We start from the raw sequence: 55,112 nt of genomic DNA, 5'->3' as shown, positions 1-55,112 counted from the left end.
CGCGGGGGTGCGCTTCTGGAACTTCACGGCCTGCAGGCCCGCGTCGGCAGCGACGTCGATGAGCTGCTTCGCGATGTCGACGTCGCCGTTGTGGTTGAGGCCGATCTCGCCGATGAGGTACGCGGGGTGGCCCGCGCCGATCGTGGACGTACCGATGGTGACGGTCATGGTGCTCCGTTCGGTGCGGGGGTGGCCCGCGTCGGGGATGGGTCTCGGGTCGTGGTGGGTGCGGGCGCCGGGGCGCCGACGCGCGTGTCGGTCAGCGCGCCGGGGGCTTCGGCGAGGGCTTCGGCGAGGGCCAGGTCGGCCTCGTCGTCGATGTCGATCGCGCCGGCACCGTCGACGACGGCCAGTTCGACGCGGCCGTGGAACCGGTGTCGGTTCTCGAGGAACCCCGCCGTCCGCATCACGTAGAAGGCGCCGGTCTCGCGGTACTCGGGCTCCCGGTCCTGCCGGCGGGACCTGGTCGCAGCGTCGTGGTTCACCGCCACCGCGGTGCCGTCCGGGGCGGTCCGCCACAGGAACGCGTGCGACGGCGTGGCGGCGAACACCGCGTCGGCGTGCCCGTCGATCACACGCGCGACGGCGGCGTCGAGGTCGGCCGGGTCGATGAACGGCGAGGTCGCCTGCAGGAAGACGAGGACCTCGGGCAACGGGGTGCTGATCGCGTCGAGGACGTGCAGCAGGGCTGACTCCGAGGACGCTTCGTCACCGGCGAGCTCGGCCGGACGGCGGACCACGGCGGCACCGGCGGCGACCGCCTCGGCAGCGATGGCGTCACCGTCGGTCGTGACGACGACCTCGTCGATGCGCGTGGCACGTCGTGCCGACTCGACCGCCCGACGGACCAGCGAACGGCCCGCGACCGTGCGGAGGTTCTTGCCGGGGATCCCCTTCGACCCGGCACGTGCGGGCACGACGGCGAGGACGGAACCGGTGGTGCGCATGCTCCGGACGCTACGAAGCGTGGGTGTCGCGGAGGGGAACGGGGAGCAGACGGCGGCCGACCGTTGGGCGACCGCCGGGTCCTGTCACGGCGACGCGGCGAGGCGCGCATCGAGCGTCCGGGGGCTGCTCGCCGCTACAATCGACGCTGCTCGCCTCCGTAGCTCAGTGGATAGAGCAGGTGGTTTCTACCCACCGTGCCGCGGGTTCGATTCCTGCCGGGGGCGCCGAAGACGAACAGGGCCGCCATCCTCTCCGGATGGCGGCCCTGTTCTCGTCGTGGGGGTGGTTACTCGTCGTCGTCCGCGGCGCGGCGTCGGAGTTCGGCGGCGCTGATCGGCTGCGTGTACGGCGCCTCCGACGTCTCGTTCGCGTCCGCGGGCTCGGCGGGGGCCTGGTTCAGACGCGTCGGGACGGACGTGGTGTTCGTCGCGCCGGGGGTGTCGACCCGGGGTGCCGATGCGGGCGGGACGTCGTTCGCGGGCGCCCGGTTGACGTGGGCGTCGGCCGCGGTGGGCGCCGCGACGGGGCGGTCGGACGAGGACGGACGGTCGTTCCGCGGTGCGCGGTCGGAGTCACCGAAGGCGCGGGTGGCGCTCGCGTCGCCGGACGCGCGAGTGGCGCTGGCGTCGCCGGACGCGCGGGTGGCGCTCGCGTCGCCGAAGGCCCGCGTGGCGCGGTCGTCGTCCACGACCTCGGTGTCGTCCGAGCCGCGGCCTTGGACGGAGCGGGCGGGCGAGGTCGGGGTGCCGAGTGCCGGACGGACCGGGGGTGCAGCCTCGTCGTCGCCGTAGACGCGGGTGGTGTTGTCACCGAAGGAGCGCGTGGCGTTCTGGTCGGCGCTGCCGCGGTTCGGGTTCGTGCCCGCGCCACGGTTCACGGAGAACGACGGGGTCGTCCCGCCGGCGGCACCGGCAGACGCAGCGGGCGCGGCAGCACCGGCTGTGGCAGCTGCCGCGGTCGGCGCCGGAGGAGTCGAGGGTGCGGACGCGGGGCGCTGGGCCGGACGCAGCGAGGTCGTCGTCGGGGTGGGACGCTCGGCGGGAGCGGCCGCAGCCGGAGCCGTTGCCGGGGCCGGTGTCTGCGCCTGCGTGCGCGGGGGCTCGGCCTGGTCGGCGTTCCAGTCCTGCTGGCGCTTGATCAGGTCGGCGTCGGGGTCCGGGGACTCGAACTTCCAGCGCTCGAGGTCGGCCTTGAAGAGCTTGCGCGCACGGCTCGGTCGCGCCTGCCAGTCGAGCAGGCGGTCACGGAACTCGGCGAGGGACTGGTCGGCCTGGAAGCTGAACGTCGACGAGTTCTTCTTGATGTCGGCGATCTCGTGCTGGGCCCAGTTGGCGGCCAGCGGCGCACCCTGCACGGGGAGCAGGCGCAGCCGGATGTCGGCGTCCTCGGCGAGGTGGTCAGCGTACGCACGCTCGTCGTGTCCGAGCGATCCCCATGCCGCTGCCTTGCGCGCAGCCGTCAGGATCGCGGCGACGGCCGCGTTCTTCGATTCCCGCTCCTGGAGCGCCACGACCCGCTTGGTCGCGCTGCGCCCGATGAGCGCCGCGATCACGCCCGCCACGACGATGGCGACGAAGGGGATCACAGCGCCCGAGAGCACCCGCCAACCCGTGTCGGACGAAGTCCAGTCGGTCAGGTCGTTCCACCAGTCCATGCGCGCACCATACCCACGGAACGGTCAGGCGTCGGGGAGGCCGGACGGCGTTCCGTGCATCCCGGTGCAGATGATTCCAATGTGGAACATCATGACCAGCGCAGGGTGTCCACGGCGTCGTCGGCGGACCACACGCTCGGCAGCTCGACGAACCGGCGCTCGGTCGCGACGTACCGGCGGGCACGGTAGGCGGTGTCGCCGGCGACGTCGATGCGGTCGACGTACCCGACGATCTCTCCGTTGGCCCGGGTGACCCGGCTCAGGTCGTCGCGGACGTCGAGGATGCGGTAGTCGCCCCGGGCTCGGGCCAGCGGGACGGTGCGGATCCGCAGTGCGGGTTCGGTGATGGTCTGCATCGCTGGCCTCCTGGTCGGTGTGGTGCCGACGCTACGGGGGACCACCGACACGCCGAGGGGCAACGTCCGATCTGGGGAACAGGGTCCCCGCGCACACTGTTGTGGAGGAACGACGGGGCTGCACGGGCAGCCCGGAGAGAGGTTGTGGCCATGACCACGTTCGTGCTCGCAGGTGGATGTTTCTGGTGTCTCGACGCCGTGTACCGCACGCTCCAGGGTGTGCAGGACGTGGTGTCGGGCTACGTCGGCGGACAGGTCGAGGACCCCTCGTACGAACTGGTGTGCACCGGGACGACGGGCCACGCCGAGGCGGTCGCGGTGACGTTCGACGAGTCGGTGATCCCGGCTGACGTGATCCTCGACGTCTTCTTCACGCTGCACGACCCCCGGCAGCTGAACCGCCAGGGGGCCGACGTCGGCACGCAGTACCGCTCGGCGATGTTCCCGGCCGACGACACGCAGCGCGAGCTGTTCGAGCGCGCCATCGAGCGGGCGTCGGACATCTGGGACGGCGGCATCGTCACCACCATCGAGCCGCTCTCGACGTTCTGGACGGCAGAGGACTACCACCAGGACTTCTTCGCGAAGAACCCCGGACAGGGCTACTGCCTCGCAGTCGCGCTGCCCAAGGTGAACAAGGTGCGGAAGGCCTACAGTCAGTACATCCTGGCGTCCTGACCCCGGGGCGGCAGGGCCACGAGGAGGTGGTTCGAACATGACGGACAACACGGGAACCTGGGTCGCGATCGGTCCGGCCGGAGCAGTGGGCAGCATCCACCGCGCGGTGGACGGGTTCCAGGTCGAGCTCTACGGACGACGACGAGCAGGCGGGCCGTACCCGTCCCTCGAGTCCGCAAAGGGCGCGGTCCACGCCGCGCTCGGACCGTTGGCCGCCCGGCCCGAGTTCCGAGCGCACTGACCGGGTCCGGACAGGAGGCTCGGGGGACTCGTCCTCCACAGGTCACCTGATCGGGTCCACACGCCACAGATCGAGCCCGGGGTCGCTGACGCGGCCCCGGGCTCCGTGACGATCGACGCATGAACGACATCATCACCGTCTGCGGAATCGTCGCCACCGAGCCCCGGCACCTCGTCACCGAGACCGGCATCGCCATCACGAGTCTCCGACTCGCCTCACCCTCTCGTCGCTGGGACCGGGCGACCGCCGCCTGGGTCAACGGCGCCACCAACTGGTACACCGTCACGGCGTTCCGGTCGCTCGCGTCGAACGTGTACAAGTCCCTGAAGAAGGGCGACCGGATCGTCGTCGCCGGACGGGTCCGCATCCGCACGTGGGAACGCGACGGTCGCGGCGGGACCTCGGTCGAGATCGACGCCGACGGAATCGGCCACGACCTGGCGTGGGGGATCAGCAACTGGCTGCGGGTGCCGCGGCAGGTCGGCGACGGCGCCTCGGGGCAGGGTGGTCTGCGCGGGGTGGACCCCCGCACCGGCGAGGTCCGCGACCCCGTGGGGCACGGCGCCGGTCACGGCTCCGACCACGGGGCGGAGCCGGACGGTTCGCACGACCACGCACCGGCGACCGAGCACGGTCCGGACGGTGACGGCGACGTCGACGGGGTCCACGGGGCACCGCCGCCCGGCGACGGCGAGGAGCCCGCGGGGCCGTCCGAGCACGTCCTCGAACAGGACGCCGCCCCCTGGGACCCCGCGCCGCCCCTCGACGACCACGCCCACGACGCCGAAGCGGCCTGACCCGCACGCCGACCGGAGTCGGGGTGCGGGTCAGGCCGCCGGGGACGTGTGCGGTTCACCGCGTCGCGTCGGTCACCACTTCTGGGCGATCATCCCGATGCCGGAGACCTGGGCGGTGTCCCAGTTGCCGCCGCGGGGCAGCCCGGTCACGCGGCCGTCGATCTTGAAGCTGGCGCCCTGCACCCGCGGGCTGTTCGTCTGCTTCGCCTTCAGTCCGTGGAACGAGAAACTCGTGTCCCACTTGCCGTTCAGGCCGGTGTTCGACTTGCGGTCGCCGACCGTGATGCGGGTGTTCTGCACCGTCGAGTGCACGACGTCACCGTTCAGGCGGGCGTTGGCCTCGGCGTTGAAGAACAGGCGACCGTCGAGGTTGAGCTTGAGGGTGCCGATCGTCTTGTGGTTCACGATCATCGTCGCGACATCGTTCTTGTACCAGCGCATGCCGATGGGCGTGAGCTTGTTGGTGGCCGGGCCGAGGTAGCCGTAGGTGAACTTGCCGTTCTGCACGCGCTCCCAGATGTAGCGCGGCTTGCCCTTGCTCTGCGGGGAGCCCTTGTCCGACTGGATCCCGAACGCGTAGGCGTTGTTGTGGGCGTCGTGCACGTTGATGTACGACGAGTACCCGGTGCCCGTGCCGTTGGCGCTGATGCTCGCCGTGTACAGCAGGTAGGGGCTGCCCTTCGGCACGGCACCGGCGGCCGATGCCGGCGACACCGGGGCGATGAGCGCGACGGTGAGCGCGATCGCTCCGACGAAGGGGAGCGCGAGGCGGCGGAGCCGCGACGGGGTCGTGGTCGTGTGCGTGGTCATGGTCCTCGTCCTGTCCGTGGTCCTGATCCTGGTCCTCGTCGTGGTGGGCGACGGGCCCGAGGTAGCGGGGTGAGGCCAAGCTACGTCGTCCGTGTCGCGAACAACAGGCCTGTTCGTACAGGTGCGGGAAGCGGCGATCCGGCGTCGGGCGAGCGGTGCTCCGGCGGTGTCACTACACTTGGGGCCGATATGGCTGAGTACATCTACCAGATGGTCCGCGCCCGCAAGGCGGTCGGCGACAAGCTGATCCTCGACGACGTCACGATGTCGTTCCTCCCCGGTGCCAAGATCGGCGTCGTCGGACCGAACGGTGCGGGCAAGTCGACGATCCTGAAGATCATGGCGGGTCTCGACCAGCCGTCCAACGGCGAGGCAAAGCTCACGCCGGGCTTCAGCGTCGGCATCCTCATGCAGGAGCCGGAGCTCGACGAGAGCAAGACCGTGCTCGAGAACGTGCAGGAAGGCGTGGGCGAGATCCACGGCAAGCTCGCACGCTTCAACGAGATCTCGGCGCTCATGGCCGAGCCGGACGCCGACTTCGACGCGCTCCTGGCCGAGATGGGCACCCTGCAGGAGGACATCGACGCCGCCGACGCGTGGGACCTCGACTCCCAGCTCGAGCAGGCCATGGCCGCGCTGCAGTGCCCCCCGGGGGACGAACTCGTCACCCACCTGTCCGGTGGTGAGAAGCGCCGCGTCGCGCTCTGCAAGCTGCTGCTCCAGAAGCCCGACCTGCTCCTCCTCGACGAGCCCACCAACCACCTCGACGCCGAGAGCGTGCTCTGGCTCGAGCAGCACCTGCAGCAGTACCACGGTGCCGTCCTCGCCGTGACCCACGACCGGTACTTCCTGGACCACGTCGCCCAGTGGATCGCCGAGGTCGACCGCGGCCGCCTGTACCCGTACGAGGGCAACTACTCGACCTACCTCGAGAAGAAGCGCGCTCGCCTCGAGGTCCAGGGCAAGAAGGACGCCAAGCTCGCGAAGCGCCTGTCCTCGGAGCTCGACTGGGTCCGGAGCAACACCAAGGGCCGCCAGGCGAAGTCGAAGGCCCGTCTCGCCCGGTACGAGGAGATGGTCACCGAGGCCGAGCGCACCCGCAAGCTCGACTTCGAGGAGATCGTGATCCCGGTCGGCCCGCGTCTGGGTTCGCAGGTCATCGACGCCGAGCACCTGCGCAAGCAGTTCGGTGAGCGCGTCATCATCGGCGACCTGTCGTTCACGCTGCCCCGCAACGGCATCGTCGGCGTCATCGGCCCGAACGGTGTCGGCAAGACCACGCTCTTCAAGACGATCGTCGGCCTCGAGCCCCTCGACGGCGGCACGCTGAAGATCGGCGACACGGTCGACATCTCGTACGTCGACCAGAGCCGTGGTGGCATCGACCCGAACAAGAACCTGTGGGAGGTCGTGTCCGACGGACTCGACTACATCCAGGTCGGCAAGACCGAGATCCCGTCCCGCGCCTACGTGTCGCAGTTCGGCTTCAAGGGCCCGGACCAGCAGAAGCGCGCCGGCATCCTGTCCGGTGGTGAGCGCAACCGTCTGAACCTGGCGCTGACGCTCAAGCAGGGCGGCAACCTGCTGCTCCTCGACGAGCCGACCAACGACCTGGACGTCGAGACGCTCGGCAGCCTCGAGAACGCCCTGCTCGAGTACCCCGGTTGCGCCGTGGTCATCACCCACGACCGGTGGTTCCTCGACCGCATCGCCACGCACATCCTGGCGTGGGAGGGCCTCAACGAGGACGGCACGCCGAACTGGTACTGGTTCGAGGGCAACTTCGAGGCCTACGAGGAGAACAAGATCGAGCGCCTCGGTGCCGATGCCGCGAAGCCCGGTCGCGCGACGTACCGCAAGCTCACCCGCGACTGATCCTCGTGGCGAGACTGCACGCTCCCATCCGCATGCGGTGGAGCGACATCGACGCCTACGGTCACGTCAACAACTCCGCGATGCTGCGCCTCCTCGAAGAGGCGCGCATCGTGGGGTTCTGGGGTGCCGATCCCGGTGAAGACCCCGACGGCGACCTGCCCGAGCCGATCATCGACGGCCGGCCGGGTTCCGGCACCATGACGGTGATCGCCGGCCAGCGCCTGGAGTACCTGGCGTCGATCCCGTACCTCCGCCAACCGCTCGACATCCAGATGTGGATCGGGCGGCTCGGGGGCGCGAGCATCGACGTCTCGTACGAGGTCTGGTCGCCGGTGGGGCAGCACCCCGCCGTCCTGTACACCCGGGCGACGACGGCACTCGTGATGGTCGACGCGGCGACGAACCGTCCGCGCCGACTGACCGACACCGAGCGTGCCGCGTGCGAGCGCTACCTCGAGGAACCGGTGCAGTTCAGCCGGCCGTAGGCACCCGCATCATGCCCTCCTGGGCGACGGTCGCCAGCAGCGTGCCGTCACGGGAGAACATCCGACCGAACGCGAGTCCCCGTCCGCCCTGTGCGCTCGGGGACTCCTGCGTGTACAGGATCCAGTCGTCGGCGCGACCGTCGCGGTGCCACCACATGGCGTGGTCGAGGCTCGCGCTCTTGACCCCCGGGGTGCCCCAGGCGACGCCGTGCCGCCGCATGATCGGCTCGAGGATCGACAGGTCGCTCGCGTACCCGAGCACCGCACGGTGGAGCGCCGGGTCGTCCGGCAGGTCGCCCTGCACGCGGAACCAGACCGCCTGGTGCGGCACGTGCTCGCCCTGCACGTCGACGAACACCGGGCCCTCGACGTGTCGCAGGTCGATGGACCGCGCGGCCCAGGCACGTGCGACCGGGTGGTCGATCGCGGACAGGATCGACGCGGCCGACGGCAGGGACTCCGGGTCCGGGGTGTCCACCGGGTACGGGTCCTGGTGCTCGATGCCGGTGTCGGGCACCTGGAACGACGCGATCATCGAGAAGATCGGGACACCGCGCTGGTAGGCCTGCACGCGACGGGCCGCGAACGACCGGCCGTCGTGGATGCGCTCGACGCCGAAGGTGATCGGCACGTCGATGTCGCCGGGCCGCAGGAAGTAGCCGTGCATCGAGTGGACGTCGCGTCCCTCGATCGTGCGCTGCGCGGCGACGATGCACTGCGCCAGCACCTGCCCGCCGAACACCCGTCCGCCGGGGGACCAGTGGCTGGCACCGGTCAGGATCGTCTCGCCCGTGCTCGCGCCGGTGTCCTCGAGTCGCAGGGTCCGCAGGAAGTCGGGTTCGCCGTTCACGCTGTGCAGTCTACGAACGGCCGCCCGACCCCGTCGCAGGTCGCCACGCCCAGGTGCTGCGGCATCGACGGCCGGTAGGATCGGGGACGACATGGGCAACTCGTTCACGCTTCCCGACGCCGCCTCACTCGGTGACCTCCGCACGTACCTCGGACGTGCCGCCCGGATCGAGGACGGCTCGGTCCGGCTCATCGCCGACTCCGGCGTCCTGGCCGTCTACACGGCGATCCTCTACCCGCTCGGGCTGCTCGACGAACTGCCGACGGTGCTCGGCCTCCGCACGTTCTCGCTCACCGAGCCGGCGTCGATCGACACCGTGGTCCCGCTGCAGTCGCTCCTCGAGCGTCTCCGCCTGCTGGCCGAGGCGCAGGACGCCGAACACGCCGAGGGTGCCGACCCGACGCGGGCCACCCCGATCGAGGTCGAGCTGCCGCACGAGGTGCACACCGTGACGTGGGCGGCCATCTCCCCGCCCCGCGGCGGCTGGGTCCCGCTGCCGGACGTCTCACCGGAACTCCTCCGCCGCGCCACCCGCGACGGCATCGCCGAGGTCGCCGACGCCGTACCGTCCAACGCGGGCGAGGCCATCGTCCGGCGGATCCGCGCCGAGGTCTGGGGCCGACCGGTCCCCGGCGTCGAGCACCTGCCCGCCGGTGCGGGCTTCGCGGGCGAGAGCCTCGGGTTCCTGGGGCACGACCCGGTCCGGCTGTTCGAGACGGGTCCGTGGAGCCGACTCACGACCTCGCGCGGCCACGTGCTCGTCAAGCGCCGCGCCTGGACCCTGAGCTCCTAGCAAAGACGACGGCGACGACGACCACACCGCCCGGCCGCCGTGGTTGGCTGGCCGCATGCACGTCTTCCTCACCGGTGCGTCCGGCTACATCGGCTCCTCCGTCCTCCGCTCCCTCGTGGCCCACGGCGACGAGGTCACCGCGCTCGTCCGCTCCGACGAGAAGGCCCAGCACGTCCGTGACGCCGGTGGCCGGGCCCTGGTCGGCGACGTCACCGACACCGACGTCGTCGAACGCCTGCTGCACGAGAGCGACGGCGCCATCCACACGGCATCGGCGCCCGGCGTCGACCCGGACTTCATCCGCACCGCGATCGGTGCCCTGGCCGGCACACCGAAGCCGTTCGTGCACACCGGCGGCATCTTCACCTTCGGTGACTCGACGGACATCTCCGAGCAGTCGCCGATCGACCCGCCGTCCTTGACCGCCTGGCGCGGACCGAACGAGGCCCTGCTGCGGGCGAGCGACGTGCGGAGCACCGTCGTCGCCCCCGGGATCGTGTACGGGCGCGGCGCGGGCATCCCGGCGATGTTCGTCAGCGACGGTGAGCAGCCGGTGCAGCTGGTGGGCGACGGCTCGCAGCGCTGGACGACGGTGCACGTCGACGACCTCGGCGAGCTCTACGTCCTCGCGCTGCACCGCGGCGAGCCCGACGGGTACATCGTCGCCGCGACCGGCGACAACCCGACCGTCCGGCAGATCGCCGAGGCCGGGGCCCACGGTGCACCGGTCGTCGCCGAGAGCGTGGACGCGAGCCGCGAACGGCTCGGGCGCGACTTCGCCGACGCCCTGCTGCTGCACCAGGAGGCGTCCGGCGCACACGCCCGGTCGGCCTTCGGCTGGCGGCCGTCGCGGCCGTCCCTGGTCGAGGACCTCGCCTCCGGCTCATACGTGCGCTGACCGCGCTGAGACGCGCTGCCCGAAGACGCCGGCGTCCCGCGAACACGCCGCCGGTCCCGCGAGACGCCCCCGAATTCGGAGGCGTGGAACGCACATGGCGGCGTCGGACGGACACGCCGGCGTTCCGCGGGCACGAGAACGTGGGAACCGGCGGACGGGAGGCCCGTGGCGGCGCCACCACGGGCCTCCCGTCCGCCGCTCGCGACGATCACTGCACGCCGGCGTCAGCGGACGACGCCGCGGGAGCGTCGAGACGCCGCCGGATTCGGCGGCGTCTCGAGGACACGCCGGCGTCGCGCCGGGCGCGCGTCAGTCGAAGGTGTTCGTCATCGCGTGGGCAGCGCGGTCGAGGTAGCCCCAGAGCTCGGCTTCGTCGAGGGGCGCGAGCTCGAGCGACTCGACCGCCTCGTGCATGTGGTGGAGCCAGCGTTCCCGCGCCTCGGACGTGATGCGGAACGGGTTGTGTCGCATCCGCAGGCGGGGGTGCCCTCGCTGCTCGCTGTAGGTGCCCGGGCCGCCCCAGTACTGCTGCAGGAAGGCGGAGAGGCGCCAGATCGCACCCTCGAGGTCGTTGGCCGGGTACATCGGCCAGATGACCTCGTCCTGCTGCACGCCCTCGTAGAAACGCCGGACGAGCCGGTCGAAGGTCGGGGCGCCGCCGATCCGCTCGTACAGCGACCCGGTGGCCGAGGCGCCGTGCTCCCCGACGCGCAGGGTGATCGGCTGCGCCGGGACGCCGACCGAGCCGGGCATCCCGGGGGCGCCGGGCATGCCGAGCGAGCCGCGTGCTCCGGGGCCGCCCGTGCCGCTCGGGGGTGTGGGGTCGGTCATCGGGGGTCCTTCCCGCTGTCGGGGTCGTCGGTGCGGATGGGCTGCCCGAGGATGTTGCGCTTGGGACGCCGGGGCTTGGTGGGTGCCGGCGTCGGCTGGGTGCGGACGGTGCGCAGTCCGTTGATCGAGGTGGCGTTCTCCCAGCCCTCGGGCATGATCATCGCCATCGCCGGCAGGGTGATGCCGAGTTCGTCGACGGCGTGCTTCAGGCGGGTGCGGAGCTCCCGGCCGACGACGTCGAGCTCGGACGCCCGGGTCTTCACGACGAGGCGGAAGACCATGCCGGCGTCGGTGATCGACTGCAGGCCCCAGATCTCGGGCTTCTCGACGATCCGCTGCCGCCAGCGGGACTCCTGGGACATCGTGACGGCCGCCTTGAGCAGGGCGTCCTGCACGGCGTCGATGTCGGTGTCGTAGGGGACGGTGATGTCGACGAGCACGCGCGACCAGCCCTGCGACAGGTTGCCGACGCGCAGGATCTGGCCGTTCGGCACGAACCACAGGATGCCGTTCACGTCGCGGATCTGCATGACGCGCAGCCCGACGTTCTCGACGACGCCGGTGGCCTGCCCGGTGTCGACGACGTCACCGACGCCGGCCTGGTCCTCGAGGATCATGAAGATGCCGGACAGCAGGTCCTTCACGATGGACTGGGCGCCGACGGCGAGGCCCGCTGCGACGAGCGATGCCCCGCCGACGATCCCGACTGCGGCGTTCGGGAGGACCTGCGGGATGATCACGGCCAGGGCGATGATGACGACTGCGACGGTCGCCAGGTTCTCGAGCACGCTGCCGAGCGTGCGGGTCCGCTGCACGACCCGCGCGGTCTGCACGGGTGAGGCGATGAGGGCCTGGGTATCGGCGGCGCCCTGACGCTTCTTGACGCCGTTCACGATGCGGTCGACGACCTGCTTGATCGTGCGCCGCAGGATCAGCCGGACGACGATGGCGACGAGCACGGTCACCACGATGACGATCGGCACACGCCAGACGGTGACGAACTCGGTGAAGGAGCTCGACATCCACTTGGACGCGTCGTCGGTCGAAGCAGCGAGGAAGATCATCCGGACGATCGTAAAGGGCGGGGCCTCGGCATCCCTGGAGGAACACCAAGACCCCGCCGGATCAGAGCAGGGGTCAGGCGTCGGCAGCCTGGACCCGGAGCGCGCGCTCGGTGCCTGCGAGGCTCTCGGACACGATGCGGCGCAGCGCCGGCGTCTCCGGGTGCTCCTCGAGCCACGCGGCGGCGGCGTCACGGAGCTCGGCCGACGCGAGCGGCGCCGGGTAGAGGCCCGAGACGATGGTGTCCGCCATGTGGTAGCTGCGCTCGGCCCAGATGCGCGTGAGCACCTCGAAGTACTTCGGCACGAGGCCCTCGAGCAGCACCGGGCTGTTCACGTGCTGGAACCCGACCGTGGTCTGGCGCACGATGGCGTTCGGCAGCTCGGACGAGTCGACCAGCGACGAGAACGCCGCCAGCTTGCCCTCGGCCGTGGGGATCGTCGCCCGGGCGCGGGCCGCGGCCTGCTCGCCCGACGCGGTCTTGTCCGCTGCGAGCTCGGCGTCGATCTCGGCGTTGTCGGCAGCACCCGCGAGCACGAGGCCCTCGAGCAGCTCCCAGCGCAGATCGGTGTCGATCTCGAGGCCCTGCAGCGTGACCGATCCGTCGCGGAGGCCCTGCAGGGTCGCGACGTGCTCGGGCGTGGACGGGACCTGCGCGAAGAACTTCACGAACTGGAACTGCGCGTCCGAGCCGGCCTCGGCCGAGGACGCGAGCTGCCAGAGCGTGTCGCCGACGGTGCGGACCGTGGCCTCGACCGAGCCCGGTGCCACGTAGTTGCGTGCGGTGAGCAGCAGCTGCGAGAGCGTCGTGCGGATGGTCGTCGACTCGGTCTCGGTCGCGATGTTGCCCAGCACCAGGCGGACGTAGTCACTGGCCGGGGACTCGGCGTCGCGCGTGGCGTCCCACACGGAACCCCAGACGATCGAGCGGGCGAGCGGGTTCGCGATCGACGCGAGGTGCTCGATCGCGGTGCGCCGGGAGTGCTCGTCGAGACGGATCTTGGCGTAGGCCAGGTCGTCGTCGTTCAGCAGCACGAGGTCGCCGCGCTGGACGCCGACGAGCTCGGGCACCTCGGTGCGGGCACCGTCGACGTCGATCTCGACGCGGTGGACCCGCTCGAGCTTGCCGCCGGCGGAGGCCGTGTCGGCACCGAACGGCGCGGACTCGTCGTTCCGGAAGGCGTACACGCCGATCGCCAGACGGTGCGGGCGCAGCGTCGGGTAGTCGGCGGGGGCCTCCTGCAGGACGGTGAACGACGTGATGACACCGGACTCGTCGGTCTCGATCTCGGGACGCAGGGTGTTGACGCCCGCGGTCTCGAGCCAGAGCTTCGACCACTCGGTCAGCTCACGGCCGCTCGTCGCCTCGAGCTCGACGAGCAGGTCGCGGAGCTCGGTGTTCGAGTGGTGGTGCTTCTTGAAGTAGGCGGAGACACCGGCGAAGAACGCGTCGATGCCGACCCAGGCGACGAGCTGCTTGAGGACCGAGCCGCCCTTCGCGTAGGTGATGCCGTCGAAGTTGACCTGGACGTCCTCGAGGTCGTTGATCGTCGCGACGATCGGGTGCGTCGAGGGGAGCTGGTCCTGGCGGTAGGCCCAGGACTTCTCCATCGCCTGGAACGTGGTCCAGGCCTCGGTCCACTCGGTGGCCTCGGCCGTGGCGATCGTGGAGGCCCACTCGGCGAAGGACTCGTTGAGCCACAGGTCGTTCCACCACTTCATGGTGACCAGGTCGCCGAACCACATGTGGGCGAGCTCGTGCAGGATCGTGACGACCCGGCGCTCCTTGATGGCGTCGGTGACCTTCGACCGGAACACGTAGGTCTCGGTGAAGGTGACCGCGCCGGCGTTCTCCATCGCACCGGCGTTGAACTCCGGCACGAACAGCTGGTCGTACTTGTCGAAGGGGTAGGCGACGTCGAACTTCTCCTCGAAGTACGCGAAGCCCTTCTTCGTGATGTCGAACACGTACTCGGGGTCGAGGTACGAGGCGAGCGACTTGCGCGCGAACACGCCGAGCGGGATCGTCCGGCCGTCGCGGCTGGTCAGCTCGTCGCGCACGACCTCGTACGGGCCGGCGACGAGCGCGGTGATGTAGCTCGAGATGCGCGCGGTGGGCGGGAAGGCCCAGGTCGCGACGTCGCCGTCGACGTGCGGCTCCGGCGTGGGGGAGTTCGAGACGACCTGCCACCGCGACGGCGCCGTCACGGTGAAGGAGAACTCGGCCTTCAGGTCGGGCTGCTCGAACACCGCGAACATGCGGCGGGAGTCCGGGACCTCGAACTGGGAGTACAGGTACACCTCGTCGTCCACCGGGTCGACGAAGCGGTGCAGGCCTTCACCGGTGTTCGTGTACAGCGCGTCGCTGACGACCACGAGCTCGTTCTGCTCCTGCAGGTCGTCGAGCTGGATGCGCACGCCGTCGTTCACCGCGGCGACGTCGAGCGCCGAGCCGTTCAGCGTGATCGAGTGCACGGTCTTCGTGATGGCGTCGATGAAGGTCGATGCGCCGGCGGTGGCGGTGAAGCGCACCCGCGTGGTGCTGCCGAAGCTGTCGGCGCCGCGGGTCAGGTCGAGCTCGACGTCGTACGTCTGCACGGCGACGACGGCCGCGCGCTCCTGGGCTTCGATTCGGGTGAGGTTCTCTCCGGGCACGCAACGCTCCATCTTCGCTGGGGACGCGGACGATCGGTGTCCGCGTACGGGGCCCCGGACGGCGTCGTGCGCCGGCGGGACGATGGGTTCCAGCCTAGCGACGCCGCGTACGCTCGGATCGTGACCGAGACGACTGTGGACAACCCGACCGACCCCACCACCGCGCGCACCGCCGTGGAGTTCTGGTTCGACCCGAACTGCCCCTGGGCCTGGATGACGAGCCGCTGGGTGGGTGAGGTCGCCGAGCACCGCGACCTCGACGTGACCTGGAACGTGATGAGCCTGTTCGTCCTCAACGAGGACCAGGACGTGCCGGAGAGCTACAAGGAGCGCCTGCACGCCGGCCAGGTCTACCCGCGCATCGTCACGGCGGCGAGGCTCCGGCTCGGGCAGGACGTCGTCAAGCCGCTGTACGACGCCCTCGGCGAGCACATCCACCACCGCCAGGAGTCCGACCCGGAACAGGTCGTCCCCGCCGTGCTCGCGGAGCTCGGTCTCGACGCCGATCTGCTCGAGTACGCCTGGACGGACGAGGTCGACGCCGCCGTGCGCGCCAGCCACCAGGACGGCATCGACCGCGTCGGACAGGACGTCGGCACGCCGGTCATCGCCGTCGAGGGCACCGCGTTCTTCGGACCGGTCATCTCCCCGGCACCCAAGGGCCAGGAGGCGCTCGACCTGTGGGACGGCGTCGTCGCCGTCGCGAAGTACCCCGGCTTCTTCGAGCTCAAGCGCTCGCGCACGGTCGGCCCGATCTTCGACACCGCCGACTGACGCTCCGGAACCAGGTTCCGGACACAGCACCGCGGGATCGCGTGGTTCCGTGTCCGGAACCAGGTTCAGTTCGCCGACGGGCGGCCGGGAGGCCCGTGGTGCGCCCGCCCCGCCCGTCGCGTCAGACGAGCGGCAGGCGCATGAGCGTCAGGTCGAGCCAGCGGTCGAACTTGCGTCCGACCTCGGGCACGACCGCGACCGTGGTGAACCCCAGGCGTTCGTGCAGGGCGATCGACCCCGTGTTGGTGCTGCAGATCCCCGCGATCATGACGTGCCGCTCCTCGGCGGTGGCCCGCGCGACCAACTCGGCCATCAGGGTCGTCGCGATGCCCCGGCCGCGGAACGCCTCGACCACGTAGACGCTGTGCTCGACGGTCAGCCGGTACCCCTGGTGCGGCCGCCACTGCGAGTACGTGGCGTAGCCGGCCACGACGCCGTCGACCTCGGCCACGACCACCGGGTACCCGCCGCCCTGCCGCTCGGCGAGCCACCCGTCGAAGTACGCACGCGGGTGCGGGATGTCCTGCCAGATGGCGGTGGAGTGCAGGACCGCATCGACGTGCAGGGCGTGCACGACGTCGAGGTCGGTCGGGGTGCAGTCGCGGATCACGACCCCGTTCGTCGCATATGCTGTCGTCATGTCTCACATCGTAGACGACGCGCACGCCGATCCCGCAACCGGCGCCGACGACACCTCGGTCGCCGAGCAGCGGGCGCTCGGTGAACGCCTCCAGCGCCTCCGCACCGAGCGGAAGTGGAGCCTCACCGAGCTCGCCGAGGAGTCCGGCGTCTCCCGCGCGATGATCAACCGCGTCGAGCGCGGGGTCTCCAGCCCCACCGCGACGATCCTCGGTCGCCTGTCCGGTGCCTTCGGCCTGACGATCTCGCAGCTCCTCGACGATGCCCTGGAGCACGAGGTGCCCAGGGCGACGGACCCCGACGAGGCGCGCGGGGTGCAACGGGGCGCGACCGCCGATTCCTGGACCGATCCCGACACCGGGTACCGCCGCCGTCCGGTCTCGAGCGCGGCGTTCCCCGCTGACGTCACCGAGGTGCGCCTCCCGGCCGGCCGCGAAGTGGCCTACCCGGCGTCCGCCTACGCGTTCCTGCGGCACTGCATCTGGGTCGTCGACGGCGTGCTCGAGGTCGTCGTCGGCGGCGAGCCGACGCGCCTGGCGGCGGGGGACCGGATCGAGCTCGGCGACCCCGCCGACGTCGTCTACCGCAACCCGGGCGAGGACCCCACCCGGTACCTCGTGGTGGTGGTCCGCGCGCCGTAGTCCGTGGTGGTCCGGGCCCCGGAGCCGCAGGAATAGGATCGGTTCCATGCGCATCCACCTCGGAACGGACCACGCCGGCCTCGAGTTCAACAAGACCCTCGCAACCCACCTGACCGAAGCCGGGCACGAGGTGGTGGACCACGGTCCGACCGAGTACGACGCGCTCGACGACTACCCCTCGTTCTGCATCAACGCCGCGCACGCCGTGGTGCAGGACCAGCGTGCCGGTGTCCAGGCGCTCGGTGTCGTCTTCGGCGGTTCCGGCAACGGCGAGCAGATCGCCGCCAACAAGGTCGAGGGCATCCGCGCCGCGCTCGTCTGGAACGAGTCGACCGCCCTGCTCGCCCGGCAGCACAACGACGCCAACGTCATCTCCATCGGTGCGCGCCAGCACACCGAGGACGAGGCGATCCGGTTCGTCGACCTGTTCATCGCCGAGCCGTTCTCGGGCGAAGAGCGCCACGCCCGCCGCATCGCCCAGCTCGCCGAGTACGAGACCACCGGGCTGATCGCCGGCCGCCAGATCGACGCGTAGTCCGGCTCGTCAGGGGTACCGGGTAGAACGGTAGTCATGCCCGAGGGTCACTCCGTCCACCGCATCGCCAACCAGTTCACCCGGCACTTCGTCGGCAAGCGCTGCGAGGTGTCGAGCCCCCAGGGTCGCTTCGCCGCCGGGGCCGCGCAGCTCGACGGCAAGCGGATGATCGCCGCGCGTGCGGTGGCGAAGCAGATGTTCCTGGAGTTCGAGGGCGACCTGTTCCTCCGCGTCCACCTCGGCCTGTACGGGGCGTGGGACTTCGCGGGCGTGATCTCCACCGCCGAGGCGCTGTCCGACGACGACGACCGCGAAGAGTCGCTCAGCTCGATCGGCGCACCGCGGCTCGCCCGCTACCGGATGGCCGAGCAGGAGAAGGCGGAGGACCCGATCGAGTCCTTCCCGCCGGACCCGGTGGGCCAGGTCCGGGTGCGGATCCTCACCGAGGACACCGTCGCCGACCTCCGTGGCCCGACCGCGTGCGTCGTGGAGACCCCGGCCGAGGTGCAGCGTGCGCTCGACAAGCTCGGCCCCGACCCGATGAACGACGACGGGCCCGAAGCCGAGAAGACCTTCGTCGACAACGTCCGCCGTCGGAACGTCGCGATCGGGCAGCTGCTCATGGACCAGTCCGTCGTGGCCGGCATCGGCAACATCTACCGCGCCGAGCTGCTGTTCCGGCAGCGCATCGACCCGTACAAGCCGGGCAAGAAGATCACCGTCAAGCAGGCCAAGGCGCTCTGGGCCGACTGGTCGAAGCTGCTGCACGACGGCGTCCGCGACGGCCTGATGATGACGATGGACGACCTGTCCGAGGCCGACCACAAGAAGGCCCTGCGCTCCCGCAAGGACCGCCACTGGGTCTACCACCGTCAGGGCGAGCCGTGCCGGGTCTGCGGCACCGAGATCCGGATGGCGGACATGGCCGGCCGGAAGCTCTACTGGTGCCCGAAGGACCAGAAGTAGCCCACGGGGCACGGGCACACCCGCCCGGTCACAGCTCCCGGTAGGTGAACCGCCCGGCGACGGCCGTCCCGAGCACCCGCATGCCACGCAGTGCGGCGGACGACGAAGCGGCGAGCGGGTCGGTCTCGACGAGCACCAGGTCCGCCACGTCGCCGACCGACACCCCGACGCGGCCGTCGGTCGACCCCTGCCACGCGACGAGTGCCGAGAGCCGTTCGGCGGGGTGCCACGGGTCCCGCCCGTCGCGGTCCCGCCCGACGGCCGCCGCCATCGACACCCACGGGTCGAGCGGCGCCACCGGCGCGTCCGACCCGAGCAGCAAGCGCGCTCCGGCCCGGGCGAGCGAGGCGAAGGCGAACGCCCGGGCGGTGTGCCCGGCCCAGTGCCGGTCGGCGATGTCGCGGTCGTCCATGGCGTGTTCGGGCTGCACGGACGCGGCGACCCCGAGCCGGGCGAACCGGTCGACGTCGGTGTCGACGAGCAACTGCGCGTGCTCGATCGTGCCGCGGGTCCCGACGGTCTCGAAGACGTCGAGGGCCAGCGTGTTCGCCCGGTCGCCGATCGCGTGGATCGCGGGGACGAGTCCGGCGTCGACGGCACGGCGGGTGATCGCGACGAGGTCCTCGAACGGCCAGGCGAGCACACCGGAGCCGTCGGTCATGGCGGCGGTCCGGGTGCCGAGGGACCCGTCCGTGACCACCTTGAACGGTCCCATCGTGAGCAGGCCCCGCGTGCCGTCGACCACGTCGCCGGTGCGCAGCCCCCGGGCGATGGCCTCGTCGAGCTCGGCCGGGTACACCCCGGACGCGACCCGGATCGCGTCGGTGCCGGCGTGGATCCGGCGGCGCCAGCGGTCGAGCCCGAAGCGCATCTCGAGGTCGACCACACCCGTCACCCCGCGGGCGGCCGCGGCCTCGGCAGCGTCCGCCACGTAGGCGTCGAGCAGGTCGTCCGGCACCTGCGACAGCGCACCGGTCACGTCGAACGCGTCCTGCTCGCGCAGGACCCCGTCCTCGCCCGCCCCGAGCGGGCGGCCGACAGCAGCCGAGAAGTGCGCGAGCGCGAGGGCGTTGCACCACACCGCGTGCAGGTCCGCGCTGATCACGACGACCGGGAGGCCCGGGGCAGCCTGGTCGAGCAGCTCGCGTCGCGCAGGGCGCGGCCACATCCCGTCGCGGTAGCCGTGTCCGACCAGGACGCGGTCCGCCACGCCCGCCCGCGCGACGGCGGCGAGCAGGTCGGCGGTCGTCTCGGCGGAGTCGCAGCCGGTGACGTCGACACGGCGGCGGACGAGTGCCCACTGGTCGAAGTGCGTGTGGTGGTCGCGGAGCCCCGGGCCGAGCCAGGCGCCGGCGGCCTCGACGACGTCGGTGTCGACGCTCCTGGGGTCGAGGGTGCCGGTCGGTGCGATCTCGGTGACGCGACCGTCGACGACGCGGACGTCGGCAGGGGCCCCGGAGGTGCCCACCCGCCGGACGGTGCGGAGCAGGATGTCCGTCACGACGCCTCCAGGCCGTTCGCCGGGGACGGGACCGGCCGGACCCGCTCGACCTCGTCGGCGAGCGCCGGCGACGCGTAGGGGCCGTCGCCCCGCAGCCCGGCGACGATGCGGTCGATCACCTCGGGAGCCTTGTTCTGCGACAGCTTGGCGCGGGCGTCGAACCGGGTGACGCGGATCCGGATGCCCACGGTGCCCTTGGCCATCCGCCGGGCGGTCTCCTCGTCGATCTGCAACGACACGGGCGAGGGCATGACGTGCTCGAAGTGGTCGACGAGTTCGCCGAGCACCCGGAAGTTCTCGTCGTCGGACAGGATCTCGGGGGTGCCCCAGACGTGGGCGGTGACGTGGTTCCAGGTGGGCACGAACTGCTCCGGCGGGTACCAGGCGGGGGAGACGTAGCCGTGGGGACCCTGGAACACGACGAGGACCTCGTGCTGTCCGAGTTCGTGCGCGACCTCGTCGGGGCGGCCGACGTGGGACACCAGCACGAGGGCGTCCGGGTCGTCGTCGGGGCCGGGGGTCTCGAGCAGCACCGGGTAGTGCGAGGCGACCAGCCCGGCCGCGGTGTGGGACACGATCGTCGCCCACGGGTTCCCGGTGATGAGGCGTCGGACCTCGTCGACGTCGGTCATCAGGAAGTGCGGTGTGTGGCGCATGTTCCGAGCGTGGCACAACGGGCCCGGTCGCGCGACGGGTGTCGTTTCGTCAGTGTTTCTGCGCGGTAAAACTCTCAGAGCGCATTGAAAGAAGTCTTGTGGTCGGGATTCGAACCGTCCTAGCTTTCCCACCACGACGACCGGGCAGGGATCCGGCCGCACCCGATCGAGGAGAGATCATGCGACGCAGGACGATCGCCGCGCTGGCCGCGGCGGCAACCTTGGCACTGGTGGCGACCGGCTGTTCGGCGGGCGGCGCGGCCGACGACGACGCTCCCTCGAGCCTGGTCTACGCGACCGGCGAGCCCGACCACCTGACCCCGGGTCGGCAGACCGTGGCCTTCGACCAGGTGATGAGCGTCTTCGCGCCGCTCACCCAGACCGATGCCGACGGTGACCTGCGGTACGTGGCGGCGAAGAGCGTCGAGAGCGACGACGCCACCACGTGGACGATCACGCTGCGGGACGGCTGGACGTTCCAGAACGGCGAGGCCGTCACGCCGGAGAGCTACGTGAAGGCCTGGAACCACGTCGCCTACGGCCCGAACGCGTGGGAGAACAGCGGTCAGCTCGCCGGGATCGTCGGGTACACCGACCTCAACCCGGCGAAGGGCACCCCGAAGACCAAGGAGATGTCGGGGCTGAAGGTCACCGGCGAGGACACCTTCACGGTCACGCTCACCCACGCGGACAGCCAGTTCCCCCTGCAGCTCAGCCAGGCCCAGACGGCGTTCTACCCGATGCCCGATGCCGCCTACGACGACCTGAAGGCGTACGACAAGAAGCCGATCGGCAACGGCCCGTACGAGATGACGAAAGCGTGGAAGGCGGACCAGGAGTTCACCGTCACGGCCTGGAAGGACTACGAGGGCACGAAGCCCGCCACCGACGAGGTGACCTTCCGCAGCTACTCCGACATGAACACCGCGTACACCGACGTCCTGGCCGGCAACGCCGACGTGCTGTTCCTGCCGACCGACAAGATGACGAGCGCGAAGGCCGACTTCGGCGACCGCCTGCACTCCTTCGACGCTCCCGGCATCGACTACCTCGGGTTCCCGCTGTGGGACGACCGGTACTCCGACCCCGACGTGCGCCGCGCGATCTCGATGTCGATCGACCGTGACGAGGTCAACGACGCGATCTACGGCGGCCTGTACGACCCGGCCACCGCGCTGACCCCGCCGTCGATGTCCGGCACCGAGGAGGGCATCTGCGGCGACGCCTGCGAGTTCGACCCGGCAGCGGCGAAGAAGCTCCTCGCCAGTGCCGGCGGGTTCGACGGCACGATGACGCTCGTCTACCCGGGCGGCACCGGCCTCGACTCCCTGTACGAGGCGTACGCCAACCAGATCCGGCAGAACCTGGGCGTCGACGCCGAGGCGAAGGCCACCACCGACTGGGCGTCCTACTACTCGGAGCTCACGGACAAGACCGTCGCCGGCCCGCACTTCGGCCACTGGGGCGCGCTGTACATCAGCCAGCAGAACACGCTCCGCGCGCTGTTCACCACGGCCGGCGGCTGCTCTCCGTGCACCGGCTACTACCAGTCCGACGACGTCGACTCGCTGCTCGCGAAGGCCGACTCCGCCGGGTCCCAGGACGAGGCGAACGGGTACTACACGAAGACGCAGGAGGCCGTGCTCGAGGACTTCCCGATCGTCCCGACCTTCTTCGACAAGTACTCGTACGTCACGAGCGACAAGATCGCGAAGCTGCCGGCGGTGGCGGGCAGCCCCGTGATCGCGCAGATCGCCGTGAAGTAGGGCGGGGCATGGAGCAGCACACCGTCCTCGACCTGGTCCGCGACGTCCCCGACCGCGACGGCTTCCCGCTCGTCGACGACCTGCACGTTCGGTTCGCCGCGCTCGCCGCGGCGCACCCCGACCGGGTCACGGTCACCCGGATCGGCACGAGCCGCCTCGGCGAACCCCTGCACAGCTACCGCATCGGTACCGGGTCGCACGCGGCCGTCGTGGTCGGCGGGGTGCACCCGAACGAGCCGATCGGTTCGTGGACGGCACTGCACCTCGCCGAGACGGCACTCGGTGACGAGCGGGTGCAGGCCCTCGACGTCACCTGGCACATCGTCCCGACGATCGACCCGGACGGCATGCGGCTCAACGAGGCGTGGTTCCACGACCCGCACGACCGCGTGTTCTACTCGCGGCACTTCTACCGGCCGGCCCCGGACAGCCAGGTCGAGTGGACGTTCCCGAACAGCTACAAGTCGGTGTACTTCGACCAGGTGCTGCCCGAGACGCTCGCGTTCATGCGGCTCATCGACGACACCGAGCCGGACCTGCTCGTGAGCCTGCACAACGGTGAGATGGGCGGCGTCTACTACTACCTGTCCGAGGACCTGCCCGCCGTCGTCGACACCCTGCACGCGGTGCCGGCCGCACTCGGGCTGCCGCTCGACACCGGGGAGCCGGAGTCCCCGTACCTGCGGGAGCTCGCCCCGGCCGTGTTCGCGATGGACGGCATCGAGACGGCGTACGCCTACCTCGAGGAGCTCGGCGTCGACCCCGGCGAGCACATCCACGGTGGGTCGAGCGCGGCGTGGGCGATGCGGCACGGCGCCCTCTGCATGGTGGCCGAGCTGCCGTACTGGAGCCACCCCGACGCCGACGACAAGACCCCGACCGACGAGCCGTACGCCGACCTGCTGCGCCGGTGCGCGGACGAGCTCGGTGCCTCGGGTGCGGAGCTGCAGGCGTTCCTCGACGAGGCGTCGCCGATGCTCTCGATCCCGTCCCCGTTCGTCGAGGCCTCCCGGGCGTTCGTGCCGATGCTCGTCGGGATCGCGGACACCGACCGCCGCCGCGCCGAGCGGGAACCGGCGGACCGGACGGCCACCGTCGCGGAGCGCTTCGGCTGCGAGGACCTCGTCCGCTGCTTCCGCCTGCGCTACGGCGGCATGCTCCTGCGCGCCGTCGAGGCGGAGACGACCGCCGGTACGGCGTCCGCGCCGCTCCGGCGGCTCCGCGACCGCCTGGCCGAGCGGTACGCGCGCTGGCAGGCGGACGCGTCGACGGGTGCACAGCCGATCCCGGTGGGGAAGCTCGTGGGCGTGCAGTACGGGGCGATCCTCGCCTGCGCGGCGCACGTGGCGGACCCGACCCGCGCCTCCCGTCCGGTGTCGGCGGCCGTGTCGGGAGGCGCGTGATGCGTCCGACGCTCGCCGTCGGTCGCCGACTCGGCGGCCTGGTCATCGTGTTCCTCGGGGTGACCTTCCTCATCTACGCGATGACGTTCGCGCTGCCCGGCGACCCGATCAAGGCGCTCGGCGGCGAGCGCCCCCTGACCGACTCGGTCGTGCGGGCGCTGCGGGCGGAGTACCACCTGGACCAGCCGCTGTGGCTGCAGTACGTGCAGTACCTGGGCGGCCTGTTCCGGGGTGACTTCGGCACCGACTTCAACGGGCAGTCCGTCGGCGAGCAGATGGCCTCGCGGTGGCCGGTGACGATCACGCTGGCGCTGAGCGCGTGGGCGCTCGAGATCGTCCTCGGCATCGGGCTCGGCGTGGTCTCGGCGCTCAAGCGCGGCACCGCGCTCGACAAGACGGTGCTCGTCGGCACGATCGTCGTCGGGGCGGTCCCCGTGTTCGTGCTCGGCGTGGCCCTGCAGCTGGTGTTCTCGGTGCGGCTGCACTGGTTCCCGGTCGCGGGCGTCGCCGCCGGGTGGCCGACCGCGTACGTCCTGCCGGCGTTCGTGATCGCCCTGTTCGGCCTGGCCGCAGTGTCCCGGCTCACCCGGACGTCGATGATCGAGACGCTCGACGCCGACTACGTCCGGACGGCCCGCGCCAAGGGGCTCGCTCCGGGCCGGATCGTCGGCGTGCACGTCCTGCGGAACTCGCTCATCCCCACCGCCACCTACCTGGCGACCGACCTCGGGTACCTGATGGGCGGCACCGTCATCATCGAGGGCATCTTCAACCTGCCGGGCGTCGGGAACCTGCTGTTCCAGGGCATCCGCTCGCACGAGGGCGCCGTCGTCGTCGGCATCTCGACCGCCCTCATCCTGGTGTTCCTCGTCACGAGCGTGCTCGTCGACCTGCTGCACGCCGCCCTCGACCCGCGCGTCCGGACAGGAGCCTCCCGATGACCACCGAAGCCCTCGGCGCCACCGTCGACCCCGTCGTCGGGGTCCGGCGTCGGCCACTGCTCGCCGCCGCACGGACGCCGGGGTTCTGGGTGCCCGCGTCGGTGCTCGTGGTGGTCCTGCTCATCGCGGCGTTCCCGCAGCTGTTCGCCGGGCTGTTCGGCCACGGCGACCCCCGGGTGTGCGACCTCGGCCGGAGCGGGGCGTCAGCGACCGCCGGGCACCCGTTCGGCTTCGACCTGCAGGGCTGCGACGTGTACGCGAACGTCATCTGGGGCACCCGGTCGTCGATCGCCGTCGCGGTGCTCACGACCCTGCTCGCCGGCATGGTCGCGGTCGTCGTCGGGACCGTCGCGGGCATGGTCGGCGGGTGGGTCGACGCCGTCCTCGCCCGGCTCACCGACGTGTTCCTCGGGTTCCCGTTCCTGCTCGGCGCCGTCGTCGTGCTGAACAGCGTGGGGGAGCGGTCGGTGCTCACCGTGTCGCTCGTGCTCGCCCTGTTCGGGTGGCCGACGATGGCCCGGCTCGTGCGGTCGAGCGTCCGCAGCGTCCGGGGCGCCGAGTTCGTGCTCGCCGCCCGGACGATGGGGCTGTCGACGTGGCGGATCACCACCCGGTACGTGCTGCCGTCGTCGATCTCGCCACTGCTCGTGCTCGCCACCATCACCGTCGGCGGGGTCATCGTGTCCGAGTCGTCGCTGACCTACCTCGGCATCGGGCTGGAACGTCCGGCGATCTCGTGGGGGCTGCAGCTGTCCGCGGCGACGTCGCAGTTCCTCCGGGCCCCACACATGCTCATCGCGCCGGCGGCGTTCCTCGCCGTGACCGTGCTCGCCGTCATCGCGCTCGGCGACACGCTGCGCGCCGCGCTCGACCCGCGTCGGCGCTGACCGGCACGGCACACGCGTCGCGGCGGGCACCGTCGCGACCGACGCGCCAGACTCGAACCACCGCCCTTCGAAAGGACCACCGTGACCGACACCCTCTCCGCGTACCGGAAGACCCTGCCCTACCTCCGTGAGTGGGTGTCGTACAAGGTGTGGCAGCTGCGGGTGCCCGGCGTGCAGGTCGCCGTCGGCTTCGGCGGCGAGGTCCTGTTCGACGAGGCCTGGGGCTACGCCGACGTCGAGGCCGGGCGCCGCCTGACCACCACCGACCTGTTCCGCATCGCCTCGCACTCGAAGACCTTCACCGCGACGGCCCTGCTGCAGCTCGCCGAGCGCGGGTCGCTCCGGCTCGACGACACCGTCGGCACGTACGTCCCGGCACTGGTCGACGGCGGCTCGCCGCTCGCCGACGCCACCCTGCGCGAGCTCATGGAGATGGGCGCCGGCGTCATCCGCGACGGACACGACGGCGACTACTGGTCCCTGCTCCGCCCGTTCCCCGACGAGCAGGAACTCCTGGCGCTCGTGCTCGACCGGGGCCAGAAGGTGCCGACCGGCTCGTCGTTCAACTACTCGAACCTCGGCTACTCCCTGCTCGGCCTGGTCATCGCCGCGGTGTCCGGGCAGTCGTACAACGACTTCGTGCGCGAGTCGATCACCGAACCCCTGGGCCTGCGGAACACCGGCCCCGACTGGGACCCCGCACGCGCCGACGACTTCGTGGTCGGGTACACCGGCTTCCACACCGCGCGGCACCGGCAGCGCATCGACCACGTCGACACCCGCGCGATGGCCGCCGCCACCGGCTTCCACGGCACCGCGTCCGACCTGGTCCGCTACTTCTCGCAGCACGTGATCGGGCAGGGCACCCTGCTCGACGACCACTCCAAGCGCCTCGCGCAGCGGAAGGCCTGGAGCGCCACCGACGACCCCGCGGCCCGCGGCTACGGCGCCGGGTTCATCGTCGACCGGATCGGCGGGCGCGAGATCCGCGGCCACTCGGGCGGGTTCCCGGGGCACATCACCCAGTCGATGTTCGACCCGGCATCCGGGCTCGTCGTGTCCGTGCTCACGAGTGCCGCCGCCGGACCCGCCACGGTCATCGCCACCGCGGTCATCGCCATGCTCGACGCCGCAGCCGACGCCGACGCCCCGGGGACCCCGGTACCCGACGACGTCGACACCGCCGCCTTCACCGGACGCTTCGCCAACCCGTGGGGCGTCACCGACGTCGCCCGGATCGGTGACCGGCTCGTCGAGGTCGACCCGTCCGGCCCCGAGCCGATGGACACCCCCACCCGACTCGAGGTCGTCGAGGCCGACACCCTGCGGATGACCCACGGCAACCGCTTCGGCTCGGTCGACGAGGACATCACCTACACCCGCGACGAGGACGGCACCGTGCGGGCGATCCGCGGCGGTGGCGGCATGTCGCAGGAGCCGTGGTCGATCCCGGACGAGCGACCCGAGGTGGCCGCCGGGCTGGCCTCGTGACGGACGACAGGGGCGCCGACGAAGGGGCCCCCGACGACGACCGGCTGCTCGGACCGGAGCGCCAGGCGTTCGTCGAGGAGTTCGCCCTGATGCTCAACGACGGCGCGGGCATGCCCCTCACCGACGCCCGGGTGCTCGGCTACCTGATGATGACCCGCGCACCGCACTCGTCGTCGTCCGACCTGCAGGCAGCGCTCGGTGCCAGCTCGGGGTCGGTGTCGATGGCCACCCGACGGCTCGTCGACTCCGGGTTCGTGAAGCGCCACATCGTCCCCGGCGAGCGCAGTCACTACTTCCGCGCCGAGGCCGACGTCTGGGGCTCCTGGCTCGCCAGCGAACGGAAGTACCTCGACCGGCAGCGCGACATCATCGGCCGCGGGCTCGCCGTCGTCGAGGGTGCCGGCCGCACCGGCACGGGCGACGTGGACGCCGAGGTCCGCGAGCGTCTGCTCAACGGCCGCGACTACATGCAGTGGCTGCAGGGCTACCACCGCAAGATGCTCGAGGAGTGGGAGGCCTTCAAGGCCGCCCGCGACGACACCGACCCCCCGGAGACCCCATGAGCGGCACCACCGACGTCCTGACCGTCGAGCACCTCACCGTCACCTTCGACGTCGACGGCGAGGTGGTCCGCGCCGTCGACGACGCCTCGTTCACCGTCGCCCGGGGCGAGGTCGTCGCGGTCGTGGGGGAGTCCGGCTCCGGCAAGAGCATGACCGCGATGACCGCGATGGGCATCGCCCCCGACGGTGCGCGCGCCTCGGGGAGCATCCGGCTCGGCGACCTCGAGGTCATCGGCACCGACGAGCGCACCCTCCGGTCGGTCCGGGGCCGCAGCGTGTCGATGATCTTCCAGGACCCGTCCGCGGCGCTGAACCCCGTGTTCACCATCGGGTTCCAGCTCGCCGAGGCCGTCCGACGCACCGACGGCCAGCACGACCGCGCCGCCGTCCGGGAGCGCTCGCTCGAGCTGCTCCGTGCCGTGGAGGTCCCCGAACCCGAACGCCGCCTGGGCCAGTACCCGCACGAGCTCTCCGGCGGGCAGGCCCAGCGCGTGATGATCGCGATGGCGCTCGCCGCCGACCCGGACCTGCTCATCGCGGACGAGCCGACGACCGCCCTCGACGTCACCGTGCAGGCCGAGGTGCTCGACGTCCTCCGCGCGCTCCGCGAGCGCACCGGCACCGCGATCCTGCTCATCACCCACGACATGGGCGTCGTCGCGGACCTCGCCGACCGCGTGGTCGTGATGCGCCGAGGCCGCGTCGTCGAGACCGGCACCGCCGAGGCGGTCTTCGCCGCCCCGTCCGCCGACTACACGCGCGAACTCCTCGCTGCGGTCCCGCGCATGGGCACCGGGTCCGGTCTGGAGGCCCGGCTCGGCTCCGCCACGACGCCCCCGGCCGCCGTCCTGGACGTCCGGCACCTCGTGGTCGAGTACGGCGGCGCCCTGCGCGGGCGCTTCCGCGCCGTCGACGACGTGTCGTTCACCGTCGGCCGTGGCGAGATCGTCGGCCTGGTGGGGGAGTCCGGCAGCGGCAAGACCACCATCGGCCGGGCCGCGGTCGGCCTTGCGCCGATCACCTCCGGCTCGGTGGTCGTCGACCGCACCGACGTCGCCGGGGCACGACGAGCCGCCCGTCGGCAGATGCGCCAGCACGTCGGGGTGGTGTTCCAGAACCCGCTCCGGTCGCTCAACCCCCGGTACACCGTCGGGCAGACCGTCGCCGAGCCGCTCCGTCAGATCCTCCGGCTGCCGGCGGCGCAGGTCGAGGAGCGTGTGGAGCGACTCCTCGCGGACGTCGGTCTCGACGGCGGGTACGCCGAGCGCTACCCGCACGAACTCTCCGGGGGCCAACGGCAACGCGTCGCGATCGCCCGCGCGGTGGCGCTCGACCCCGCGCTCCTGATCGCCGACGAGCCGACGAGCGCGCTCGACGTGTCGGTGCAGGCCCGCGTGCTCGACGTGTTCCGCGAGCTGCAGGAGCGCCTCGGGTTCGCGTGCCTGTTCGTCACGCACGACCTCGCCGTGGTCGACACCCTGTGCGACCGGGTCGTCGTGCTGCACGGCGGCCGGGTCGCCGAACACGGCACGCGCGACGCCATCCTGCGCTCGCCCCAGGACCCGTACACGCGACGGCTCATCCAGGCCGCCCCGGTGCCGGACCCCGGGGAGCAGGCACGCCGACGCTCCGAGCGCCTGGCCGCTCGCGCGGGCTGAGGCGGGCGAGAGTCCGGGTCAGCGCACCTCGGCCGAGGCCCACAGCACGCCGGCCCCGCGGCCCACCGGGCGCAGCAGCGGCACGGCGACGAGCACGGCCGCGGCCAGGTAGGCGACGGTCTGCAGCAGGCCCGGGACCGCGAAGGCGACACCGAGCGACTCCTGCGGGAGCGCCGTGAGGAGCACGGTCCCCGACAGCAGCGCGGTGACGAACCACGCCGCAGCCGCCACCGTGACGATCCAGCCGAAGGCCCGCTGCACACCCGGTCCACTCCGGACGGTGACGACGCCGAAGGCCACGAGCGCCGCCTGCGCGACGACGAGGAACACATCGATCAACAGTCCGGGAACCAGCGACACGAGCGCGAACGCGAGCACGGACACCGCGAACGTGAGCGCCCGGCGGTCTCGAGCGCGCACCGCGGCGACGAGCACGACGACGGCAGCGATGCCGGCGACGACCGTGGCTCCGAGGAGCAGCCCGCGGGGCAGGTCCCAAGGAGCCAACCAGACCGTCCCGACCAGTCCGGCCGCTCCGAACACCAGCGCCGCCACCACCGCGGCCGCCGACACCACCCGTACCCCCGTGCTGCTCTGCATGCCCGCACACTATGCCCCGGGACCCCGCCAGCGGAACACCCCTCCGCCCGGCGAGGGACGGACGTTCGTGTCCGCGCGATGACGGTTCCGGTTCGCGCCGCCCGGGGATCGTGAACCAGAACCGTCAACGAGGTGGGAACGCGTGCCCATCCGCCCCGGCTCGCCGCTCGCCGACGACACGCCCGTCCGACGCCAGGTCGTCGTCCAGACGGCGCGGTCGACTTGACTGTCGTTCGAACACACGTTCGAATACCGTCGTGGGACGGCGTCGCGAGAACCGGTGGCAGCCCCCGGAACACCCGGAGGTCGAGCGTCCGCGCGCGTACTCCCTGTCGGAGGACGCCCGCGGCGGCGACGTCTGCCACGCCGTCACCCCGAAGCCGGTCTGGGCGTGGATCCAGTTCCCGACCTTCCACGTCCGGGTGAAGGCCTTCGCGAAGAGCTGGACCCGGGATGCCGTGCTGGTGGAGTGGGCGCAGTTCGGGCAGCAGGCCGAGGCATGGGTGTGGCGCTCCGCGGTGAAGCACCGCACGCTCCGTTCCGACCGCGACAGCGCGAACCGGAGTCCGCAGAACGCACTGCGTTGACTTCCACCCGCACCCCGAGGATGGTTTAGCGAACGCGGGTTCAGCAAGTAACTCACTGATCGAGGCATTCGATCCGGACCCGTCCCCACGAAGGAGGCACCATGAAGAACGCAGCGGTGCCGTCCTGGGTCGCCCACGTGCTCACCCCGCCCGAGGTCATCAGCGCCTACGTCGAGCGGCGGATCAACGATCCGTCCCTCCTGTCGGGTGAGCAGTCGGAACCCACGTACGCAGACTTCCTGCGCGACGAGTAGACGGTCTTCTCAGGAGGCCCGGATCACGCACCGCCGTCCGCGGACGTGATCCGGGCCTCCTCTTCGTTCACCCCACCGGTCCGCGGCGTCGGCGACGGGCCGACAGCGTCACACCGACGCTCGCGGCGGTGACGCACGCCAGGGCAACCGTCTCGAGCACCGACAGTCCCTCGGCCAGCACGACGAGGCCGGCCAGAGCGGCGATCGCCGGGCCGAGGCTCTGCAGCACGCCGAACACCCGTGTCGGCATCCGGCGGAGCGCGAGCATCTCGAGGGCGTACGGCAGCACGCTGGACAGCACGGCGACGGCGCCGAAGACGATCAGGAGCGTCGGTTCGCGCAGGACGCCGTCCACCGCGGACCGGAGCCCGAACGGCAACGACACGAGCATCGCGACCACCATCGACACGACGAGCCCGTCGACGCCGGGGATCGCGGCTCCGACGTGCCGGTTCATCACGATGTAGCCCGCCCAGCACGCGGCGGCGAGGACCGCCCAGACGACCCCGCCCACCTCGGTCACCGCGGTCGGGCCGACGCCGAGCAGCACGACCCCCGCGAGCGCCAGCACGGCCCACAGGGCATCGCGCCAGCGCCGGGTGTGCACGAGCGACAGGGCGAGCGGCCCGAGGAACTCGATCGTCACGGCGACACCGATCGGGATGCTCGCGAACGACAGGTAGATGAAGACGTTCATGCCGCCGAGCGCCAGGCCGAGGCCGACCGCACCGAGCCACTGCGCCCGCGTCCAGTGCCGGACGCGGGGACGGACCACCAGGGCGAGCACGACGGCACCGATGACGAGCCGGAGCGTGGCGGCCCCGACCGCGCCGACGTCGTCGAAGTGGGTCTTCGCGATCGCGGCGCCGAGCTGGACGGACACCATCGCGGTGAGGGCCAGCAGGGGTGCGGGGACCCGGTTCATCCTCGGGCTCGGTTCATCCTCGGGCTCGGCTCATCCGAGGTAGGCGAGGACGGCGAGGACGCGGCGGTGGTCCTCTCCGGTGTCCTCGAGTGCGAGCTTGCCGAAGATGCTCGACACGTGCTTCTCGACGGCACCGGTACCGATCACCAGGGCGCGGGCGATCGCGGCGTTCGTGCGGCCCTCGGCCATCAGCCCGAGCACGTCACGCTCGCGCGGGGTCAGGGCTGCGAGCGGGTCGCGGCGGCGGCTCATCAGCTGCGTGACGACCTCGGGGTCGAGCACGGTACCCCCGGCGGCGATGCGGCGGACGGCATCGTCGATCTCCTCGAGCCGGGTGACGCGGTCCTTGAGCAGGTAGCCGATGCCGGTCGCGCCGGCCGCGAGGACGTCCTCGGCGTAGGTGGCCTCGACGTACTGGGAGAGCAGGAGCACACCCGTCCGTGGAGCGATCCGGCGGGTCTCGACGGCGGCGCGGACACCCTCGTCGGTGAAGGTCGGCGGCATCCGCACGTCCATCACCACGACGTCGGGTGCACCCTCGGGCAGCGTCGCCAGGAAGGCCCGGGCGTCGGAGTACTGCCCGATGACGTCGATGCCGGCCTCGTCGAGCACGCGGGCCAGGCCCTCGCGCAGCAGGACGGCGTCGTCGACGACGACGGCCCGGATGCGTGCTGCATCCGGGCCGTCTGTCATGCCGACCAGCCTAGTGGGAGCGCGGGCGCCCCCGTGGGGTCACGACCGCTGGTTCGCCGCCGTCGGGACGCCGTTCAGGGCACCGAGGGGGATCCGGGCGGTGGCCTCGGTCGGGCCACCCTGGGGGCTCGAGACGACCAGGTCGCCGTCGAGGGCCCGCATGCGGCCGATCAGGCCCTCGATCCCGTGGCCCTGCTGCGGTCGGGCACCGCCCCGGCCGTCGTCGGTGACGCTGACCGTCAGGTACCAGAGGCCCGAGGCGTCGACGACCAGGCCGAGGTACACCCCGGCGGTGGTGGCGCCGGCGTGCTTCATGGTGTTCGTCAGCAGCTCGCTCACCGTGAAGTACACGTTGCGCTGGATCTCCGTGGCGAGCTCCAGGCCCTCGGGCAGCCGGACGTCCAGGCCCACCGGGATCGGGGTGCGGGCGACCAGTGCCTCGAGCGCCGCGACGAGTCCGCGGTCGAGCAGGATCGGCGGGGCGAAGCCGCGTGACAGTGCGCGCAGTTCGTCGAGGGCGTCCTGGGCGTGCTCGGACGCCTCACCGATGAGCTGCTTGGCCTTCTCGGGGTCCTTCTCGAAGGCGCGCTCGGCGGCGGACAGGTCCATGCGGAGTCGCACCAGCCGCTGCTGCGGGCCGTCGTGCAGGTCGCGCTCGATCTGGCGCAGTGCCTGGCCCTCGGCGGTGACGGCACCGGCGCGGGAGGCCTGCAGGCCGGCGACGCGCTGCTCGAGTTGCTCGGCCCGGAAGCCGCCCAGCAGGCCGAAGTCGACCCAGTAGTGCGCCAGGACGGACCCGCGGGCCCAGAGCGGGAAGAGCACGACCGAGGCGGCCATCGACAGCAGGCCGAGGGCGCCGACGCCGGTCACGAACCCGACGCTGTCCGTGTAGTAGCCGACCCGGACGTTGTTCGCGAAGTACAGTCCGCCCACGACGATCGGCCAGGCGAAGCCGACGAGCAGCAGTGCACCGGTCCCGACGGTCACGACCGCGACGAGCGGGTAGACGACCGCGGCGTGCAGCAGGTAGAGCCAGTAGTGCGGGTTGGCGACGGCCGAGCCGGTACGGGTCCACCAGTTCTGCTGCCACCGGGGCGTCCAGTCCACCGGGCGGATCGGGCGTCGGTCGGCCCAGCTCATGCGGAGCTTCTCGAACTGTCCGAGCCACCGCGCCACGAACAGCGCGATGAAGAACATGAGCAGGACGAAGGGGTTGAACAGGTCCCGGAACCCGCCACCGAAGATCGCCGTCGGGAACGCGAAGTACAGCGTGCAGAGCAGCACGGCGGTGAGCGCCATGTAGCCGAAGTCCCGCGGCAGGCGCCTCCACGCGTCGCGGTAGAACTGCCCGGCGGTCATGCCGGACCCGCGACCGGAACCACCGACCGGACCGGACCCGACCCGCGGGGTGGCGCTCCACGACGCCGGCGGGGACTGCGGGGCGTCCTGGGGGTCCTGCTGGTGCTGGCGCGGGTACTGGGGCATCGGCTTGGTGGCTCCAGGGGGCACGGAGTCGCCCAGCGGGACGGTCTGGGCCTGGTCGGGCGAAGGCGTGACGTCGTCCAGCGGGACGGTTCGCGCCTGGTCGAGGCGGTCGGTGTCGGTCATGCATCCAGCCTCGCGATCGCGGAGCCGTTCCCCCATCCTGCCCTCTCCCCACCCCGGGTGGGGTTATCCCCCCTCTTCCACAGGTCGCCCGATCCACGCCCGCGCGTCCTGCCCGTGGATCACGCTCGTCGGATGGCTGATGCGCTCCGAGCACTGGTCGACGCCGTCGGGCTCCAGGTGGGGCCGGGCACCGAGGTCCGGTCCGACGACGAGGCGTGGACGCTCGACGTCGAACCGACGGGCACCCACGTCTGGGTGGCGACGCGGTCCCGTTCCGTGTGGATCCGGCGCGGAGACGACATCGCGATCGTCGACGCCGGCACCGCCGCCCTCGTCGAAGGGCACGCGACGATCACGATCAGCACGGGCCCCGAGCGCTCCGGCCCGCCCCGCGTCGCGGAGACGTACGCGTTCCCGCACGAGGCGCTCTTCGCGCTCACCGGTGTCCTCGTCGGTGCCGCAACGCTCGGCCCGCTCGTCGACGAGGTCCTCGCGCTCCCGCCCATCGCGAGCACCGGCCCACCCGGTGCGCCCTCGCCAGACGTCGGCCTCGCGCTGCGCCACGTCGGGCACCTCGACGGCGGGAGGTGGCACGGCGCGCAGCAGCAGGCCCTCGCCCGGCTCGTCGTCACGACGGTGCTCCGCGACAACCCGCCCCCGATGCTCGGCGACAACGGTCTCGCGCGGATCCTCGACCGCCTGTTCGATCCGGCCGGTCCGTCGTCCCTGCGGGCCCTCCTCGTCGGTGTCCGGATGTCGGAGCGCACCCTCGAGCGCCGGTGCGCCGCAGCAACGGGATGCTCGCCCGCGCAGCTCGGCCGCTGGTACCGCAGTCTCGCCGTCCGCAACGCACTCACCCGAGGCGACCGCCCGTCCGACGTCGCGACACGCTTCGGCTTCAGCACGACGTCGTCCATGCGGCGAGCCCTCGAGCGGGTCCGACCCCCGACGACCTGCCGGTGACCGTCGACCGCGGGGGTAGGAGGTTCCGCTCCGCATCGATGACGGTTCCGGTTCACGATCCTCGGGTTTCGTGAACCAGAACCGTCACGGCGCGGAGAAGACCACGTCGTCCCGCGTCGGTGCAGTGCAGTGCGGTGCGTGCGCCAGTTGCAGGCAGCCGCGCCGCGCTGCGGGAGGGGGAGCGGCGGCAGCGGGAGCGGGAGCGGGAGCGGGTCGTCGGCGCCGACGTCCGGAGCGGGTCAGGCGGGGGCGCGGCCGGTGGACTCGCGGACGCTCAGGGTGAGCGAAGGGCCCGGGCGCGAGGGGAGCGGAGCGCTGGCGTCGATCTGCGCGCGCAGCAGGGTCGCCGCACGCTGTCCGAGCTCGACCGTGTCGCGGGTGAGCGAGGTGATCGCCGGCCGGACGAGCCGGATCATCGCCGAGTCGTCGAAGGACACGATCGACACGTCGCCGGGCACCGCGACGCCCATCTCGCTCGCCACGCCCAGCCCGGCGACGGCGAGCACGTCGTTGTCGTAGACGATCGCGGTCGGTCGGATGCTCTGGGACAGCAGGGTGCGGGTGGCGCTCGCGCCGGCCTCGGCCGAGTAGTCCGTCGGCACCGAGACCGTGTCGTCGAGCCCCTCGTCGGCAGCGAACGCCCGGAGCCGGTCCATGCGCATGGCGGTGTGCTCGAACTCGGGCCGACCGGCGACGTGCGCGATGCGTCGGTGTCCGAGGGCGTGCAGGTACCGCAGAACGGTGTCGGTGGCGTCCGAGTCGTCGATCCAGACCGTGGGGGCGGCGCCGTCGGGGGAGGGGTGCGAGCCGACGACGACGGTCGGCATGCCGAGGTCGGCGAGCAGGGCGAGCCGGGCGTCGTCGCGACGGGGGTCGATCACGATCACGCCGTCGACACGGTGTCCGCGCCACCAGTCCCGGTAGGTCTCGAGTTCTTCCTCGGCATCGCGCGCGACGAGCAGGTTCATGCCGACGTGCGTGCCGGCGAGCCCGAGCTGGATGCCGGAGATCAGGTCGCCGAAGAACGACTCCGTGCCCAGGGTCCGGGCCGGGCGGTTCAGCACGAAGCCGATGGAACCGGCCTTCGCGCCGCCGAGTGCCCGGGCCGCGGTGTGCGGCTGCCAGTCGAGCTCGCGGGCGATCTCACGTACGCGGCGACGGGTCTCGTCGGAGACGCCGGGGCGGTCGTTCAGCGCGAACGACACCGCACTGATGGACACGCCGGCCCGCGCGGCGATATCGGCGATCGTCGTTCGACGCTTGGTGGCCACGGGGTTGACTATAGCGCTTTAGTCATTCACAGTGGCTGCCACACACGGGTTCGGTGACTGCTGCTGAACCGGTTCAGCTATGACGAGGGAGTCAGACGCCATGAGGACCACCACACGCATGACGAGGGGCCGCGCCACCGCGCTGCTCGCGACGGCCGCCGCCACGGCGCTCGTCCTGACCGGCTGCTCGAGCGGCGGGAACGCGGCCGACAACGGCGGCGGCGAGATCAGCGGCACCATCACCCTGCAGACCTGGGCGCTCACGCCGACCTACACGGGCTACCTCAACGGCGTCATCAAGGACTTCGAGCAGGCCCACCCGGACGCGAAGGTCAAGCTGCAGGACCAGCCCGGCGACGGGTACGCCGACAAGGTGCTCAGCCAGGCCTCGTCGAACAGCCTGCCCGACGTGATCAACCTGCCGCCGGACATCGCTCTGCCGCTCGCGAAGCGCGGGTTCCTGCAGGACGTCGCGAAGGACGACTCGAAGCTCGCCAGCACGTACGTCGCCGGCGCGTTGGACTCCTACAAGTACAAGGGAGTGGACGGCACGTTCGGGTACCCCTGGTACCTCAACACCGACGTGAACTACTGGAACTCGACGATGTTCGCCAAGTGCGGCCTCGACGCGAAGAACCCGCCGAAGACCACCGACGAGCTGTTCACGCAGGCGAAGACCATGCACGACAACTGCCCGACCGACTACCTGATGAGCCGGAAGCCCGGCCTCGGTGACTTCACGCTCGCCGGCGTCAAGGTGCTCAACGCCGACGGCACGAAGTTCACCTTCGCCGACTCGTCGAAGGCCGCCGACCTGATCGACCGCTACAAGGACGCGTACCAGGACGGCTACATGCCCTCCAACGTGCTGAACAGCGACTACCTCGGCAACTCCACCCTGTTCACGCAGGCCAAGGTCGCCTGGACCACCGGTGGTGCCACCTCGCTCGCCGACTTCGAGAAGAACAACCCGTCGCTCAAGGGCAAGGTCACCGTCAGCCCCGCACTCGACACCCCGCCGCTCTACGTGCAGGGCCTGTCGGTCTCGAGCAAGTCGAAGCACCTCGCCACCGCCGAGGCCTTCGCGAAGTTCATGACGAACGCGGAGAACCAGGAAGCGTTCGCCCACAAGGTCAACATCTTCCCGTCCACCACGTCGTCGCAGTCCGACCCGTACTTCTCGAAGGACGACGGCACCGTGAACGGCGAGGCCCGGGTCCTGGCGAACGAGGCCCTGAAGACGGCGAAGGTCATCAACCCGGTCGAGGCGAACTCCGCGATGACGGACTTCCTCGACCAGCAGATCGCCCTCGCGATGAAGGGCCAGGTGGCGCCGAAGCAGGCGCTTGAGACCGCCCAGACCAAGATGAACAGCCTGCTGGCCAACGGCTGATCCGGCCCCGGAGAAGGAAGAGGGAGGATCGTCATGCGTGCGAACCGCTGGTACACGCCCTGGTTGCTCGTCCTGCCGGCACTGATCTGGCTCGTCGCGTTCAGCCTGTGGCCCTCGATCAACACGGTGCGGTTGTCGTTCACGAACGCCAGCCCGCTCGGCGGCGTCAGCCAGTGGGTCGGGGTGCAGAACTTCGAGACCTTGCTCGCTGATCCGCAGGTGTGGGAGGCGCTGCTCAACAGCGTCATCTACATGGCGGTGTGCCTGCCGCTGCTGACGGTCCTCCCGCTCCTCATCGCGGTGCTCGTGCAGCAGAAGCTGCCCGGGATCGCGTTCTTCCGCACCGCGTTCTACACGCCGGTCATCGCGTCCGCGGTGGTCGTCGGGCTCATCTGGACGTGGATCCTCGACGACCGCGGCGTCATCAACGAGATGGCGCAGGCCCTCGGCGTCGTGCAGGGCAGCGTCCCGTTCCTGACCGACCGGTGGCTGCTGCTCCTCAGCGCCATCAGCCTGACGGTGTGGAAGGGGCTCGGCTACTACATGATCATCTTCCTGGCCGCCCTCGGGAACGTCGGCAAGGACCTGCACGAGGCCGCCGCCCTCGACGGTGCCGGCGCGGTCCGTCGCTTCTGGTCGGTCACGATGCCCGGGGTCCGCGGCACCATGACACTCGTCGGGATCCTGGTGTGCGTCTCCGCGCTCCGGGTGTTCAGCGAGCTCTACATCCTCACCAACGGCACCGGCGGACCCGGCGGGCAGGACAACTCGCTCGTCATGCTCATCCAGCAGTACGCCCGCGGCTTCACCGGCAACCTCGGCTACGCGTCCGCCTTGAGCCTCCTGCTCTTCGTCGTGACGCTCGTGCCGATGCTCGCCCTCGCCCGGATGAACAGCAAGGCGGACAAGTGACGAACACGACCAGCACGACCGAACCCGTCATCGGCGGCGCGCAGGGCGCAGCCAGCCCGACGCCGGACGTGACCGGCGCGACGGGCGCTGGACGGGCCTCCAGGCAGAACGGACGGGGCGGACGCGACGGACGCAAGCGGCGCCGCGCGGTCTGGGGCGTCATGTCCACCCGCGAGAAGGTCGTCCGCTACGTCCTGCTCATCGTGGTGCTCTTCATCACGATCGGCCCGTTCCTGTGGCAGCTGTCCACGTCACTCAAGGGCGCCGGTGAGGACATCTACACGGCGAACCCGTCGTTCATCCCGTCCGAACCGACCATCGAGAACTACCTGAAGGTCGCCGCCGCGATCCCGGTGTGGCGGTACATCGGCAACTCCCTGCTCGTCGCCGCGATCGACGTGCTCGGCAACATCGTGTTCGCGACCCTGGCCGGCTTCGCCCTCGCCCGTCTGCAGTGGCGACACCGGAAGCTCGTGCTCGGCCTGTTCCTCGGCACCCTCGTGCTGCCCGGCGAGGCGACGATCATCTCGCAGTTCGTCACCGTGAAGGACCTCGGCCTCGCCGACAACCTGGTCGGCGTCGCCCTGCCCGGTATGATCGCGGCACTCAACGTCCTGCTGATGTTCAACGCGTTCCGGCAGATCCCCGAGGAGATCGACCAGGCCGCGGTGATGGACGGTGCGAACGCGATGCAACGCCTGCGCTACATCTCGCTGCCCGCCGTGCAGGGGACCATCGCGGTCATCGCGATCTTCTCGTTCATCGGTGCGTGGGACGACTTCCTCTGGCCGCTCATCGTGCTGCAGTCGCCCGAGAACCTCACCCTGACCGTCGGGTTGCAGTACCTGCAGGGCACGTTCGCCACCGACCAGCGGATGATCGCGGCCGGCACCATGATCGCCTTCATCCCGATCGCCGTGATCTTCGCCGTCCTGCAGCGCTTCTTCTTCAAGGGCGTCGAAGAGGGCGGTGTGAAGGGCTGATGCGCTTCGGGGTCAACTACACGCCCTCGGTCGGCTGGTTCCACTCGTGGCTCGACTTCTCGCGGTCGGACACCGCCAGGGACCTCGAGGCCATCGCGTCGATCGGCGCCGACCACGTGCGGATCTTCCCGCTCTGGCCGGTCGTCCAGCCGAACCGGACGCTCATCCGGCAGCAGGCCCTCGACGACGTCGCGACGGTCGTCGACCTCGCCGGCTCGTTCGGACTCGACGTCAACGTGGACGCGCTGCAGGGGCACCTGTCGAGCTTCGACTTCGTGCCGTCCTGGCTGGACAGCTGGCACCGCCGCAACATGTTCACCGACCCGGACGTCGTCGCGTCGACCGCCGCGTACGTCCGGGCGCTCGCCGGAGCGGTCGCCGACAAGCCCAACCTGCTCGGCATCACCATCGGCAACGAGGTCAACCAGTTCGCACACGCGCCGCACCCCGCACCGCACACGATCACGGCGGAGCAGGGGCACGCGTGGGCGGCGGCGATGGTCGCGGCGGCGCGAGCGGGGCTGTCATCCGGCCTGGAGGCGCGGCTCGACCCCGCCTCGTCGGTCGCTTCCGCCACCGGGTCGCGTCCCGGGCCACTGGTCACCGTCGCGCAGTACGACGCGGCCTGGTACGACGACGCCCAGCCCTTCGGCCCCGAGCACGCGGCGGACCACGGTGACGCCACGGTCACGCACTCGTGGGTGTTCAACGGCTCGGCGGCCCTGCACGGTGCCCTCGGAGCCGGGTCGGTGCGGCACGGGGAGTACCTGCTCCAGCTCGCCGCCGCCTGGAACCGCGACGCCGCCCGGCCGAACTGGTTGCAGGAGGTCGGCGCCCCCACCAACGTCGTCGACCCCGCCGACGCCGCCGCGTTCACCGAGCAGACCATCCGGCACGTCCTCGACGCGCAGCAGGTGCTCGGGGTGACGTGGTGGTGCTCCCACGACGTCGCCCGGTCGCTTGCGGACTTCCCGGAGCTCGAGTACGACCTCGGGCTGTTCACGAACGACGGACGCCTGAAGCCCGCCGGCGAGGCGTTCGCCGCCGTCGCCCGCGCCGAGCACACCCGCGACGCCCGTGCCGCACCGCCGACCACCGCGCTCGTCCTCGACGACGTGCTGTCCGACGGCACCGACCGGCACGGCACCCGCGCCGACTGCGCCCCTGGCGGTCGGTTCGCCGCAGCCTGGCTCGCCCTGGCCGAGGCCGCACCGGACGGCCGCGGCCCGCAGGTCGTCCTGCGCTCCCGACTGTCGGACACCGCGCTGCTGGCCGACCGCGGCATCGACCGCTGCGTCGACGTCCCGTCCGACCTCGACACCACCACCGTCCGCGTCGCCCACCCGGCGACGACGCCCTGACCCCGGAAGGCCCCATGCACGACGACATCCCCCTCACCACCGGACGCGCCCGACGGGTGCTCGACGAGCGGATCACCCCCGCGGTGCACGCGACCACGACGGCCCTCGAGGCCGCGTGGCACGAGCTGCCGGGGGAGCCGGTCCCGCCGACCGAGGGGCTCGCGCTCACGTTCGAGCCCTACGAGGTCGGCACCCCGTGGGGCGCGGCCTGGGGCACGACGTGGTTCCGGTTGACCGGGACCGTGCCGAGCGAGTGGGCCGGACGCCGGGTGGAGGCCGTGATCGACCTCGGCTTCGACAAGAACATGCCCGGGTTCCAGTGCGAGGGACTCGTCTACCTGGCCGACGGCACCCCCGTGAAGTCGATCAACCCGCGCAACCAGTGGGTCCTGGTCACCGAGCGGGCCGAGGGCGGCGAGACCGTCGAACTGTTCGTCGAGGCCGCATCGAACCCCGTCCTGCTCGACTACCACCCCTTCCTGCCGACGCAGGAGGGCGACGTGCAGACCTCGTCCTCGAAGCGCCTCTACGCCACCCGCCGGATGGAGCTCGCCGTCTTCGAGTCCGAGGTGCACGAACTCGCCCTGGACATCGACGTCCTGCTCGAACTGCAGGCCGAGCTGCCCGCCGGACCCCGACGCATGCGGATCCTGCAGGCCCTCGACGACGCCCTCGACGCGCTCGACCTGCAGCACATCCCGGAGACCGCCGGGGACGCCCGTGCGGCGCTCGCCGAGGTGCTGGCCGCTCCCGCCGAGGCCTCGGCGCACACGATCTCCGCCGTCGGGCACGCCCACATCGACTCCGCCTGGCTCTGGCCCGTGCGCGAGACCATCCGCAAGGTCGCCCGCACCACGTCGACCATGACCGAGCTCATCGACCAGACCGACGACTTCCTGTACGGGATGTCGAGCGCGCAGCAGTACGCGTGGATCAAGGAGCACCGCCCCGAGGTCTACGCCCGCGTCAAGGCCGCGGTCGAGGCTGGCCGGTTCCTGCCGATCGGCGGCATGTGGGTCGAGTCCGACACCGTGATGCCGACCGGCGAGAGCATCGTCCGGCAGTTCTCGCAGGGACAGCGGTTCTTCGAGCGCGAGTTCGGCATCCGACCCAAGGGCGTCTGGCTGCCGGACAGCTTCGGGTACTCGCCGGCGCTGCCGCAGCTGATGCGCCGCGCGGGCTTCGAGTGGTTCTTCACGCAGAAGATCTCGTGGAACCAGGTCAACAAGTTCCCGCACCACACGTTCCTGTGGGAGGGCATCGACGGGTCGCGGGTGTTCTCGCACTTCCCGTCGATGGACACCTACAACTCGCGGTTGTCCGGCAGCGAGGTCGCGAAGGCCGCCCGCCAGTTCCGCGAGAACCGGCTCGCCAGCGGCTCGATCGCCCCGGTCGGCTGGGGCGACGGCGGCGGTGGCACCACCCGCGAGATGACCGGCACCGCCGCACGGTTGGCCGACCTCGAGGGCAGCGCGAAGGTCCGCTGGGAGCACCCGGACACGTTCTTCGACCGGGCGAAGTCCGAGCTGACCGATCCGCCCGTGTGGGTGGGGGAGCTGTACCTCGAGCTGCACCGGGCCACGCTCACGTCGCAGCACGGCACGAAGCAGGGCAACCGTCGGTGCGAGCAGCTGCTCATCGAGGCCGAGCTCTGGGCCGCGACCGCCGCTGCCCGCACCGACTTCGCCTACCCCTACGACGAGCTCGACGCCCTGTGGCAGCAGGTCCTGCTCCAGCAGTTCCACGACATCCTGCCGGGCACCTCGATCGCGTGGGTGCACCGCGAAGCGGTCGAACGCTACGCCGAGACGGCCGCGGCGCTGACCGCGATCATCGACCAGTCGCTCTCGGCGCTCGCCGGCACCGGGGACGCGGCCGTCGTCGTGAACCCGGCCCCGTTCCTCCAGGCCGGTGCACCCGCGCAGGGCGCGGTCGTGGCGACCGACGTGGTGGCGGCGACCGCCGTGTCCCTGACCGAGCAGGACGGCGGGTACGTGCTGGCGAACGACCTGGTGCGGGTCGTCGTCGACGCGCAGGGGCTCGTGACGAGCGCCGTCGACCTGGCGAGCGGCCGCGAGGCGATCGCGGCCGGGCAAGCGGCGAACCTGCTGCAGCTGCACCAGGACTTCCCGAACATGTGGGACGCGTGGGACGTCGACCGGTACTACCGCAACCGCGTCGAGGACCTCGTGTCGACCACCGGGCTGACCGCGTCGGTCGACGACACCGGGGCCGCACGGGTCGTCGTGTCCCGGGCGTTCGGTGACTCGACGGTGACGCAGGAGATCGTGCTGGCGCCGGGGTCCCGCACCCTGGAGTTCGATCAGGTGACCGACTGGCACGAGACCGAGAAGTTCCTCAAGGTGGCCTTCCCGCTCGACGTCCGTGCCGAGCACACCGTCGCCGAGACGCAGTTCGGCGCGCAGAAGCGGGTGACGCACACGAACACCTCGTGGGAGGCCGCGAAGTTCGAGACCTCGATGCACCGCTACGTGCTGGTGGCCGAGCCCGGCTTCGGTGTCGCGCTCGTGAACGACTCGATCCACGGCTTCGACACCACGCGCGACGCCGTCGACGGGCACGTCACCACCACGGTGCGACTGTCGCTGCTGCGCGCACCGCGGTTCCCGGACCCCGAGACCGACCAGGGCGTGCAGACGCACCGGTACGGCATCGTCATCGGCACCGACCAGCTCGGCGCCACGTCGGCCGGCGTGCGGATGAACGCGGGCGCGCGGACCATCACGGGCGCGCACGGCTTCGACCCGCTGGTGCAGGTCTCCGGCGACGTCGTGCTGTCGAGCGTGAAGCTCGCCGACGACCGGTCGGGTGACCTGGTCGTGCGCGTCTACGAGCCGTCGGGGCAGCGGGGGACCGGGGGCATCGCGGTCTCGGCCGACGAGGCGACCTTCGGTGCTGCCGTCGAGGTGACCCTGCTCGAAGAACCGCTCGGGGACGCGTCGTCCGACGCCGATGCGTCCTCGTTCGCCGTCGACGCCTACGAGGTCCGCACCTTCCGGTTCCCGCGCAACTGACCGACCGACTGACCGACCGCCCGTCCCACCCAAGGAGGAACCACATGAAGCAGTCCACGAAGTTCAGCATCGCGACCGCACTGGTCGCCATGCTCGCGGCACCACTGGTGCCCGCCGCAGCGTCCGCGGCGCCCTCCTCATCCGGGGCCGGCCACGGGCACGGACACGGTGCGTCCCACGGCGGCGGGCACGGCCACGGTCATGGTCACGGGCACCACGCTGCGCCCACCAAGTCGGGGCCGACGAGCATCGCCTACGTCGAGGTGAACAACGACGAGCTCGCCAACGTCGGGCGGTACACGCTGGAGAACGGCGCGAACGCGTTCGACGTGGCGATCATCTTCGCCGCGAACATCAACTACGAGGACGGCAAGGCGGTCCTGTACAACAACGAGAACGTGCAGCGGACCCTCGACCAGGCCGCCACGCAGATCCGCCCGCTGCAGGCCAAGGGCATCAAGGTCACGCTCTCGGTGCTCGGCAACCACCAGGGCGCCGGACTGGCGAACTTCCCGACGAAGGCCGCGGCGCGGGACTTCGCGGCGCAGGTCTCGGCGACGGTCAAGAAGTACGGACTCGACGGCGTCGACCTGGACGACGAGTACTCCGACTACGGCGTGAACGGCACCCCGCAGCCGAACCAGCAGTCCATCGGCTGGCTCATCAGTGCGCTGCGTGCGGACATGCCGGGCAAGATCGTCTCGTTCTACGACATCGGCCCGTCGTCCGACGCCCTGAAGACCGCGAGCCCGTCGATCGGCGGGAAGCTCGACTACGCCTGGAACCCGTACTACGGCACCTACACGGCGCCGACGATCCCGGGCCTGCCGAAGTCGAAGATCTCCGCCGCCGCGGTCGACATCCAGAACACCCCGCAGGCCACGGCAGTGTCGCTCGCGCAGCGCACGAAGGCCGACGGCTACGGCGTCTTCATGACGTACAACCTCCCGGGAGGCGACGAATCCGCTTACGTCTCCTCCTTCACCAAGGTGCTCTACGGACAGGCCGCGTCGTACCGCTGACGCTCGCGTCCTGACGGCGGCTCGCGCCCCGTGCTGCCCGGCTCCGGCCTGGAGGCACGGGGCGCGTCGTCTAGGTCCCGCTGGCCCGGGGGAGGCACCAGTTCCTCCTCGCCCGTGACGGTTCCGGTTCGCAGACCCCGGCGATCGTGAACCGGAACCGTCATCCACCGAGAACGAATCCCGACCCGGCGCGCCCGACGCCGCGGCCGTACGATCGCCGCATGGAGCTCGAGTTCCGCGGCGAGGTGATCGAGTGGCGCGGCCCGTCACCGTTCTTCTTCGTCGTCGTGCCACCGGACGCTGCCGAGGTCATCGCCGACCTCGCTCCGGTGCTCACCTACGGGTGGGGTGTGATCCCGGCCCGCGTGACGATCGGCTCGGTGACGTGGACGACGTCGCTGTTCCCGAAGAACGGCGGGTACCTCGTGCCGTTGCGGGCGGCGGAGCGGAAGCGTGCCCGGGTGGAACTCGGCGACTCCCCGGAGATCACCCTCGAGTTCGCCGACCCCTGACACGCGTGCCATCGACCGTCACTCCTCCACAGGTCCGTCGATCGCGATACCTCCCCACAGTCATCGACGGTGGGCCCCGGTGTCGCGGTCCTGCTCCCTACCGTCGAAGGTGTGGAGGGGAGGTGGCGATGGTCGAACGACCACGACATCCCAAGAAGGACATCGAACTGGTCATGCGCGGGGCAGAGGCGCGGGGATGGCGCTTCGCGAAGGGGAGGAAGTACTACAAGGCGTACTGCCCGTGCGGGGAACACCTGCACACGGTCCACTTGACGCCGTCGAACCCCTGGTACGTTGTGCATCTGAAGTATCGGCTCGCGCGGACGGGCTGTGAGGACAGGAGAACGTGATGACGAACTACCTCGTGCGGCTCGAGTGCGTGGCGCAACTCGGGGCAGCGGACGATCCGCGCGCAGCCCTCGCGGCGGACTTCGACGCCATCGCGGAAGCACTCTTCGACCTCGACGACGTCCACGACCAGGACCTGACCGCTGACCTGTCGACCGGCACGCTCACCTTCTCGATCGGTGTCGACGCAGACGACGAGTCCGGGGCGCTCGACCGTGCGCTCGGTGCTGTCCGGACCGCGCTGCACGTTGCTGGTCGCGGCACTCCCGGTTGGGAGCAGCACTACCGGATGCTGCGGCAGGAAGTCGGAGAAGCGCCGCTCGGAGCGCTCTAGGGGTGGCTCGGGAGCGTGCGACCGTTCATCGTCTCAGCGGCCGGGGTCACAACCAAGTGGCGACGCCGCCGTGCCCGGAGCAGGTCCCTCGCCGCGACTGGCTGTAGCTGTAGACACCGTCGACACACTGTGCCGTCGCTCCGGCGGGTGCGCTCGAAGCTGCTTCGGGTCGGCAGACCGTTGCGCCAGCGGAATTGACGTACGTGCCGTTGGAGCACGTCGGAGCTGCGGGAACTGCGGGAGCGACGTAGGTGCCGACCGTCGTGACCTGCGTCACCGGCGGGGTCGTCACGCGTTCGCTCTTCAGGACCCGACCGGACTCCACGCCATCGGTGTAGGTGATCGTGTAGGTCTTCGTGGTGACGCCCCGCACCCCGGGCGTCGTGACCGTCGTCGTCCCCTGCGCCAGCGTCGAGCTCTGCACCGTCGTGGAGCTGAACGGGATCCGTGAGGTCTCCGTCATCGCCTTGGTCGTGACCACCGGCGTTGGTGTCGGTGTGGGCGTCACCGTCGGCGTCGGTGTCAGGGACGTCTTCGGCTTCGCGGCCGTCGTCGCGCTCGGGGTCGTCGCGGCGGCGACCTGTGCCGGTGCGTCCGGCAACGGATGGGTCGCACCGTAGGCCGAGGTGGATCCGATCAGTGCGGCGAGAGCGATGCCCGCACCGATCGCGGCAGTAGCTCGCTTCCTCGGGATCCGGAGCCAAGTCGACCGCCGGAAGGCGACGGCGTAGAGCGTCGTGGGCAGGATGACGAGCGCGATCATCATCAGCATCCCCCAGACCCCGGTCGATGCGAAACCGGCGAGCGCGAGGACGGCGGTTCCGACGATGCCGACCCACGTGATGATCGGTACCCGCCGACGGGTACGTGGCGAACGCGGGCTTGTGGTCTGGCGGGGGTTCGGCACTGAGCTCCTATGCATGGCGAGGACCGCTCAAGTGTCCTGGAGACAGCTCCGCCGCCCCATCCCCAGTTTTGGGTGGTGTCGATCGCGCGCTGCGCCCGTTCGCTCGTGGTGCGAGGTTGATCACTCGGTGCGCCGAAACAACCTCGCACCGAGCGTGCAACCGTGCACCAGCCGACGAAGCGCGGGGCAGAAGGAAGATGAGAGGGGATGACGGGAATCGAACCCGCGTAGCCAGTTTGGAAGACTGGGGCTCTACCATTGAGCTACATCCCCGCGCCTGCGCACCAGGCGCAGCCCGACCATCGTAGCGGACGAACGAGCACCGACATGCCGACGCGCGTCATCCCGAAGCCGGGCGCCGGTGCCGAGCGCACCATCCGCTGGTCGCGGGTGGTCTCGTACGTGCTGGTGGTCCTCGCCGCCGCGGTGCTGTCCCTGCGTCCCGACCTGTTCGGTGACCCGCAGTCGCAACCCGCGCACGCACTGCTGCACGTCTGGCGGATCGTCGTCGGACTGTTGCTCGCGGTGGCTGCCCTCGGGGTCCAGGTGGCCGTCGGGATCCGGTGGCGGCGGGGTCTGCGACGCGCCGCGGAGGACGACTGAGCAACCCCCGGGAACAGCGCGCCGTCGGACCGCTAGACTCACCGGGGTCGCATGCGCCCCTCGGCGTGCGCGGCTGATCCCTGGCACGAAGCAACGGGGCGTAGCTCAGCTTGGTAGAGCGCCCGCTTTGGGAGCGGGAGGTCGCAGGTTCAAATCCTGTCGCCCCGACCAGGTCCTCCGAGCACCACCGACCACACGAACGTCAACCAACAGGAGAACATCCCTTGGCCACCAGCACCGTCGACAAGGTGAGCGACACCCGCGTCAAGCTCACCGTGAACGTGACGCCGGACGATCTCAAGCCGAGCATCGACCACGCCTACAAGCACATCGCCGAGCAGATCAACATCCCCGGCTTCCGCAAGGGCAAGGTCCCGCCGGCGATCGTCGACCAGCGCGTCGGCCGCGGCGAGGTCCTGAACCACGCTGTCGGTGACGCCATCGACAACTTCTACCGCCAGGCGGTCGAAGAGCAGGAGCTGCGCATCCTCGGCCGTGCCGAGGCCGACGTCGCCGAGCTGCCGAACGTCGCGGACTTCACCGGCGACCTCGTCCTCACCTTCGAGGTCGACGTCCGCCCCGAGTTCGACCTGCCGGACTACTCCTCGTACGAGCTCACCGTCGACGCCGTCGAGGTGTCGGACGACGAGATCGAAGAGGAACTGCAGAACCTCCGCACCCGCTTCGGCACGCTCGTGACGGTCGACCGTCCGGCGAAGACCGGCGACTTCGCGCAGATCGACCTCACCGCCAGCATCGGCGACGACGAGGTCGACTCGGCCACCGGCGTCTCCTACGAGATCGGCTCCGGCGACCTGCTCGAGGGCATCGACGAGGCGCTCGAGTCCCTGACCGCCGGTGAGTCGACGACCTTCGAGTCGAAGCTCGTCGGTGGCGACCGCGAGGGCGAGACCGCTCAGATCGCCGTCACCGTCACCGCCGTCAAGGAGCGCGAGCTCCCCGAGGCCGACGACGAGTTCGCCCAGATCGCCAGCCAGTTCGACACCATCGACGAGCTCAAGGCGGACCTGAAGGAGCAGATCGCGAAGTCCAAGACCTTCGGTCAGGGCGCCGCGGCTCGCGACAAGCTCGTCGAGAAGCTCACCGAGGACGTCAACATCCCGATCTCGGAGCAGCTCATCGCCGATGAGGTGCACCGTCACCTCGAGCAGGAGAACCGCCTCGAGGACGAGGAGCACCGCAAGGAGGTCTCCGAGTCCAGCGAGACCGCCTTCCGCTCGCAGATCCTCCTCGACGCGATCGCCGAGAAGGAAGAGATCCAGGTCTCGCAGGAGGAACTGACCCAGTACCTCATCCAGGCCGCCGCGCAGTACGGCATGGAGCCGGCCGAGTTCATCAAGGTCATCGACCAGAACGGCCAGATCCCCGGCATGGTCGGCGAGGTTGCCCGTTCGAAGGCGGTCGCGACCGTCCTGTCCAAGGTGACCGTGAAGGACACCAACGGCGACGCAGTCGACCTGTCCGCCTTCACGGCGGGCGTCGCGCAGGAGCCGGCAGGGGACGCCGAGTAACGATCTCGACGCCACCAGCATGCAAGACGGGAGGCACGGTGCCAGCTGGCACCGTGCCTCCCGTCTCGTGTTTTCCGCACCACCGCATTGCTGTCGGCGAACAGACGAGAACTGGTGCGTTGCACCCGATAAGTTCGACAACAAGCGACAACTGAACGGGAGCTTTTCCATGGCCGAAGCAACACTGAACCCCAGTGTTTTTGACCGCCTTCTGAGAGACCGGATCGTGTGGCTCGGCTCCGAGGTCCGCGACGACAACTCGAACGAGATCGCAGCCAAGCTGCTGCTGCTCGCCGCCGAGGACCCTGAGAAGGACATCTACCTCTACATCAACTCGCCCGGTGGTTCGATCACCGCCGGCATGGCGATCTACGACACGATGCAATTCGTCCCGAACGACATCGTCACCGTGGGCATCGGCCTCGCCGCGTCGATGGGACAGTTCCTGCTGTCCTCCGGCACGCCCGGCAAGCGCTACATCACGCCGAACGCGCGCGTGCTGCTTCACCAGCCGTCCGGTGGCTTCGGCGGCACCGCTGCCGACATCCAGACGCAGGCCAAGGTCATCCTCGACATGAAGCAGCGCATGGCGGAGCTCACGGCCGAGCAGACCGGCAAGTCGGTCGAGCAGATCCTCAAGGACAACGACCGCGACAACTGGTTCACGGCGCAGGAAGCGCTCGAGTACGGCTTCGTCGACCACCTCCGCGCCTCGAGCGCCGAGGTCATCGGCGGTGGTGGCACCGTCGGCGACGGCGAAACGCCCACCAGCGCAGCCGAGCCCGACGCCCAGTCCTGATCACCACCGAAGAAAAGGAAACGAGAATGCATCTCCCCATGCTCGGTGGCGCGCAGAACGTCCCGGCTCCGTCCAATCGGTACATCCTGCCGAGCTTCGAAGAGCGCACGGCCTACGGCTACAAGCGCCAGGATCCGTACGCCAAGCTGTTCGAGGACCGCATCGTGTTCCTCGGCGTGCAGGTCGATGACGCGTCGGCTGACGACGTCATGGCCCAGCTGCTCGTGCTCGAGTCGATGGACCCCGACCGCGACATCGTGATGTACATCAACTCGCCCGGTGGCTCGTTCACCGCGATGACGGCGATCTACGACACGATGCAGTACATCCGTCCGCAGATCCAGACGGTCTGCCTCGGACAGGCTGCCTCGGCCGCGTCGGTGCTCCTCGCCGGTGGCACCCCCGGCAAGCGCCTCGCGCTGCCGAACGCCCGTGTGCTGATCCACCAGCCCGCGACCCAGCAGGGTGGCGGTCAGGCGTCCGACATCGAGATCCAGGCAGCGGAGATCCTCCGCATGCGCACCTGGCTCGAGGAGACGCTGTCGAAGCACTCCAACAAGACGCCGGAGGAGATCAACCACGACATCGAGCGCGACAAGATCATGTCCGCGCAGGAAGCCGTGGAGTACGGCCTGATCGACCAGGTCCTCACCAGCCGCAAGAACCTGCCGGCGCTCGTCAAGTAGCACCAGCAGGAACGACGAAGGCCCCGCACCGAACGGTGCGGGGCCTTCGTCGTTGTGTTGCGGCTAGTCGTCGGAGTCGTCGGACTCCGGGGCCGGCTTGCGGCGCAGGAGCAGCAGCACCGCGACGACCACCCCGACCAGCACGACGCCACCGGCGCCGATCCAGATCGCGTCGGACGCCGCCGAGTCGCTCGACCCCGAGGCGGTGCCGGTGGTGGTGTCCGAGCCGGCGTCGTCGTCACCAGCGGTGGCGCAGGTCGGGGGCTTCGCCGCGCCGGCGGCCGGAGTGAAGCCCGACGGTGCCTTCCAGGTGAAGGGGTACTCGTCGGACACGGTGTGCCCGTCGGCGGAGACGATCTGCCACTCGACGGTGTACTTGCCCGAGTCGCCGAGCGCTGCGGTCGTGGTCATCGACGGCCCCTCGACGTCGACGCAGCCGTCCTCGTAGTACTTGCCGTCCGGGCCGACGATGCGGAACGCGAACCCGGACCCCGAGTCGCCGATGTCGAGCAGCTTGTCGTTCGTCGTGATGTCGAAGTTCTCCGGCAGCTCGGTCAGGGTGCCGCCGACCTCCGGGTCGGACGAGATCAGGTAGTTGTGCGCGCTGGCCGGACCCGCGAGCCCGAGGACTGCGCCACCGGCGATCGCGACGGCCGCGGCGGTCCCGGCCACGAGCCTCCAGGCAGAGGACCGTGACCGGGACCGACGCGAGCCGCGCTGCGTCACTTGGCGGAGCTCCGACGACGCGTGCCGGCGACGGCGACGACCAGGGCGACGGCGCCGAGCACCAGGCCGCCGAGGCCGAGGAAGCGACCGACCAGGTCGGGGTCGTTCGAGGCGGTCGAGCCGGCGGCCTCGGCCGTCGGGGTCGCGGCGATCGGGTCACCGTCGTCGTCCGTCGCCTCGGCGGCCGTCAGCGTGATCGAGGGTGCCGGGTGCTCGGGCTCGGCTTCGCCGGCCTTCTGCTCCTGGTTCCACTCGACGCTGCCCTTCTCGCAGGTCTGGATCGCGGGGAACTCGACCAGGTCACCGGCCTTGCCGTCCGGCAGCGAGAACGAGAGCGCGAAGGTGTCGCGCTCATCGGCGGGCAGGGGGGTCTTCGCGGTGTACGTGACGCTGGTGACGCGCTCGGCGGCCGTCTCGGCGTGGTCCTCGTCGGATGCCGAGGCCGAGGGGTCGGTGTAGGGCTCGGTCGCCTTCGTGATCGTCCAGTTCGGGTTCACGGTGGGCGTGACCTCGATGACGGACGCCGGCACCTGGAACTGGATCTTCGTCGTGGGGGAGCCGTCGCAGCCGTGCGGGACCGAGAAGGTCGCCGTGGTGTACGAGTTCGCTGCGGTCGACGTGGCCGTGGCGGACACGTGCGCGCTGGCCGCCGTGGCACTGCCGAGGACGATGACGGCTGCGACACCGAGGGTGACGGCGCCGCCGGCGGCGAGACGCTTCTGCATGGGGTTCCTTCCGGGGTGGTTCTGCACCTGCTGTTCTACAAGATGTAGAGAAGTCCGGATCACCGTAGCAGGCTCGCACGCCCTGGGCGAACGCGCGGGCGGATTCCGGAGGGGCATCGCGGTCGGTGTCACCGGTTGCGGTTAGGCTCGTGTCCACGACGAGGTGCCCACCAGCAGCGGTGCACCAGCGGTGGTGCGACAGCGCGGCCGGCATGTCCAATCAGGGAGGCACGGGAATGGCACGCATCGGAGAGAGCGGCGATCTCCTCAAGTGCTCGTTCTGCGGCAAGAGCCAGAAGCAGGTCCAGCAGCTCATCGCCGGACCGGGCGTCTACATCTGCGACGAGTGCGTCGAGCTCTGCAACGAGATCATCGAGGAACGTCTGGCCGAAGCCGGCGAGGACACCTCGAGCGGGGACTTCGAACTGCCCAAGCCGCGGGAGATCTTCGACTTCCTGCAGGAGTACGTCATCGGGCAGGACCCGGCGAAGCGCGCCCTCGCCGTGGCCGTCTACAACCACTACAAGCGCATCCGGGCGCAGGGCCAGATCACCGCCGCCGAAGACCGCGACGACATCGAGATCGCCAAGTCGAACATCCTGCTCATCGGCCCGACCGGCTGCGGCAAGACGTACCTGGCGCAGACCCTGGCCAAGCGCCTCAACGTGCCGTTCGCCGTCGCGGACGCCACCGCCCTGACCGAGGCCGGCTACGTCGGCGAGGACGTCGAGAACATCCTCCTCAAGCTCATCCAGGCCGCCGACTACGACGTGAAGCGTGCCGAGACCGGCATCATCTACATCGACGAGGTCGACAAGATCGCCCGCAAGGCCGAGAACCCGTCGATCACCCGCGACGTCTCAGGCGAAGGCGTGCAGCAGGCGCTGCTCAAGATCCTCGAGGGCACGGTCGCCTCGGTCCCGCCGCAGGGCGGCCGGAAGCACCCGCACCAGGAGTTCATCCAGATCGACACGACGAACGTGCTGTTCATCGTGGCGGGTGCGTTCGCCGGGCTCGAGGACATCGTGTCCTCGCGCGTCGGCAAGCGCGGAATCGGCTTCGGGGCGCCCCTGCACAGCGCGACCGACCACCAGGACCTGTACTCCGAGGTGCTGCCGGAAGACCTGCACAAGTTCGGTCTGATCCCCGAGTTCATCGGTCGTCTGCCCGTCGTCACCACGGTGTCGCAGCTCGACCAGGCGGCGCTCATGCAGATCCTGACCGAGCCGAAGAACGCGCTGGTCAAGCAGTACCAGCGGATGTTCCAGATCGACGGCGTGGAGCTCGAGTTCGACCAGGGTGCGCTCGAGGCCATCGCGGACCTCGCGGTGCTGCGCCAGACGGGTGCCCGCGGGCTCCGGGCGATCCTCGAAGAGGTCCTCGGCCCGGTGATGTTCGACGTCCCGTCCGACGACGACGTCGCCCGCGTGGTGATCACCCGCGAGTCCGTGCTCGAGAACGCGGCGCCGACGATCGTGCCGCGGCCTCGGGCCAAGCGCGTCGAGAAGTCGGCGTAGCCCTCCGGAACCAACGAACGGACACAGCACCACGGGATTCCGTGGTGCTGTGTCCGTTTCGTGGTGCGATGCGCGCGGCGGCGTGCGCCGGCGCGCCTACTCGAGCCCGCGGCGGCGCAGCAGCGGGCCGACCTCGGCGTCGCGGCCGCGGAAGTCCCGGTACGCCTCGAGCGGGTCCTTCGCCCCGCCGACCCCGAGCAGGCGTTCCGCGAAGCGTCGACCGGCCGCACGGTCCAGCCCGCCGTTGTCGCGGAACCACTCCACCGTGTCGGCGTCGAGCACCTCGGACCAGATGTACCCGTAGTACCCGGCGTCGTACCCGCCCGAGAACGTGTGTGCGAAGTACGTCGACGAGTAGCGCGGCGGCACGGCCTCGACCGCGATGCCGGCGGCGGCCAGGGCGTCCCGCTCGAAGTCCTCGACGGACGTCACCGCCGCGGCGTCGGCTGCCGACAGCCGGTGCCACGCCTGGTCGAGCAGTGCGGCGGCGAGGTACTCGGTCGTGCCGAAGCCTTCGTTGAACCCCTCGGACTCGCTGAGCCCCAGGACGAGCTCGGGCGGCAGGGGTGCTCCGGTCTCGTGGTGCTTCGCGTAGTTCGCCAGCACGGACGGCCACGACAGCCACATCTCGTTCACCTGGCTCGGGAACTCGACGAAGTCCCGCTCGACGTTCGTGCCGGAGAACCGCGGGTAGGTGGTGCGGGCGATGAGGCCGTGGAGGGCGTGGCCGAACTCGTGGAAGAGCGTCTCGACCTCGTCCTGGATGAGCAGGGTGGGGGAGCCGGCGGACGGCTTCGCGACGTTGAGGTTGTTGACCACGACGGGCAGGGTGCCGAGCAGCTCGGACTGCTCGACGACCGGGTTCATCCACGCGCCGCCGCGCTTGCCGTCGCGCGTGTAGAGGTCGAGCAGGTACAGCCCGACGGGCTCGCCGTCGTCGCCGGTGACCTCGAAGACCCGGACCTCGTCGTTGTAGCCGTGGAGGTCCGGGCGCTCGGTGAAGCTCAGACCGTACAGGACACCGGCGGCGTGGAAGACCCCGTCGTGCAGGACCCGGTCGGCCTCGAAGTACGGGCGGAGCGCGGTGCTGTCCGCGGCGAACTGCTCGCCACGCAGGATCTCGGTGGCGTACGCCCAGTCCCACGACTCGATGTCGAACCCGACCGTGCGCGACCGGACCGCGCGTTCGTCGTCGGCGTTCCGGGCGGCGGCGCCGACGAGCGAGGACAGCAGCCCGTCGACGGCCTCGGGGGTCTTCGCCGTTTCGTCGGCGGTCACCACGGCGGCGTGGTTCGGGAACCCGAGCAGCTCGGCGCGTTCGGCCCGCAGCCGGACGATGCGGAGCAGCACCTCACGGTTGTCGTACTCGTTGCCGCGACGACCGCGGGCGAGCGAGGCGCGCATGATCCGCTCACGCAGGTCGCGGTTCGCCAGCGAGGACAGCCACGGGTGTCCGGTGTAG

Annotated in this window: 55 protein-coding genes and 3 tRNA genes (2 of these 58 cut by a window edge); 36 read left to right on the top strand and 22 right to left on the bottom strand. The window is 70.7% G+C overall.

The window, feature by feature from the left end:
• Positions 1-168 carry the 5' portion of an N-acetylneuraminate synthase family protein gene (locus DEJ06_RS11010; protein ID WP_071405510.1) on the bottom strand. Its footprint begins 705 nt before the window's first position, so the window shows 168 of its 873 coding nt (coding positions 1-168); it begins with the start codon at positions 166-168; the stop codon falls past the left edge of the window.
• Complete coding sequence (locus DEJ06_RS11005) at positions 165-947, bottom strand: cytidylyltransferase domain-containing protein (protein ID WP_111039303.1); 783 nt, start codon at positions 945-947, stop codon at positions 165-167. The genes DEJ06_RS11010 and DEJ06_RS11005 overlap by 4 nt, the downstream gene beginning before the upstream one ends.
• Positions 948-1,099: 152 nt before the next feature.
• On the opposite strand from DEJ06_RS11005, the gene DEJ06_RS11000 reads away from it, so the two are divergent.
• A tRNA-Arg gene (locus DEJ06_RS11000) sits at positions 1,100-1,172 on the top strand.
• A gap of 62 nt (positions 1,173-1,234) precedes the next feature.
• Here the strand turns inward: DEJ06_RS11000 and DEJ06_RS10995 are convergent.
• Both DEJ06_RS10995 and DEJ06_RS10990 read right to left on the bottom strand, forming a co-directional pair.
• Entirely contained in the window at positions 1,235-2,602 is a 1,368-nt protein-coding gene (locus DEJ06_RS10995) for a hypothetical protein (RefSeq protein ID WP_111039302.1), read from the bottom strand.
• Between the two features lie 89 nt (positions 2,603-2,691).
• Entirely contained in the window at positions 2,692-2,958 is a 267-nt protein-coding gene (locus DEJ06_RS10990; protein WP_017886047.1) for a hypothetical protein, read from the bottom strand.
• A 150-nt stretch (positions 2,959-3,108) separates the two neighbouring features.
• On the opposite strand from DEJ06_RS10990, the gene msrA reads away from it, so the two are divergent.
• The 3 genes from msrA (at position 3,109) to DEJ06_RS10975 (ending at position 4,674) form a co-directional block, all read left to right on the top strand.
• Complete coding sequence (msrA, locus tag DEJ06_RS10985; protein ID WP_111039318.1) at positions 3,109-3,636, top strand: peptide-methionine (S)-S-oxide reductase MsrA; 528 nt, start codon at positions 3,109-3,111, stop codon at positions 3,634-3,636.
• Between the two features lie 37 nt (positions 3,637-3,673).
• Entirely contained in the window at positions 3,674-3,877 is a 204-nt protein-coding gene (locus DEJ06_RS10980) for a methyltransferase (RefSeq protein ID WP_111039301.1), read from the top strand.
• Between the two features lie 119 nt (positions 3,878-3,996).
• Entirely contained in the window at positions 3,997-4,674 is a 678-nt protein-coding gene (locus tag DEJ06_RS10975; RefSeq protein ID WP_111039300.1) for a single-stranded DNA-binding protein, read from the top strand.
• Positions 4,675-4,746: 72 nt separating this feature from the next.
• Here DEJ06_RS10975 and DEJ06_RS10970 read toward each other — a convergent pair whose 3' ends face one another.
• Positions 4,747-5,484 carry a hypothetical protein gene (locus tag DEJ06_RS10970; protein ID WP_111030562.1) on the bottom strand — a complete coding sequence of 246 codons (738 nt, stop codon included), beginning with the start codon at positions 5,482-5,484 and terminating at the stop codon, positions 4,747-4,749.
• A gap of 189 nt (positions 5,485-5,673) precedes the next feature.
• Here DEJ06_RS10970 and ettA point away from each other — a divergent pair, with 189 nt between their 5' ends.
• Both ettA and DEJ06_RS10960 read left to right on the top strand, forming a co-directional pair.
• Positions 5,674-7,359 (top strand): energy-dependent translational throttle protein EttA, encoded by a 1,686-nt coding sequence (gene ettA, locus DEJ06_RS10965; protein ID WP_111030561.1) that lies wholly within the window; start codon positions 5,674-5,676, stop codon positions 7,357-7,359.
• Between the two features lie 32 nt (positions 7,360-7,391).
• Positions 7,392-7,844: a thioesterase family protein gene (locus tag DEJ06_RS10960; RefSeq protein ID WP_071405517.1), complete on the top strand. Its 453-nt coding sequence runs from the start codon at positions 7,392-7,394 to the stop codon at positions 7,842-7,844.
• Here DEJ06_RS10960 and DEJ06_RS10955 read toward each other — a convergent pair.
• Positions 7,831-8,694, bottom strand: a complete 864-nt coding sequence (locus DEJ06_RS10955) for an acyl-CoA thioesterase II (RefSeq protein ID WP_111039299.1) — start codon at positions 8,692-8,694, stop codon at positions 7,831-7,833. The two genes, DEJ06_RS10960 and DEJ06_RS10955, sit on opposite strands and share 14 nt — an antisense overlap.
• A gap of 91 nt (positions 8,695-8,785) precedes the next feature.
• Here DEJ06_RS10955 and DEJ06_RS10950 point away from each other — a divergent pair, with 91 nt between their 5' ends.
• Positions 8,786-9,487: a hypothetical protein gene (locus DEJ06_RS10950; RefSeq protein ID WP_071405518.1), complete on the top strand. Its 702-nt coding sequence runs from the start codon at positions 8,786-8,788 to the stop codon at positions 9,485-9,487.
• Between the two features lie 55 nt (positions 9,488-9,542).
• Positions 9,543-10,385, top strand: coding sequence for an NAD-dependent epimerase/dehydratase family protein (locus tag DEJ06_RS10945; protein WP_111039298.1), 843 nt, complete (start codon positions 9,543-9,545; stop codon positions 10,383-10,385).
• 309 nt (positions 10,386-10,694) lie between these two features.
• On the opposite strand, the gene DEJ06_RS10940 is transcribed toward DEJ06_RS10945, so the two are convergent.
• The 3 genes from DEJ06_RS10940 to pepN all read right to left on the bottom strand — a co-directional run bounded on the left by DEJ06_RS10940 (position 10,695) and on the right by pepN (position 14,933).
• Positions 10,695-11,216: a globin gene (locus DEJ06_RS10940; RefSeq protein ID WP_375537726.1), complete on the bottom strand. Its 522-nt coding sequence runs from the start codon at positions 11,214-11,216 to the stop codon at positions 10,695-10,697.
• A complete protein-coding gene (locus DEJ06_RS10935) occupies positions 11,213-12,280 on the bottom strand; it encodes a mechanosensitive ion channel family protein (RefSeq protein WP_111039297.1) in 1,068 nt (355 codons plus the stop codon). Before DEJ06_RS10935 ends, DEJ06_RS10940 begins: the two co-directional genes overlap by 4 nt.
• A gap of 73 nt (positions 12,281-12,353) precedes the next feature.
• Positions 12,354-14,933, bottom strand: a complete 2,580-nt coding sequence (gene pepN / locus DEJ06_RS10930; RefSeq protein ID WP_111039296.1) for an aminopeptidase N — start codon at positions 14,931-14,933, stop codon at positions 12,354-12,356.
• 213 nt (positions 14,934-15,146) lie between these two features.
• On the opposite strand from pepN, the gene DEJ06_RS10925 reads away from it, so the two are divergent.
• Positions 15,147-15,707, top strand: a complete 561-nt coding sequence (locus DEJ06_RS10925) for a disulfide bond formation protein DsbA (RefSeq protein ID WP_258372499.1) — start codon at positions 15,147-15,149, stop codon at positions 15,705-15,707.
• 121 nt (positions 15,708-15,828) lie between these two features.
• On the opposite strand, the gene DEJ06_RS10920 is transcribed toward DEJ06_RS10925, so the two are convergent.
• On the bottom strand, positions 15,829-16,347 hold the full coding sequence (locus DEJ06_RS10920; protein WP_111039295.1) for a GNAT family N-acetyltransferase: 519 nt from the start codon (positions 16,345-16,347) through the stop codon (positions 15,829-15,831).
• Between DEJ06_RS10920 and DEJ06_RS10915 the strand changes: the two genes are divergently transcribed.
• From DEJ06_RS10915 to DEJ06_RS10905, 3 genes are read left to right on the top strand one after another with little or no spacing between them, the layout of a single operon-like run.
• A complete protein-coding gene (locus DEJ06_RS10915; RefSeq protein WP_111039294.1) occupies positions 16,346-16,987 on the top strand; it encodes a helix-turn-helix domain-containing protein in 642 nt (213 codons plus the stop codon). The genes DEJ06_RS10920 and DEJ06_RS10915 overlap by 2 nt on opposite strands.
• Before the next feature lie 46 nt (positions 16,988-17,033).
• Positions 17,034-17,522, top strand: coding sequence for a ribose-5-phosphate isomerase (locus DEJ06_RS10910; RefSeq protein ID WP_027464669.1), 489 nt, complete (start codon positions 17,034-17,036; stop codon positions 17,520-17,522).
• Positions 17,523-17,558: 36 nt separating this feature from the next.
• A complete protein-coding gene (locus tag DEJ06_RS10905; protein ID WP_071246661.1) occupies positions 17,559-18,488 on the top strand; it encodes an Fpg/Nei family DNA glycosylase in 930 nt (309 codons plus the stop codon).
• A 28-nt stretch (positions 18,489-18,516) separates the two neighbouring features.
• On the opposite strand, the gene DEJ06_RS10900 is transcribed toward DEJ06_RS10905, so the two are convergent.
• Entirely contained in the window at positions 18,517-19,989 is a 1,473-nt protein-coding gene (locus DEJ06_RS10900; protein WP_111039293.1) for an amidohydrolase, read from the bottom strand.
• Positions 19,986-20,645 (bottom strand): FMN-binding negative transcriptional regulator, encoded by a 660-nt coding sequence (locus tag DEJ06_RS10895; protein ID WP_111039292.1) that lies wholly within the window; start codon positions 20,643-20,645, stop codon positions 19,986-19,988. Before DEJ06_RS10895 ends, DEJ06_RS10900 begins: the two co-directional genes overlap by 4 nt.
• A gap of 179 nt (positions 20,646-20,824) precedes the next feature.
• On the opposite strand from DEJ06_RS10895, the gene DEJ06_RS10890 reads away from it, so the two are divergent.
• From DEJ06_RS10890 to DEJ06_RS10860, 7 genes are all read left to right on the top strand, one after another.
• The gene (locus DEJ06_RS10890) at positions 20,825-22,411 is read left to right on the top strand and encodes an ABC transporter substrate-binding protein (protein WP_258372498.1); all 1,587 of its coding nucleotides are present in this window, start codon (positions 20,825-20,827) and stop codon (positions 22,409-22,411) included.
• 8 nt (positions 22,412-22,419) lie between these two features.
• Positions 22,420-23,814 carry a M14 family zinc carboxypeptidase gene (locus DEJ06_RS10885; protein ID WP_111039290.1) on the top strand — a complete coding sequence of 465 codons (1,395 nt, stop codon included), beginning with the start codon at positions 22,420-22,422 and terminating at the stop codon, positions 23,812-23,814.
• Positions 23,814-24,755, top strand: coding sequence for an ABC transporter permease (locus tag DEJ06_RS10880; RefSeq protein WP_111039289.1), 942 nt, complete (start codon positions 23,814-23,816; stop codon positions 24,753-24,755). The genes DEJ06_RS10885 and DEJ06_RS10880 overlap by 1 nt, the downstream gene beginning before the upstream one ends.
• On the top strand, positions 24,752-25,642 hold the full coding sequence (locus DEJ06_RS10875; RefSeq protein ID WP_110864890.1) for an ABC transporter permease: 891 nt from the start codon (positions 24,752-24,754) through the stop codon (positions 25,640-25,642). Before DEJ06_RS10880 ends, DEJ06_RS10875 begins: the two co-directional genes overlap by 4 nt.
• An 81-nt stretch (positions 25,643-25,723) precedes the next feature.
• Positions 25,724-27,133 (top strand): serine hydrolase, encoded by a 1,410-nt coding sequence (locus tag DEJ06_RS10870; RefSeq protein ID WP_258372497.1) that lies wholly within the window; start codon positions 25,724-25,726, stop codon positions 27,131-27,133.
• Complete coding sequence (locus DEJ06_RS10865; RefSeq protein ID WP_111039288.1) at positions 27,130-27,696, top strand: GbsR/MarR family transcriptional regulator; 567 nt, start codon at positions 27,130-27,132, stop codon at positions 27,694-27,696. The genes DEJ06_RS10870 and DEJ06_RS10865 overlap by 4 nt, the downstream gene beginning before the upstream one ends.
• A complete protein-coding gene (locus tag DEJ06_RS10860; RefSeq protein ID WP_111039287.1) occupies positions 27,693-29,354 on the top strand; it encodes an ABC transporter ATP-binding protein in 1,662 nt (553 codons plus the stop codon). Before DEJ06_RS10865 ends, DEJ06_RS10860 begins: the two co-directional genes overlap by 4 nt.
• A gap of 18 nt (positions 29,355-29,372) precedes the next feature.
• Here the strand turns inward: DEJ06_RS10860 and DEJ06_RS10855 are convergent, their stop codons facing one another.
• The gene (locus DEJ06_RS10855) at positions 29,373-29,954 is read right to left on the bottom strand and encodes a hypothetical protein (RefSeq protein ID WP_146245835.1); all 582 of its coding nucleotides are present in this window, start codon (positions 29,952-29,954) and stop codon (positions 29,373-29,375) included.
• A 257-nt stretch (positions 29,955-30,211) separates the two neighbouring features.
• Here DEJ06_RS10855 and DEJ06_RS10850 point away from each other — a divergent pair, with 257 nt between their 5' ends.
• Positions 30,212-30,541: a hypothetical protein gene (locus tag DEJ06_RS10850; protein WP_111039285.1), complete on the top strand. Its 330-nt coding sequence runs from the start codon at positions 30,212-30,214 to the stop codon at positions 30,539-30,541.
• Positions 30,542-30,642: 101 nt separating this feature from the next.
• Positions 30,643-30,795 (top strand): hypothetical protein, encoded by a 153-nt coding sequence (locus tag DEJ06_RS18280; RefSeq protein WP_163343414.1) that lies wholly within the window; start codon positions 30,643-30,645, stop codon positions 30,793-30,795.
• A 67-nt stretch (positions 30,796-30,862) separates the two neighbouring features.
• On the opposite strand, the gene DEJ06_RS10845 is transcribed toward DEJ06_RS18280, so the two are convergent.
• The 3 genes from DEJ06_RS10845 to DEJ06_RS10835 are packed head-to-tail and all read right to left on the bottom strand — an operon-like array spanning position 30,863 to position 34,021.
• The gene (locus DEJ06_RS10845; protein WP_111039284.1) at positions 30,863-31,720 is read right to left on the bottom strand and encodes a DMT family transporter; all 858 of its coding nucleotides are present in this window, start codon (positions 31,718-31,720) and stop codon (positions 30,863-30,865) included.
• A 30-nt stretch (positions 31,721-31,750) separates the two neighbouring features.
• Positions 31,751-32,413, bottom strand: a complete 663-nt coding sequence (locus DEJ06_RS10840) for a response regulator transcription factor (RefSeq protein ID WP_027464682.1) — start codon at positions 32,411-32,413, stop codon at positions 31,751-31,753.
• A gap of 39 nt (positions 32,414-32,452) precedes the next feature.
• Entirely contained in the window at positions 32,453-34,021 is a 1,569-nt protein-coding gene (locus tag DEJ06_RS10835; RefSeq protein ID WP_111039283.1) for a sensor histidine kinase, read from the bottom strand.
• A 132-nt stretch (positions 34,022-34,153) separates the two neighbouring features.
• On the opposite strand from DEJ06_RS10835, the gene DEJ06_RS10830 reads away from it, so the two are divergent.
• Positions 34,154-34,984, top strand: coding sequence for a helix-turn-helix domain-containing protein (locus tag DEJ06_RS10830; protein WP_111039282.1), 831 nt, complete (start codon positions 34,154-34,156; stop codon positions 34,982-34,984).
• Positions 34,985-35,223: 239 nt separating this feature from the next.
• Here DEJ06_RS10830 and DEJ06_RS10825 read toward each other — a convergent pair whose 3' ends face one another.
• Complete coding sequence (locus tag DEJ06_RS10825; protein ID WP_111039281.1) at positions 35,224-36,255, bottom strand: LacI family DNA-binding transcriptional regulator; 1,032 nt, start codon at positions 36,253-36,255, stop codon at positions 35,224-35,226.
• A 118-nt stretch (positions 36,256-36,373) separates the two neighbouring features.
• On the opposite strand from DEJ06_RS10825, the gene DEJ06_RS10820 reads away from it, so the two are divergent.
• From DEJ06_RS10820 to DEJ06_RS10785, 8 genes are all read left to right on the top strand, one after another.
• Positions 36,374-37,648 carry a sugar ABC transporter substrate-binding protein gene (locus tag DEJ06_RS10820; protein ID WP_110864882.1) on the top strand — a complete coding sequence of 425 codons (1,275 nt, stop codon included), beginning with the start codon at positions 36,374-36,376 and terminating at the stop codon, positions 37,646-37,648.
• 33 nt (positions 37,649-37,681) lie between these two features.
• Complete coding sequence (locus tag DEJ06_RS10815; RefSeq protein WP_027464687.1) at positions 37,682-38,560, top strand: carbohydrate ABC transporter permease; 879 nt, start codon at positions 37,682-37,684, stop codon at positions 38,558-38,560.
• Positions 38,557-39,543, top strand: a complete 987-nt coding sequence (locus tag DEJ06_RS10810) for a carbohydrate ABC transporter permease (protein ID WP_204166197.1) — start codon at positions 38,557-38,559, stop codon at positions 39,541-39,543. The genes DEJ06_RS10815 and DEJ06_RS10810 overlap by 4 nt, the downstream gene beginning before the upstream one ends.
• Positions 39,543-40,904, top strand: a complete 1,362-nt coding sequence (locus DEJ06_RS10805; RefSeq protein WP_111039280.1) for a cellulase family glycosylhydrolase — start codon at positions 39,543-39,545, stop codon at positions 40,902-40,904. The genes DEJ06_RS10810 and DEJ06_RS10805 overlap by 1 nt, the downstream gene beginning before the upstream one ends.
• Positions 40,905-40,918: 14 nt before the next feature.
• Positions 40,919-43,939: a glycoside hydrolase family 38 C-terminal domain-containing protein gene (locus DEJ06_RS10800; protein WP_111039279.1), complete on the top strand. Its 3,021-nt coding sequence runs from the start codon at positions 40,919-40,921 to the stop codon at positions 43,937-43,939.
• Positions 43,940-43,983: 44 nt separating this feature from the next.
• Positions 43,984-44,961, top strand: coding sequence for an endo-beta-N-acetylglucosaminidase H (locus DEJ06_RS10795; RefSeq protein WP_111039278.1), 978 nt, complete (start codon positions 43,984-43,986; stop codon positions 44,959-44,961).
• Positions 44,962-45,182: 221 nt separating this feature from the next.
• The gene (locus tag DEJ06_RS10790) at positions 45,183-45,473 is read left to right on the top strand and encodes a DUF1905 domain-containing protein (protein WP_111039277.1); all 291 of its coding nucleotides are present in this window, start codon (positions 45,183-45,185) and stop codon (positions 45,471-45,473) included.
• A gap of 349 nt (positions 45,474-45,822) precedes the next feature.
• On the top strand, positions 45,823-46,155 hold the full coding sequence (locus DEJ06_RS10785; RefSeq protein WP_111033466.1) for a hypothetical protein: 333 nt from the start codon (positions 45,823-45,825) through the stop codon (positions 46,153-46,155).
• Between the two features lie 46 nt (positions 46,156-46,201).
• On the opposite strand, the gene DEJ06_RS18615 is transcribed toward DEJ06_RS10785, so the two are convergent.
• Both DEJ06_RS18615 and DEJ06_RS10770 read right to left on the bottom strand, forming a co-directional pair.
• Positions 46,202-47,062, bottom strand: coding sequence for a DUF3761 domain-containing protein (locus DEJ06_RS18615; RefSeq protein ID WP_258372496.1), 861 nt, complete (start codon positions 47,060-47,062; stop codon positions 46,202-46,204).
• A gap of 202 nt (positions 47,063-47,264) precedes the next feature.
• Positions 47,265-47,335, bottom strand: a tRNA-Gly gene (locus DEJ06_RS10770).
• Between the two features lie 54 nt (positions 47,336-47,389).
• Here DEJ06_RS10770 and DEJ06_RS10765 point away from each other — a divergent pair.
• The 5 genes from DEJ06_RS10765 (at position 47,390) to DEJ06_RS10745 (ending at position 50,682) form a co-directional block, all read left to right on the top strand.
• Entirely contained in the window at positions 47,390-47,665 is a 276-nt protein-coding gene (locus tag DEJ06_RS10765; protein ID WP_111039275.1) for a hypothetical protein, read from the top strand.
• 94 nt (positions 47,666-47,759) lie between these two features.
• A tRNA-Pro gene (locus tag DEJ06_RS10760) sits at positions 47,760-47,836 on the top strand.
• 53 nt (positions 47,837-47,889) lie between these two features.
• Entirely contained in the window at positions 47,890-49,197 is a 1,308-nt protein-coding gene (gene tig, locus DEJ06_RS10755; RefSeq protein WP_027464695.1) for a trigger factor, read from the top strand.
• A 169-nt stretch (positions 49,198-49,366) separates the two neighbouring features.
• On the top strand, positions 49,367-49,996 hold the full coding sequence (locus DEJ06_RS10750; protein ID WP_035807635.1) for an ATP-dependent Clp protease proteolytic subunit: 630 nt from the start codon (positions 49,367-49,369) through the stop codon (positions 49,994-49,996).
• A 26-nt stretch (positions 49,997-50,022) separates the two neighbouring features.
• Positions 50,023-50,682, top strand: coding sequence for an ATP-dependent Clp protease proteolytic subunit (locus tag DEJ06_RS10745; RefSeq protein ID WP_027464696.1), 660 nt, complete (start codon positions 50,023-50,025; stop codon positions 50,680-50,682).
• Positions 50,683-50,745: 63 nt separating this feature from the next.
• Here DEJ06_RS10745 and DEJ06_RS10740 read toward each other — a convergent pair whose 3' ends face one another.
• A complete protein-coding gene (locus DEJ06_RS10740) occupies positions 50,746-51,354 on the bottom strand; it encodes a copper resistance CopC family protein (RefSeq protein WP_181436850.1) in 609 nt (202 codons plus the stop codon).
• A 50-nt stretch (positions 51,355-51,404) separates the two neighbouring features.
• The gene (locus DEJ06_RS10735) at positions 51,405-52,133 is read right to left on the bottom strand and encodes a YcnI family protein (RefSeq protein WP_181436849.1); all 729 of its coding nucleotides are present in this window, start codon (positions 52,131-52,133) and stop codon (positions 51,405-51,407) included.
• A gap of 236 nt (positions 52,134-52,369) precedes the next feature.
• Between DEJ06_RS10735 and clpX the strand changes: the two genes are divergently transcribed.
• Positions 52,370-53,650: an ATP-dependent Clp protease ATP-binding subunit ClpX gene (gene clpX / locus DEJ06_RS10730; protein ID WP_017886000.1), complete on the top strand. Its 1,281-nt coding sequence runs from the start codon at positions 52,370-52,372 to the stop codon at positions 53,648-53,650.
• A 96-nt stretch (positions 53,651-53,746) separates the two neighbouring features.
• On the opposite strand, the gene DEJ06_RS10725 is transcribed toward clpX, so the two are convergent.
• On the bottom strand, positions 53,747-55,112 hold the 3' portion of the coding sequence (locus DEJ06_RS10725; protein ID WP_111039272.1) for a M3 family metallopeptidase. 659 nt of this gene lie beyond the right edge of the window; 1,366 of the gene's 2,025 nt are visible here — the last part of the coding sequence; its start codon lies beyond the right edge, outside the window; the stop codon is at positions 53,747-53,749.

The sequence above is a fragment of the Curtobacterium sp. MCLR17_051 genome (genome assembly GCF_003234395.1).
Lineage (GTDB): Bacteria > Actinomycetota > Actinomycetes > Actinomycetales > Microbacteriaceae > Curtobacterium > Curtobacterium flaccumfaciens.
Note: the sequence above shows the minus strand (reverse complement) of the source record. Positions and strands in the feature narration are given on the sequence as shown.

Bases quoted from the DNA above. Each gene is read 5' to 3' on its own strand.
- DEJ06_RS11005 (WP_111039303.1), bottom strand. From the start codon at position 947: ATGCGCACCACCGGTTCCGTCCTCGCCGTCGTGCCCGCACGTGCCGGG.
- DEJ06_RS10995 (WP_111039302.1), bottom strand. From the start codon at position 2,602: ATGGACTGGTGGAACGACCTGACCGACTGGACTTCGTCCGACACGGGT.
- DEJ06_RS10990 (WP_017886047.1), bottom strand. From the start codon at position 2,958: ATGCAGACCATCACCGAACCCGCACTGCGGATCCGCACCGTCCCGCTG.
- msrA (WP_111039318.1), top strand. From the start codon at position 3,109: ATGACCACGTTCGTGCTCGCAGGTGGATGTTTCTGGTGTCTCGACGCC.
- DEJ06_RS10980 (WP_111039301.1), top strand. From the start codon at position 3,674: ATGACGGACAACACGGGAACCTGGGTCGCGATCGGTCCGGCCGGAGCA.
- DEJ06_RS10975 (WP_111039300.1), top strand. From the start codon at position 3,997: ATGAACGACATCATCACCGTCTGCGGAATCGTCGCCACCGAGCCCCGG.
- DEJ06_RS10970 (WP_111030562.1), bottom strand. From the start codon at position 5,484: ATGACCACGCACACGACCACGACCCCGTCGCGGCTCCGCCGCCTCGCG.
- ettA (WP_111030561.1), top strand. From the start codon at position 5,674: ATGGCTGAGTACATCTACCAGATGGTCCGCGCCCGCAAGGCGGTCGGC.
- DEJ06_RS10960 (WP_071405517.1), top strand. From the start codon at position 7,392: ATGCGGTGGAGCGACATCGACGCCTACGGTCACGTCAACAACTCCGCG.
- DEJ06_RS10950 (WP_071405518.1), top strand. From the start codon at position 8,786: ATGGGCAACTCGTTCACGCTTCCCGACGCCGCCTCACTCGGTGACCTC.
- DEJ06_RS10945 (WP_111039298.1), top strand. From the start codon at position 9,543: ATGCACGTCTTCCTCACCGGTGCGTCCGGCTACATCGGCTCCTCCGTC.
- DEJ06_RS10940 (WP_375537726.1), bottom strand. From the start codon at position 11,216: ATGACCGACCCCACACCCCCGAGCGGCACGGGCGGCCCCGGAGCACGC.
- DEJ06_RS10935 (WP_111039297.1), bottom strand. From the start codon at position 12,280: ATGATCTTCCTCGCTGCTTCGACCGACGACGCGTCCAAGTGGATGTCG.
- DEJ06_RS10925 (WP_258372499.1), top strand. From the start codon at position 15,147: ATGACGAGCCGCTGGGTGGGTGAGGTCGCCGAGCACCGCGACCTCGAC.
- DEJ06_RS10915 (WP_111039294.1), top strand. From the start codon at position 16,346: ATGTCTCACATCGTAGACGACGCGCACGCCGATCCCGCAACCGGCGCC.
- DEJ06_RS10920 (WP_111039295.1), bottom strand. From the start codon at position 16,347: ATGACGACAGCATATGCGACGAACGGGGTCGTGATCCGCGACTGCACC.
- DEJ06_RS10910 (WP_027464669.1), top strand. From the start codon at position 17,034: ATGCGCATCCACCTCGGAACGGACCACGCCGGCCTCGAGTTCAACAAG.
- DEJ06_RS10905 (WP_071246661.1), top strand. From the start codon at position 17,559: ATGCCCGAGGGTCACTCCGTCCACCGCATCGCCAACCAGTTCACCCGG.
- DEJ06_RS10895 (WP_111039292.1), bottom strand. From the start codon at position 20,645: ATGCGCCACACACCGCACTTCCTGATGACCGACGTCGACGAGGTCCGA.
- DEJ06_RS10890 (WP_258372498.1), top strand. From the start codon at position 20,825: ATGCGACGCAGGACGATCGCCGCGCTGGCCGCGGCGGCAACCTTGGCA.
- DEJ06_RS10885 (WP_111039290.1), top strand. From the start codon at position 22,420: ATGGAGCAGCACACCGTCCTCGACCTGGTCCGCGACGTCCCCGACCGC.
- DEJ06_RS10880 (WP_111039289.1), top strand. From the start codon at position 23,814: ATGCGTCCGACGCTCGCCGTCGGTCGCCGACTCGGCGGCCTGGTCATC.
- DEJ06_RS10875 (WP_110864890.1), top strand. From the start codon at position 24,752: ATGACCACCGAAGCCCTCGGCGCCACCGTCGACCCCGTCGTCGGGGTC.
- DEJ06_RS10860 (WP_111039287.1), top strand. From the start codon at position 27,693: ATGAGCGGCACCACCGACGTCCTGACCGTCGAGCACCTCACCGTCACC.
- DEJ06_RS10855 (WP_146245835.1), bottom strand. From the start codon at position 29,954: ATGCAGAGCAGCACGGGGGTACGGGTGGTGTCGGCGGCCGCGGTGGTG.
- DEJ06_RS18280 (WP_163343414.1), top strand. From the start codon at position 30,643: ATGAAGAACGCAGCGGTGCCGTCCTGGGTCGCCCACGTGCTCACCCCG.
- DEJ06_RS10845 (WP_111039284.1), bottom strand. From the start codon at position 31,720: ATGAACCGGGTCCCCGCACCCCTGCTGGCCCTCACCGCGATGGTGTCC.
- DEJ06_RS10840 (WP_027464682.1), bottom strand. From the start codon at position 32,413: ATGACAGACGGCCCGGATGCAGCACGCATCCGGGCCGTCGTCGTCGAC.
- DEJ06_RS10835 (WP_111039283.1), bottom strand. From the start codon at position 34,021: ATGACCGACACCGACCGCCTCGACCAGGCGCGAACCGTCCCGCTGGAC.
- DEJ06_RS10830 (WP_111039282.1), top strand. From the start codon at position 34,154: ATGGCTGATGCGCTCCGAGCACTGGTCGACGCCGTCGGGCTCCAGGTG.
- DEJ06_RS10820 (WP_110864882.1), top strand. From the start codon at position 36,374: ATGACGAGGGGCCGCGCCACCGCGCTGCTCGCGACGGCCGCCGCCACG.
- DEJ06_RS10815 (WP_027464687.1), top strand. From the start codon at position 37,682: ATGCGTGCGAACCGCTGGTACACGCCCTGGTTGCTCGTCCTGCCGGCA.
- DEJ06_RS10805 (WP_111039280.1), top strand. From the start codon at position 39,543: ATGCGCTTCGGGGTCAACTACACGCCCTCGGTCGGCTGGTTCCACTCG.
- DEJ06_RS10800 (WP_111039279.1), top strand. From the start codon at position 40,919: ATGCACGACGACATCCCCCTCACCACCGGACGCGCCCGACGGGTGCTC.
- DEJ06_RS10795 (WP_111039278.1), top strand. From the start codon at position 43,984: ATGAAGCAGTCCACGAAGTTCAGCATCGCGACCGCACTGGTCGCCATG.
- DEJ06_RS10790 (WP_111039277.1), top strand. From the start codon at position 45,183: ATGGAGCTCGAGTTCCGCGGCGAGGTGATCGAGTGGCGCGGCCCGTCA.
- DEJ06_RS10785 (WP_111033466.1), top strand. From the start codon at position 45,823: ATGACGAACTACCTCGTGCGGCTCGAGTGCGTGGCGCAACTCGGGGCA.
- DEJ06_RS10765 (WP_111039275.1), top strand. From the start codon at position 47,390: ATGCCGACGCGCGTCATCCCGAAGCCGGGCGCCGGTGCCGAGCGCACC.
- DEJ06_RS10750 (WP_035807635.1), top strand. From the start codon at position 49,367: ATGGCCGAAGCAACACTGAACCCCAGTGTTTTTGACCGCCTTCTGAGA.
- DEJ06_RS10745 (WP_027464696.1), top strand. From the start codon at position 50,023: ATGCATCTCCCCATGCTCGGTGGCGCGCAGAACGTCCCGGCTCCGTCC.
- DEJ06_RS10735 (WP_181436849.1), bottom strand. From the start codon at position 52,133: ATGCAGAAGCGTCTCGCCGCCGGCGGCGCCGTCACCCTCGGTGTCGCA.
- clpX (WP_017886000.1), top strand. From the start codon at position 52,370: ATGGCACGCATCGGAGAGAGCGGCGATCTCCTCAAGTGCTCGTTCTGC.